61 protein-coding genes and 1 tRNA gene (2 of these 62 running past the window's edge) are annotated in these 55596 nt (G+C 69.0%); 32 read left to right on the top strand and 30 right to left on the bottom strand.

The genetic code is table 11. The features are described 5' to 3' along the window. Positions 1–2419 carry the 5' portion of a glycine--tRNA ligase gene (locus B0F77_RS03310; protein WP_086661282.1) on the bottom strand. It extends 512 nt beyond the left edge of the window, so only the first 2419 of its 2931 coding nucleotides appear in the window; the start codon lies at positions 2417–2419; its stop codon lies off the left edge, out of view. Between the two features lie 356 nt (positions 2420–2775). Here B0F77_RS03310 and B0F77_RS03305 point away from each other — a divergent pair, with 356 nt between their 5' ends. The 4 genes from B0F77_RS03305 (at position 2776) to B0F77_RS03290 (ending at position 7048) form a co-directional block, all read left to right on the top strand. Further along, on the top strand, positions 2776–4422 hold the full coding sequence (locus tag B0F77_RS03305; RefSeq protein ID WP_143466542.1) for an LCP family protein: 1647 nt from the start codon (positions 2776–2778) through the stop codon (positions 4420–4422). Positions 4423–4537: 115 nt separating this feature from the next. Beyond that, entirely contained in the window at positions 4538–5023 is a 486-nt protein-coding gene (locus tag B0F77_RS03300; RefSeq protein ID WP_245847798.1) for a helix-turn-helix domain-containing protein, read from the top strand. 77 nt (positions 5024–5100) lie between these two features. Beyond that, a complete protein-coding gene (locus B0F77_RS03295; RefSeq protein ID WP_245847797.1) occupies positions 5101–6348 on the top strand; it encodes a MurT ligase domain-containing protein in 1248 nt (415 codons plus the stop codon). Further along, entirely contained in the window at positions 6341–7048 is a 708-nt protein-coding gene (locus B0F77_RS03290) for a type 1 glutamine amidotransferase (RefSeq protein WP_086661279.1), read from the top strand. The genes B0F77_RS03295 and B0F77_RS03290 overlap by 8 nt, the downstream gene beginning before the upstream one ends. A 65-nt stretch (positions 7049–7113) precedes the next feature. Here B0F77_RS03290 and B0F77_RS03285 read toward each other — a convergent pair whose 3' ends face one another. After that, a complete protein-coding gene (locus tag B0F77_RS03285; protein WP_211293644.1) occupies positions 7114–7686 on the bottom strand; it encodes a TetR/AcrR family transcriptional regulator in 573 nt (190 codons plus the stop codon). Positions 7687–7802: 116 nt separating this feature from the next. On the opposite strand from B0F77_RS03285, the gene B0F77_RS03280 reads away from it, so the two are divergent. Next, complete coding sequence (locus B0F77_RS03280; RefSeq protein ID WP_086661242.1) at positions 7803–9275, top strand: flavin-containing monooxygenase; 1473 nt, start codon at positions 7803–7805, stop codon at positions 9273–9275. On the opposite strand, the gene B0F77_RS03275 is transcribed toward B0F77_RS03280, so the two are convergent. Further along, complete coding sequence (locus B0F77_RS03275; RefSeq protein WP_086661241.1) at positions 9256–10293, bottom strand: zinc-dependent alcohol dehydrogenase family protein; 1038 nt, start codon at positions 10291–10293, stop codon at positions 9256–9258. The genes B0F77_RS03280 and B0F77_RS03275 overlap by 20 nt on opposite strands. Positions 10294–10402: 109 nt before the next feature. Here B0F77_RS03275 and B0F77_RS03270 point away from each other — a divergent pair, with 109 nt between their 5' ends. Continuing rightward, a complete protein-coding gene (locus B0F77_RS03270) occupies positions 10403–11530 on the top strand; it encodes a carboxylesterase family protein (protein ID WP_086661240.1) in 1128 nt (375 codons plus the stop codon). Further along, the gene (locus B0F77_RS03265) at positions 11527–12270 is read left to right on the top strand and encodes a class I SAM-dependent methyltransferase (RefSeq protein WP_086661239.1); all 744 of its coding nucleotides are present in this window, start codon (positions 11527–11529) and stop codon (positions 12268–12270) included. The genes B0F77_RS03270 and B0F77_RS03265 overlap by 4 nt, the downstream gene beginning before the upstream one ends. On the opposite strand, the gene B0F77_RS03260 is transcribed toward B0F77_RS03265, so the two are convergent. The 3 genes from B0F77_RS03260 to B0F77_RS03250 all read right to left on the bottom strand — a co-directional run bounded on the left by B0F77_RS03260 (position 12257) and on the right by B0F77_RS03250 (position 16797). Beyond that, on the bottom strand, positions 12257–12910 hold the full coding sequence (locus B0F77_RS03260; RefSeq protein ID WP_086661238.1) for a hypothetical protein: 654 nt from the start codon (positions 12908–12910) through the stop codon (positions 12257–12259). The genes B0F77_RS03265 and B0F77_RS03260 overlap by 14 nt on opposite strands. Before the next feature lie 67 nt (positions 12911–12977). Further along, positions 12978–14618: an NPCBM/NEW2 domain-containing protein gene (locus B0F77_RS03255; protein ID WP_086661237.1), complete on the bottom strand. Its 1641-nt coding sequence runs from the start codon at positions 14616–14618 to the stop codon at positions 12978–12980. A 19-nt stretch (positions 14619–14637) separates the two neighbouring features. Continuing rightward, complete coding sequence (locus B0F77_RS03250) at positions 14638–16797, bottom strand: glycosyl hydrolase family 95 catalytic domain-containing protein (RefSeq protein WP_245847796.1); 2160 nt, start codon at positions 16795–16797, stop codon at positions 14638–14640. 355 nt (positions 16798–17152) lie between these two features. Here B0F77_RS03250 and B0F77_RS03245 point away from each other — a divergent pair, with 355 nt between their 5' ends. Then, positions 17153–17767: a TetR/AcrR family transcriptional regulator gene (locus B0F77_RS03245; protein WP_245847795.1), complete on the top strand. Its 615-nt coding sequence runs from the start codon at positions 17153–17155 to the stop codon at positions 17765–17767. Here the strand turns inward: B0F77_RS03245 and B0F77_RS03240 are convergent. Further along, entirely contained in the window at positions 17764–17985 is a 222-nt protein-coding gene (locus B0F77_RS03240) for a DUF3618 domain-containing protein (protein ID WP_030479208.1), read from the bottom strand. The genes B0F77_RS03245 and B0F77_RS03240 overlap by 4 nt on opposite strands. 120 nt (positions 17986–18105) lie before the next feature. On the opposite strand from B0F77_RS03240, the gene B0F77_RS03235 reads away from it, so the two are divergent. Next, a tRNA-Leu gene (locus B0F77_RS03235) sits at positions 18106–18179 on the top strand. On the opposite strand, the gene B0F77_RS51075 is transcribed toward B0F77_RS03235, so the two are convergent. Further along, positions 18139–18408: a winged helix-turn-helix domain-containing protein gene (locus B0F77_RS51075; protein ID WP_483868444.1), complete on the bottom strand. Its 270-nt coding sequence runs from the start codon at positions 18406–18408 to the stop codon at positions 18139–18141. The two genes, B0F77_RS03235 and B0F77_RS51075, sit on opposite strands and share 41 nt — an antisense overlap. Here B0F77_RS51075 and B0F77_RS03230 point away from each other — a divergent pair, their 5' ends adjacent. From B0F77_RS03230 to B0F77_RS03220, 3 genes are all read left to right on the top strand, one after another. Continuing rightward, complete coding sequence (locus tag B0F77_RS03230; RefSeq protein WP_086661235.1) at positions 18409–18708, top strand: hypothetical protein; 300 nt, start codon at positions 18409–18411, stop codon at positions 18706–18708. A 672-nt stretch (positions 18709–19380) separates the two neighbouring features. Then, positions 19381–21993: an NPCBM/NEW2 domain-containing protein gene (locus B0F77_RS03225; protein ID WP_086661234.1), complete on the top strand. Its 2613-nt coding sequence runs from the start codon at positions 19381–19383 to the stop codon at positions 21991–21993. A gap of 95 nt (positions 21994–22088) precedes the next feature. Then, positions 22089–22709 carry a DedA family protein gene (locus B0F77_RS03220; RefSeq protein ID WP_245847794.1) on the top strand — a complete coding sequence of 207 codons (621 nt, stop codon included), beginning with the start codon at positions 22089–22091 and terminating at the stop codon, positions 22707–22709. 142 nt (positions 22710–22851) lie between these two features. Here B0F77_RS03220 and B0F77_RS03215 read toward each other — a convergent pair whose 3' ends face one another. From B0F77_RS03215 to B0F77_RS03205, 3 genes are read right to left on the bottom strand one after another with little or no spacing between them, the layout of a single operon-like run. Continuing rightward, positions 22852–23253: a hypothetical protein gene (locus B0F77_RS03215; protein ID WP_086661232.1), complete on the bottom strand. Its 402-nt coding sequence runs from the start codon at positions 23251–23253 to the stop codon at positions 22852–22854. 3 nt (positions 23254–23256) lie between these two features. Beyond that, positions 23257–24372 (bottom strand): hypothetical protein, encoded by a 1116-nt coding sequence (locus B0F77_RS03210; protein WP_086661231.1) that lies wholly within the window; start codon positions 24370–24372, stop codon positions 23257–23259. Positions 24373–24399: 27 nt separating this feature from the next. After that, the gene (locus B0F77_RS03205) at positions 24400–25503 is read right to left on the bottom strand and encodes an NAD(P)-binding domain-containing protein (RefSeq protein WP_086661230.1); all 1104 of its coding nucleotides are present in this window, start codon (positions 25501–25503) and stop codon (positions 24400–24402) included. 21 nt (positions 25504–25524) lie between these two features. Between B0F77_RS03205 and B0F77_RS03200 the strand changes: the two genes are divergently transcribed. From B0F77_RS03200 to B0F77_RS03175, 6 genes are all read left to right on the top strand, one after another. Next, positions 25525–26292, top strand: coding sequence for a hypothetical protein (locus B0F77_RS03200; RefSeq protein WP_245847793.1), 768 nt, complete (start codon positions 25525–25527; stop codon positions 26290–26292). A gap of 7 nt (positions 26293–26299) precedes the next feature. After that, a complete protein-coding gene (locus B0F77_RS03195) occupies positions 26300–27328 on the top strand; it encodes an LLM class flavin-dependent oxidoreductase (RefSeq protein ID WP_086661229.1) in 1029 nt (342 codons plus the stop codon). A 337-nt stretch (positions 27329–27665) separates the two neighbouring features. After that, positions 27666–28193, top strand: a complete 528-nt coding sequence (locus tag B0F77_RS03190; RefSeq protein ID WP_086661228.1) for a hypothetical protein — start codon at positions 27666–27668, stop codon at positions 28191–28193. A gap of 11 nt (positions 28194–28204) precedes the next feature. After that, positions 28205–28672 carry a thioredoxin-dependent thiol peroxidase gene (bcp, locus tag B0F77_RS03185; RefSeq protein WP_086661227.1) on the top strand — a complete coding sequence of 156 codons (468 nt, stop codon included), beginning with the start codon at positions 28205–28207 and terminating at the stop codon, positions 28670–28672. A gap of 287 nt (positions 28673–28959) precedes the next feature. Beyond that, positions 28960–29298, top strand: a complete 339-nt coding sequence (locus tag B0F77_RS03180) for a DMT family transporter (protein ID WP_086661226.1) — start codon at positions 28960–28962, stop codon at positions 29296–29298. A gap of 10 nt (positions 29299–29308) precedes the next feature. Further along, positions 29309–32182: an NACHT domain-containing protein gene (locus B0F77_RS03175; RefSeq protein WP_086661225.1), complete on the top strand. Its 2874-nt coding sequence runs from the start codon at positions 29309–29311 to the stop codon at positions 32180–32182. Here B0F77_RS03175 and rdgB read toward each other — a convergent pair. Together rdgB and rph are read right to left on the bottom strand one after the other, a co-directional pair. Continuing rightward, a complete protein-coding gene (gene rdgB, locus B0F77_RS03170) occupies positions 32179–32778 on the bottom strand; it encodes an RdgB/HAM1 family non-canonical purine NTP pyrophosphatase (RefSeq protein WP_086661224.1) in 600 nt (199 codons plus the stop codon). The two genes, B0F77_RS03175 and rdgB, sit on opposite strands and share 4 nt — an antisense overlap. Further along, on the bottom strand, positions 32775–33539 hold the full coding sequence (gene rph / locus B0F77_RS03165) for a ribonuclease PH (protein ID WP_086661223.1): 765 nt from the start codon (positions 33537–33539) through the stop codon (positions 32775–32777). Before rph ends, rdgB begins: the two co-directional genes overlap by 4 nt. Positions 33540–33588: 49 nt before the next feature. Between rph and B0F77_RS03160 the strand changes: the two genes are divergently transcribed. Continuing rightward, on the top strand, positions 33589–34083 hold the full coding sequence (locus tag B0F77_RS03160; RefSeq protein ID WP_086661222.1) for a DUF2231 domain-containing protein: 495 nt from the start codon (positions 33589–33591) through the stop codon (positions 34081–34083). Here the strand turns inward: B0F77_RS03160 and B0F77_RS03155 are convergent. From B0F77_RS03155 to B0F77_RS03140, 4 genes are read right to left on the bottom strand one after another with little or no spacing between them, the layout of a single operon-like run. Further along, on the bottom strand, positions 34041–34457 hold the full coding sequence (locus B0F77_RS03155; RefSeq protein WP_086661221.1) for an OsmC family protein: 417 nt from the start codon (positions 34455–34457) through the stop codon (positions 34041–34043). The two genes, B0F77_RS03160 and B0F77_RS03155, sit on opposite strands and share 43 nt — an antisense overlap. After that, positions 34454–35221 carry an MBL fold metallo-hydrolase gene (locus B0F77_RS03150; protein ID WP_086661220.1) on the bottom strand — a complete coding sequence of 256 codons (768 nt, stop codon included), beginning with the start codon at positions 35219–35221 and terminating at the stop codon, positions 34454–34456. Before B0F77_RS03150 ends, B0F77_RS03155 begins: the two co-directional genes overlap by 4 nt. A gap of 1 nt (position 35222) precedes the next feature. After that, positions 35223–35972, bottom strand: a complete 750-nt coding sequence (gene murI / locus B0F77_RS03145; protein WP_086661219.1) for a glutamate racemase — start codon at positions 35970–35972, stop codon at positions 35223–35225. A gap of 11 nt (positions 35973–35983) precedes the next feature. Then, positions 35984–36598, bottom strand: coding sequence for a rhomboid family intramembrane serine protease (locus B0F77_RS03140; protein WP_245847792.1), 615 nt, complete (start codon positions 36596–36598; stop codon positions 35984–35986). 32 nt (positions 36599–36630) lie between these two features. On the opposite strand from B0F77_RS03140, the gene B0F77_RS03135 reads away from it, so the two are divergent. Next, on the top strand, positions 36631–37491 hold the full coding sequence (locus B0F77_RS03135) for an SMP-30/gluconolactonase/LRE family protein (RefSeq protein ID WP_211293641.1): 861 nt from the start codon (positions 36631–36633) through the stop codon (positions 37489–37491). A 202-nt stretch (positions 37492–37693) separates the two neighbouring features. Here the strand turns inward: B0F77_RS03135 and B0F77_RS03130 are convergent, their stop codons facing one another. The 3 genes from B0F77_RS03130 to B0F77_RS03120 are packed head-to-tail and all read right to left on the bottom strand — an operon-like array spanning position 37694 to position 39362. Then, positions 37694–38644, bottom strand: a complete 951-nt coding sequence (locus tag B0F77_RS03130) for a PLP-dependent cysteine synthase family protein (RefSeq protein ID WP_086661216.1) — start codon at positions 38642–38644, stop codon at positions 37694–37696. A gap of 7 nt (positions 38645–38651) precedes the next feature. Then, positions 38652–38924, bottom strand: a complete 273-nt coding sequence (locus B0F77_RS03125; RefSeq protein WP_086661215.1) for a MoaD/ThiS family protein — start codon at positions 38922–38924, stop codon at positions 38652–38654. 27 nt (positions 38925–38951) lie between these two features. Further along, positions 38952–39362, bottom strand: a complete 411-nt coding sequence (locus tag B0F77_RS03120; protein ID WP_086661214.1) for a M67 family metallopeptidase — start codon at positions 39360–39362, stop codon at positions 38952–38954. Between the two features lie 110 nt (positions 39363–39472). Here B0F77_RS03120 and B0F77_RS03115 point away from each other — a divergent pair, with 110 nt between their 5' ends. The 3 genes from B0F77_RS03115 to B0F77_RS03105 are packed head-to-tail and all read left to right on the top strand — an operon-like array spanning position 39473 to position 40732. Beyond that, positions 39473–39817 (top strand): ArsR/SmtB family transcription factor, encoded by a 345-nt coding sequence (locus tag B0F77_RS03115; protein ID WP_086661276.1) that lies wholly within the window; start codon positions 39473–39475, stop codon positions 39815–39817. Beyond that, positions 39810–40310, top strand: a complete 501-nt coding sequence (locus B0F77_RS03110) for an SRPBCC family protein (RefSeq protein ID WP_086661213.1) — start codon at positions 39810–39812, stop codon at positions 40308–40310. The genes B0F77_RS03115 and B0F77_RS03110 overlap by 8 nt, the downstream gene beginning before the upstream one ends. Then, entirely contained in the window at positions 40307–40732 is a 426-nt protein-coding gene (locus tag B0F77_RS03105; protein WP_158102581.1) for an SRPBCC family protein, read from the top strand. The genes B0F77_RS03110 and B0F77_RS03105 overlap by 4 nt, the downstream gene beginning before the upstream one ends. Here the strand turns inward: B0F77_RS03105 and B0F77_RS03100 are convergent. Genes B0F77_RS03100 through clpS form a run of 4 tightly spaced genes read right to left on the bottom strand, consistent with a single transcriptional unit; the run spans position 40710 to position 42742 of the window. Further along, on the bottom strand, positions 40710–40961 hold the full coding sequence (locus tag B0F77_RS03100; RefSeq protein WP_086661211.1) for a hypothetical protein: 252 nt from the start codon (positions 40959–40961) through the stop codon (positions 40710–40712). The genes B0F77_RS03105 and B0F77_RS03100 overlap by 23 nt on opposite strands. A gap of 19 nt (positions 40962–40980) precedes the next feature. Next, positions 40981–41892: a P1 family peptidase gene (locus B0F77_RS03095; RefSeq protein ID WP_086661210.1), complete on the bottom strand. Its 912-nt coding sequence runs from the start codon at positions 41890–41892 to the stop codon at positions 40981–40983. After that, a complete protein-coding gene (locus B0F77_RS03090; protein WP_211293640.1) occupies positions 41889–42446 on the bottom strand; it encodes a DUF2017 domain-containing protein in 558 nt (185 codons plus the stop codon). The genes B0F77_RS03095 and B0F77_RS03090 overlap by 4 nt, the downstream gene beginning before the upstream one ends. Further along, on the bottom strand, positions 42443–42742 hold the full coding sequence (gene clpS, locus B0F77_RS03085) for an ATP-dependent Clp protease adapter ClpS (protein WP_030469591.1): 300 nt from the start codon (positions 42740–42742) through the stop codon (positions 42443–42445). The genes B0F77_RS03090 and clpS overlap by 4 nt, the downstream gene beginning before the upstream one ends. Before the next feature lie 79 nt (positions 42743–42821). Between clpS and B0F77_RS03080 the strand changes: the two genes are divergently transcribed. Beyond that, positions 42822–44105: a nicotinate phosphoribosyltransferase gene (locus B0F77_RS03080; protein ID WP_086661208.1), complete on the top strand. Its 1284-nt coding sequence runs from the start codon at positions 42822–42824 to the stop codon at positions 44103–44105. A gap of 1 nt (position 44106) precedes the next feature. Then, positions 44107–44646: an isochorismatase family protein gene (locus tag B0F77_RS03075; RefSeq protein WP_086661207.1), complete on the top strand. Its 540-nt coding sequence runs from the start codon at positions 44107–44109 to the stop codon at positions 44644–44646. A 58-nt stretch (positions 44647–44704) separates the two neighbouring features. Here B0F77_RS03075 and B0F77_RS03070 read toward each other — a convergent pair whose 3' ends face one another. From B0F77_RS03070 to B0F77_RS03055, 4 genes are all read right to left on the bottom strand, one after another. After that, positions 44705–45361 carry a hypothetical protein gene (locus tag B0F77_RS03070; protein WP_086661206.1) on the bottom strand — a complete coding sequence of 219 codons (657 nt, stop codon included), beginning with the start codon at positions 45359–45361 and terminating at the stop codon, positions 44705–44707. A gap of 103 nt (positions 45362–45464) precedes the next feature. Continuing rightward, complete coding sequence (wecB, locus tag B0F77_RS03065) at positions 45465–46637, bottom strand: non-hydrolyzing UDP-N-acetylglucosamine 2-epimerase (RefSeq protein ID WP_245847791.1); 1173 nt, start codon at positions 46635–46637, stop codon at positions 45465–45467. Positions 46638–46704: 67 nt separating this feature from the next. Then, positions 46705–46896, bottom strand: a complete 192-nt coding sequence (locus B0F77_RS03060) for an LPXTG cell wall anchor domain-containing protein (RefSeq protein ID WP_086661204.1) — start codon at positions 46894–46896, stop codon at positions 46705–46707. Between the two features lie 12 nt (positions 46897–46908). Further along, the gene (locus B0F77_RS03055) at positions 46909–47673 is read right to left on the bottom strand and encodes a choice-of-anchor protein CoaP (RefSeq protein ID WP_086661203.1); all 765 of its coding nucleotides are present in this window, start codon (positions 47671–47673) and stop codon (positions 46909–46911) included. Between the two features lie 295 nt (positions 47674–47968). On the opposite strand from B0F77_RS03055, the gene xrtP reads away from it, so the two are divergent. The 3 genes from xrtP to B0F77_RS03040 all read left to right on the top strand — a co-directional run bounded on the left by xrtP (position 47969) and on the right by B0F77_RS03040 (position 50508). Then, positions 47969–48487 carry an exosortase P gene (gene xrtP, locus B0F77_RS49620; RefSeq protein WP_245847790.1) on the top strand — a complete coding sequence of 173 codons (519 nt, stop codon included), beginning with the start codon at positions 47969–47971 and terminating at the stop codon, positions 48485–48487. Next, the gene (locus B0F77_RS03045; RefSeq protein WP_483868443.1) at positions 48484–49848 is read left to right on the top strand and encodes an XrtP-associated glycosyltransferase; all 1365 of its coding nucleotides are present in this window, start codon (positions 48484–48486) and stop codon (positions 49846–49848) included. The genes xrtP and B0F77_RS03045 overlap by 4 nt, the downstream gene beginning before the upstream one ends. An 87-nt stretch (positions 49849–49935) precedes the next feature. Continuing rightward, the gene (locus B0F77_RS03040) at positions 49936–50508 is read left to right on the top strand and encodes a biotin transporter BioY (protein ID WP_169730877.1); all 573 of its coding nucleotides are present in this window, start codon (positions 49936–49938) and stop codon (positions 50506–50508) included. A gap of 4 nt (positions 50509–50512) precedes the next feature. Here the strand turns inward: B0F77_RS03040 and B0F77_RS03035 are convergent, their stop codons facing one another. After that, entirely contained in the window at positions 50513–51565 is a 1053-nt protein-coding gene (locus B0F77_RS03035) for a PA domain-containing protein (protein ID WP_086661200.1), read from the bottom strand. 54 nt (positions 51566–51619) lie between these two features. On the opposite strand from B0F77_RS03035, the gene B0F77_RS47655 reads away from it, so the two are divergent. From B0F77_RS47655 to B0F77_RS03025, 4 genes are all read left to right on the top strand, one after another. Then, complete coding sequence (locus B0F77_RS47655) at positions 51620–51760, top strand: hypothetical protein (protein WP_158102580.1); 141 nt, start codon at positions 51620–51622, stop codon at positions 51758–51760. A gap of 307 nt (positions 51761–52067) precedes the next feature. Then, positions 52068–52232 carry a hypothetical protein gene (locus tag B0F77_RS47650; protein ID WP_158102579.1) on the top strand — a complete coding sequence of 55 codons (165 nt, stop codon included), beginning with the start codon at positions 52068–52070 and terminating at the stop codon, positions 52230–52232. A gap of 22 nt (positions 52233–52254) precedes the next feature. Then, entirely contained in the window at positions 52255–53043 is a 789-nt protein-coding gene (locus B0F77_RS03030; protein WP_158102578.1) for a TIGR04222 domain-containing membrane protein, read from the top strand. A 61-nt stretch (positions 53044–53104) separates the two neighbouring features. Then, positions 53105–55123: an ATP-dependent DNA helicase gene (locus B0F77_RS03025; RefSeq protein WP_483868442.1), complete on the top strand. Its 2019-nt coding sequence runs from the start codon at positions 53105–53107 to the stop codon at positions 55121–55123. Here B0F77_RS03025 and B0F77_RS03020 read toward each other — a convergent pair. Beyond that, positions 55110–55596 carry the 3' portion of a VOC family protein gene (locus tag B0F77_RS03020; protein ID WP_086661198.1) on the bottom strand. The gene runs 92 nt beyond the window's last position, so only the last 487 of its 579 coding nucleotides appear in the window; the start codon falls outside the window, past its right edge; its stop codon occupies positions 55110–55112. The genes B0F77_RS03025 and B0F77_RS03020 overlap by 14 nt on opposite strands.

The following is a 55596-nucleotide window of genomic DNA, read 5'->3' as shown; positions in this document are numbered from 1 at the left end:
GGGAAAGCGCCACCGGCAGGGTGATCGCCCGCAGGTCGGGGAACGCCCGCAGCACCGTCACCGCGCCCAGGGCCGCGCGGCGCAGACCGAACGGGTCGGACGAACCGGTCGGCTGCGCACCGATGCCGAACAGGCCGGCCAGCAGGTCGAACCGGTCCGCCAGGGACAGCAGCGCGCCGGGCACCGACGACGGCAGCGCGTCACCGGCCGAACGCGGAAGTTCCATCTCCCACAACGCCAACGCCACGTCCGGGGTCTCCCCCGCCCGCGCCGCGTACTCGCGGGCCATCACACCGGCCAGCGACGACAGCTCGATCACCATCTGCGAGCCGAGGTCGAACTTGGCCAGTGCACCGGCACGGTCCAGCGTCTCGCGGTCCACGTCCACCACGCCCGCGAAACGTCCGGCCAGAGCGGCGATGCGGCCCGCGCGGTCCGCCATCGAGCCCAGCTTGTCCGCGAACGTCAGCTTGGCGAGGCCCGCCTTCATCTCCTCCAGCGGCGTCTTGAGGTCCGCGCGCCAGAAGAACGCCGCGTCCTCGTACCGCGCCCGCAGCACGGCCTCGTTGCCCGCCCGCACCAGATCGGCGTCGACGGAACCGTTCGCCACGGCCACGAAGTGCGGCAACAGGGCACCGTCGGCCGAGCGCACCGGCAGGTACCGCTGGTGCTTGCGCATCACGGTCGTGAGGATCTGGGCCGGCAGCTCCAGGTACCGCTCCTCGAACGAGCCGAGGATCGGCGTCGGCCACTCGACCAGGTTCGTCACCTCGTCCAGCAGCCCGTCGACCTCCACCACACCGCCGACGGACGCCGCGAGCTCCTGCGCGGCCGCCACGATCGAAGCCGAACGCACCGCGGCGTCGGCCTGGATCCCGTGCCCGGCCAGGAACTCCAGGTAACCGTCCGCAGTGGACACCTCCACCACCGGCGAATCGGCGGTCCGGTGCACCCGAGTGACGGTGCCGGAAGCCAGCGACGACACCGCGACGGGCACCGGCGTCGAGCCCAGCAGCGCGAGGAGCCAGCGGATCGGCCGGGTGAACGACAGCTTCGGGTCGTTCCACTTCATGTTCTTCTCGGCGCGCAGGTCCGAGACGACCTCGCCCAGCAGCCCGCTCAGCACCTCGACGGCACCGCGACCGGCGTCGGACTTGGTCAGCGCGACGAACTCGACGCCGTTCTCCTCGACCCGCCCCAACGCGGTGACGTCGACGCCCTGGCCACGAGCGAAGCCCTGCACGGCCTTCGTCGGGTTGCCGTCGGCGTCGAACGCGGCCGACACGCGCGGTCCGCGCACGGTGCGCTCTGCATCCGGCTCACGCGGCGAAACCTCAGGCACGACAACGACGATCCGGCGCGGAGTCCCGTGCACGGTCACCGAGCCGTGCGTCAGCCGAGTCGCGCCCAGCTTCGCGGTGACGGCCTCGCGCACCGCGTCCACGGTCCGCAGAACCTCGTGCGGCGGCAGCTCCTCGGTACCGATCTCGAACAACAACGTCGCCGGCGCCGCGACGTCCGCAAAGGACGAAGGCCTGGCGACGGCGGCCGGAAGCTCGGCCACGCCCAGCGGATGCCCGAGCTCCTCCCGGCGCTCCGCCCACAGCGCGGCGACCTCACGGGCCAGCCCGCGCATCCGGCCGAACGCACGAGCGCGCTCGGTCGTCGAGATCGCGCCACGGGCGTCGAGAACGTTGAAGATGTGCGAGCACTTCAGCACGAAGCTGTGCGCCGGAACGGGCAGCCGCGCGTCCAGCATGCGCCGGGCCTCGGCCGCGAACTCCTGGAAGAGGTTCTTGTTCCGCTCCACGTCCGCGTCGTCGAGGTAGTACCGCGACATCTCGTACTCGGCCTGGCCGAACGCCTCGCCGTAGGAGATGCCGGGCGCGTAGGCGATCTTCTTGAAGTGGTCGACGCCCTGCAGCGCCATCATGATCCGCTCGATGCCGTAGGTGATCTCCACCGACACCGGGTCGAGCGTCATGCCGCCGGCCTGCTGGAAGTAGGTGAACTGGGTGATCTCCAGGCCGTCGAGCCAGACCTCCCAGCCGAGGCCCCAGGCGCCCAGCGCGGGCGAGGCCCAGTTGTCCTCGACGAACCGCACGTCGTGCCCGCGGACGTCGATGCCGAGCGCCTCCAGCGAACCGAGGTAGAGCTCCTGCGGGTTACCGGGGTCCGGCTTCAGGATCACCTGGAACTGGGTGTGCGTCTGCAGCCGGTTCGGGTTCTCGCCGTAGCGGGCGTCGTCGGGCCGCACGGACGGCTCCACGTACGCCACGCGCCACGGCTCGGGACCCAGCACGCGCAGCACGGTGGCCGGGTTCAGCGTCCCCGCCCCGACCTCGGTGTTGAAGGGCTGCACCACGATGCAACCTCGGTCGGTCCAGTACTTGGTCAGCGCGAGCAGCGCGTCCTGCATCGTCAACACGGGCCTGAGTCTACGAAACAGACAAAACCGCTGGTCAAGGGGCCTTGATCAGGTGGCCTGCGCCACTGTGTCACGCTTTGCACAACCGAGTGGAGTCCCCGCACGTCTACTTGGGGTACCCGGAAGAGCTGAAAGGAGTGGGTGTGGACAACCGGCCGCCACGGCCGGGAGACCCGAGTGGATCTCCCAGGCGACCCTCCGCCACCCCGCGTCCCCAGGCGGGTCAGCCCCGCCGTCCGCAGGTGCCTCCGCGCGGGTCAGAGCCCCCTCGCCGGCAGCCCGGCGGAGCCGAACCCCCACGTCGGGAGCCTCCGAAGCGCGCAGAACCGCCGCGCAGGGAGCCGCCTGTGCGCCGGGAGTCCGCGAGTCGCAGCGAGCCGCCCCGCCGGGGTGAGCCCGCCCGCGCCGCGTCGTCGCGGCCGCGTCCGGTCGCCGACCGCCCGACGGTCCGCACCACCCCGGCCAAGGCGAAGACTGCGGCCCCAGCACCCCGTCCGCGCCCGAGGCCCGCGACCCGCAGGCCGAGTGCGGCCCGCAGTGGCGCGTCCACCGGCGCGAAGATCTTCGTCAGCATGATCTCCGCGGTGATCCTGCTGGTCACCGGCATCGCGTGGAAAGACCTCAACTCGCTGACCGAGAACCTCACCAAGCAGGACCTCGACCTGGCCGACGCCGGCGAGAAGCCCGCGGACGGCGCGATCGACATCCTGCTGGTCGGCATGGACAGCCGCACCGACTCCAAGGGCAACCCGCTGCCGCAGAACGTCCTCGACGAACTGCAGGCCGGCGGCAGCGACGACGGCGGGTTCAACACCGACACGCTGATCCTGCTGCACATCCCGAACGACAGCGGCAAGGCCTACGCGGTGTCGTTCCCGCGCGACTCCTACGTGAAGATCGCCGGCGGCTTCGGTCGTCACAAGATCAACTCTGCCTACGGTTACGCCAAGGGTCAAGCGGCCGAGAAGCTGCAGGGCAGCGGCAAGACCCCGCAGGCCGTCGAGATGGAGTCCCGCAAGGCCGGCGCGAACAACCTGATCCAGACCATCCAGGACCTGACCGGCTCGAAGATCGACCACTACGCCGAGGTCAACCTGGTCGGCTTCTACGAGATCACCAAGGCCATCGGCGGCATCGACGTCTGCCTCAACAAGAACGTCCGCGACAGCTTCTCCGGCGCGAACTTCAAGGCGGGCCCGCAGACGATCGAGGGCAAGAACGCGCTGGCGTTCGTCCGGCAGCGCCACGGCCTGCCGATGGGCGACCTGGACCGCGTCGTGCGCCAGCAGGTCTTCATGGCGGGCCTCGCCAAGAAGATGCTGTCCGCGGGCGTGCTCACCGACAGCACCAAGCGCACCAACATGATCAAGGCCGTGAGCGGCGCGATCACGCTCGACGACGGCTGGGACATCACCAAGTTCGCCCTGCAGATGAAGGACATGACGGGCGGCAACATGACGTTCCAGACGATCCCGACCGGCAACCCGGACCTGCAGACCCCCGAGGACGGCTCGGCGGTCGAGGTCGACGAGGGCGACGTCCGCACGTTCGTGAAGAACCTCGGCAAGGCGCCGGCCTCCTCGACCGCGCCGGACCCCAAGTTCAACAACGCCTCGGTGATCGTGGACGTCCGCAACGCCTCCGGCCAGCCGGGCCTCGCGGCCCAGGTGCTGCAGTCGCTCGTCGCGAAGGGCTTCGGCGAGGGCCAGACGGGCAACGCCGAGGCGATGGCGAAGTCGATCGTCCGCTACGGCAAGGGCGGCGAGGCGGCCGCGGACGCGGTCCAGAAGGCACTGGGCGGCGTCAAGGTCGAGGAGGACGTGAACACCCCGGCCGGCCGGGTCCGCGTCTTCCTGGGATCGGACTACTCGGGCCCCGGCGCGCAGGGTTTCACCGGATCCGGAGTACTCGCCCTGGACGGTGCGCGTCAGCAACCGGCTGACCCCACGGCCCCCGCACCTATCACCGCAGGCGACGTACGCTGCGTGAACTGATACGGAGAGTAGAGTTGGGTACCCCATTCGGGGGAATCCGACGGCAAGTTGCGTAAGCGCCGAAGCTCTGGCGCCTTCCATCACCGTGAGACCCGCTCACGGGGTGGAGGGACCAGTGCAGACTGCGACAGGCCATATCGACACAGCGGCGTACCAGCGCGTGCTCGGTGATGAGATCCGCAGCCTTCGCAAGCAGCGCGGCTGGACCCGCAAGGAGCTGAACAAGCGGCTGCAGACCGAGATATCGCTGCAGACGCTGGCGACGTACGAACTGGGCACCCGGCAGTGCTCCGTGGTGCGCCTGGTGGAGATCTGTCACGCCCTCGACGTTCCGGCACACGAAGTCCTCGCTCGTGTGCACGAACGCTTCTTCGGCGACACCCCTGCCGGGCACCTGACGCTGAACCTCACCGCTGTCGCCGCCACCGACAACGCGCGTCTCGTGCCGTTGAAGCGTTGGGCCGCAGGGAGGTTGCACGTGTTGCCGCCAGGAGCGTCGCCGGAAGTGCATCTGGACCTGCCCGCACTCGAAAACATGGCGCAGCTGTGCCAACTCCCGACCGTCGAACTCATCCGCACCCTGCGCGCGCTCAGCCGGTAGTTGTACCGAACCCCGTTCACACCAACGCAACGACCGCCCGAAACGGTCACTTCTCCACCGCCGGTAGCATCGCCGGGGTGAACGATTCCCCCGCCCGCCTCCCTCTGCGCACCGCAGCCGCCGTGAAGCTGGGCAATCTGAGCTCCACGCTGTCCCAGAAGATGGGTCTCGGCGCCGGCGGCATGATCGGCGGCCGGGTGGCGCTGAAGCTCGACCCGCAGGCGCTCGCCCGGCTCACGCACGGCCGCAAGGTCGCCGTGGTGACCGGGACGAACGGCAAGACCACCAGCACGATGATGCTGGCCAGGGCCGTCGGCGCGCTGGGCGAGGTCGCCACGAACCACAGCGGCGCGAACATGCCGGACGGCCACGTCACCGCGTTGTCGAAGCAGCCGGACGCCCCGTACGCGGTGCTGGAGTGCGACGAGGGCTACTTCCCCGCCGTCGCGGGCGCGAGCAACCCGGCCGTCGCGGTGATCCTGAACCTGTCCCGCGACCAGCTGGACCGCGTCGGCGAGGTCCGCACCATCGAGCGGTCCCTGCGCGACACCATCACCGCACTGCAGGACTGCACGATCGTCGCGAACTGCGACGACGTGATGGTGACGAGCGCGGCCTGGAACGCGCGGAAGGTCATCTGGGTCGCCACCGGCACCGGCTGGCACCACGACTCCGCGAGCTGTCCCCGTTGCGGCAACCCGATCCGCTGGCAGGGCGAGCACTGGCACTGCACGGGCTGCGACCTCGCGCGCCCGCATCCGAACTGGATCACCACCGACGAGGCGATGATCACCCCGGAGCACCAGAAGCTGGAGCTCCGCCTCACGCTGCCGGGCAAGTTCAACCAGGCGAACGCCGTCATGGCGTCCGCCGCCGCGCACGCCATGGGCGTGCCCACCGAGGAGGCGGTGCGCCGGCTGCGCGGCGTCTCCAACGTGAGCGGCCGCTACCGCACGATCCAGCGCAACGGCCGCAGCGCGCGCCTGTTGCTCAGCAAGAACCCCGCGGGCTGGAGCGAGACCCTCACGGTCGTCAAGGAGGCCAACCACCCGGCCGTCCTGGTGATCAACGCCAACGAGGCCGACGGCCGCGACCTGAGCTGGCTGTGGGACGTCCCGTTCGAGCGCCTGCAGGGCCGCACGGTGATCGCTTCCGGCGAGCGCGCGACCGACCTCGCCGTGCGTCTCACGTATGCCGAGGTCCAGCACACGATCGTGCCCGACCCGCTGAAGGCCATCGAGCAGATGCCGCCGGGAGCGGTCGAGGTCATCGCCAACTACACCGCGTTCCGCGACTTGAATGCCAGGGCTGCCGCTGATGAGTGAGTCGACAATCCAGATCGCGCTCGTGCTGCCGGATCTCCTCGGCACGTACGGGGACTTCGGCAACGCCGTGGTCCTCGAGAAGCGCATGACGTGGCGCGGGATCAAAGCCGAGATCGTGCCGATCAACTACGGCGAGCCGGTACCGGACTCGTGCGACATCTACGTCGTCGGCGGCGGTGAGGACACCGCCCAGACGCTGGCCGTGAAGCACCTGCGCGAGCACCCCGGCCTGCAGCGCGCCGTCACGAAGAACGCCGTGGTGCTGGGCGTGTGCGCCGGCATCCAGATCTTCGGTGAGAGCTTCACCCGTGCCGACAACGTCACCCATCCCGGCATGGGCCTGATCGACTCGACCTCGCACGCCGGCGGCAGCCGCGCGATCGGCGAGGTCATCGCCGAGCCGGCGAACGGCCTGTTCGAGGGCGTGCTGACCGGGTTCGAGAACCACCAGGGCCGCACCGTCCTGGGCCCGGCCGCCCGGCCGCTCGCGCACGTCAAGGTCGGCACCGGCAACGACGGCAGCGTCGAGGGCGCCGTGCAGGGCCGGATCGTCTGCACCTACCTGCACGGACCGGTGCTGCCGCGCAACCCGCAGCTCGCGGACCTGCTGATCGAGTGGGCCACGGGCACGAAGGTCGCGCCGCTGGACCTCCCGGCCGTCTCCGCTATGCGTGCGGAGCGGGTGCGGGCAGCTTCCTGATTGGAGCGAAAAGGGCGCGCGGTGTGGGCGACCGTGCGAATTTGCTTTTCGCTCCAATCAGGAACTCAGCTTCTAGGAATGTCACTAAGTCGCTCTGCAACACCTGGCCAGATCACGGCCATGACGTACTCGGTCGCGAGCGCAGGTCCTACCTGGGGCCTGCGCTCCGTCCACACCGCCAGGCGTTCGGTCGCACCGACGACGATCTCCGCGAACGCCTCGGCCTCCAGCGGGTCGATGTCCGGCGAGAACGACGCCAGCACGGCGCCGATCATGTCCGTCTGCTGCTGACGGATGCCTTCGACCTCCTCCTGCGCCGACGGCACGGCCACGGCCGCTTCCTGCCGCAGCAGCGCCCACGACCTGCGGTGCTCGTCGATGAACTCGAAGAACGCCAGCAGACCCAGCCGCAGGAACTCCTCTGGGCTCGCCGCACCCGCGATCGCCGTGGCCGTCTTCTCGCGCAGTTCGGTGCGCGCACGGTGGACGCAGCCGATGAGCAGGCCTTCTTTCGAGCCGAAGTACTCGTAGAGCATCGGCTTCGAGACGCCGACGCGTTCGGCGATCTCGTCCATCGACGTGGCCAGATACCCCTGCTCGGCGAAGATCTCCTCGGCGACGGTGAGCATCTGCGCCATGCGCTGGGCCTTGGGCATGCGGCGGCGTGGAGCAGTCACTGACGGAGTCTACCGCTCGTAACTTACTTCGAGTAACCTACTGCAGAGTAGCTACCCGCGAGCGGAGGGACACCCCCATGCACCGAGAAACGAAAGTGCTCGTCATCGGCACCGGCTTCTCCGGCCTCGGCATGGCCATCGAGCTCAAGCGCCGCGGTGAGCACGACTTCGTGGTGCTCGAGAAGGCGGGCGACCTCGGCGGCACGTGGCGGGACAACTCCTACCCCGGCTGCGCGTGTGACGTGCCGTCGCACATGTACTCGTTCTCGTTCGAGCTGAACCCCAAGTGGTCGCGGATGTTCGCCGAGCAGGGCGAGATCTGGGACTACCTGCGGCGGGTCGCCGACAAGTACCGGCTGCGGCCGCACATCCGCTTCAACACCAAGGTGTCCGGCGCGCAGTGGGACGAGGACACCCAGCGCTGGGAGGTCACGACCGAGCAGGGCGACACGTACACCGCGCAGGCACTGGTCGCCGGCGTCGGCGCGTTGCACATCCCGAACATCCCCGAGCTGCCAGGCATCGAGACCTTCAACGGCAGGACGTTCCACAGCGCTCAGTGGGACCACGACTACGACCTGACCGGCAAGCGCGTCGCCGTGGTCGGCACGGGCGCGTCCGCGATCCAGTTCGTGCCGAAGATCGCCAAGCAGGTCGGTTCCATGAAGATCTTCCAGCGCACGCCGCCGTGGATCATGCCCAAGGCCGACCGCGAGATCACCGGCCGCGAGCAGAAGCTGTTCCGCGCCTTGCCCTTCACGCAACGGCTCTACCGGAACTTCGTCTACTGGGTGCGCGAGTCGTCCGCGCTGGGGTTCGCGATCAACCCGAAGATCATGCAGTTCGCGCAGGGCATCGCGTTGCGGCACATGAAGAAGCAGGTGCCGGACGCCTCGTTGCGGCGCAAGCTGAAGCCCGACTACACCATGGGCTGCAAGCGGGTGCTGATCTCCAACGACTTCTACCCCGCGCTGGGCAACCCGAACGTCGACCTGGTGACGGACCAGATCTCCGAGGTGCGCGAATCGTCCATCGTGGACAGTGCGGGCGTCGAGCACGAGGTCGACGTCATCATCTACGGCACCGGCTTCCACGTCGTCGACTCGTTCGACTACCTGGACATCCAGGGCAAGGGTGGCGTCGACCTCGCGAAGCAGTGGCGGGAGAAGGGGATCGAGACCTACTACGGCATCACGGTCTCGGGGTTCCCCAACCTGTTCTTCCTGCTGGGCCCCAACACCGGGCTCGGCCACAACTCGGTCGTGTTCATGATCGAGTCGCAGATCCGGTACATCTCGCAGTGCCTCCGGCTCCTCGACGAACACCGCGCGGCGGAGCTGGACGTACGGCCGGAGGCCCAGCAGGAGTTCAACCGCGAGATCCAGCAGAAGCTCACCAAGGGCGTGTGGACCCAGGGTGGTTGCCAGAGCTGGTACCTCGACGCGCAGGGCGTGAACCGCACCGTGTGGCCGGGCTTCACCTGGCGGTACTGGCAGCGGACCAAGCGCGTGCGCGCCGAGGACTACGTGCTCAGGACGGCTGCACGATGACCTTCAGGGCGGTCCGCTCGTCCATCGCCTGGTAACCCTGGGCGACGTCGTCGAGCGAGACCGTCCGGTCGAACACCGGTCCGGGGTCGATCCGCCCGGCGAGCACGTCGGCCAGCAGCTCCGGCAGGTACGCCCGCGCCGGCGCGACACCGCCACCGATGGCGATGTTGCGGCCGAACAGCTTGCCGAGCGGCAACCCCGGCATCTCGTGCGGCACGCCCACGTACCCGATCCGGCCGCCGTCGCGCACGATGCCCATCGCGGTCTCCCACGACTGCTCGGTGCCGACGCACTCCAGCACGGCCGCCGCGCCGAGGCCGCCGGTCATCTCCTTGATCCGCTCGATCGCGGCCTCACCGCGTTCGGCGACCTGGTCCGTGGCACCGAAGAGCTTGGCGATCTTGGCTCGGTCCTCGTGGCGGCCCAGCGCGATGATCCGCTCGGCCCCCAGCCGCCTGGCCGCGAGCACGCCGCACAACCCGACCGCGCCGTCGCCGACGACCGCGACCGTCGCACCAGGACCGACACCGGCGCCCATGGCCGCGTGATGCCCGGTGCCCATGACGTCGGACAGGCTCAGGAACGCGGGCAGCAGCTCGGCCGGCGCGTCCGCGGGAACCCGGACCAGCGTGCCGTCCGCCTGCGGCACCCTGACCGCCTCGCCCTGACCGCCGTCGCTGCCCTTGCTGCCCCAGAACCCACCGGCGCGGCACGACGTCTGCAGCCCCGCCTGGCAGTACGCACAGGTGCCGTCGCTCCACACGAACGGCGCGATGACCCGGTCACCGACCTGGACGCTCTTCACGTCCTTGCCGACCTGGTCGACGATGCCGAGGAACTCGTGCCCGATCCGCTGACCGCCCTCGCGCTTGGCCACGCCGCGGTACGCCCAGAGGTCGCTGCCGCAGATGCACGCGAGCTCGACCCGCACGACGACGTCGGTGGCCTCCTTGATCGCCGCGTCCGGCACCTCCTCAACGCGGATGTCTCGGGTGCCGTAGATCGTCGTAGCACGCACCGGGCGCCTCCTCTTCGTCGATGCTCAACCGTTACATGGTCCTCCTGTCCAGGTCTTCGCGCCGAATCGAGACGCTGTGGAATTGGTTACGCATGCTTAGTATCGAGCCGTGCTGATCAACACCCGCGGTGTTCGTTACGCGAAGTCCGCCCGTTTCGCCGAACCCGAACCGGTCACCTGGGACGGCGTCCTCGGCACCGCCCAGCGCGGCCCTGCCTGCCCGCAGCCGCCGTCCTCGCTGCTGCACGTGGTCGGCAACTCGGTCGAGGGCCTGTCGTTCGACGAGCACTGCCAGGTGCTTTCGGTCACCGCGCCCGCTGACGCCTCCGGCCTGCCGGTGATGGTCTGGTTCCACGGTGGCGCGTACGTGACCGGCAGCGGTGAGTCCATGAAGTACGAGGCCTCGTTGCTCGCCTCCGAGGGCGTCGTGGTGGTCAGCGTCAGCTACCGGCTGGGCATCTTCGGCTACCTGCGGGACAACCTCGGTCTGCTCGACCAGCTCGTCGCGCTGCGGTGGGTGCGCGACAACATCGCCGCTTTCGGTGGCGACCCCGCGAACGTCACGGCGTTCGGCCAGTCCGCGGGCGCGGACTCGGTGTACGCGTTGATGCTCACCGCCGCCTCGGAGAACCTGTTCCACCGCGCGATCATGCAGAGCCCGCCAATGGGAGCCCGAGGTCCAGAACGGGCGGAGATGACCGCCGCGCTGCGGGAGTTCGTCTCCGTCGACGCCTCCACCCCGGTGGACGACGTGCTGGCCGTGCAGCGGGAAGTCCCGGCGATGGCGGCTCGGTTCGGTCTGGCGGGCGGCATGCCCTTCGGTCCAGCGCTGGAGGAGATCGACCTCGCCGCCGTGGCACCGCGGGTCGAGTTGCTCGTCGGGCACACGGCCGACGACGGCAGCCCGTACGTCGCCGACCAGCCAGATGCCTGGGAGGTCGTGACCGAGCTCGTGTTCGCAGCCCCCGCGCGCCAGCTCGCCGTGGACTGGACGGCGGCGGGCGGCCAGGCGGCCACCTACAACTTCAGGTGGCGGCCTTCCGGCGCGCCGCTGGGAGCGTGCCACTGCATGGAGCTGCCGTTCCTGTTCGACCCGGCCGGTTGGGCTGGCGCGGGCATGCTCGCCGGCCAGGAACCGGATCCCGTGCTGGCCAAGACCATGCGGGACATCTGGACCGGGTTCGCCCGAAACGGGATGGACGCGCTGCCGTCGCGGTCGCTTGAATTCGGCGAGTGACCGACCGAGAGCGCCTGCGCACCACGTTCGGAGAGGACGCGGCCCGCTACCACCGGGCCCGTCCCACCTATCCCCCACAGCTGTTCACCCGGCTGAGCGGCCCGCGCATCCTGGAGATCGGCCCTGGCACCGGCCAGGCCACGCTGCCGCTCACCGCGCTCGGTGACGTGACTGCGGTCGAGCTGAGCCCGGAACTGGCCGCCATCGCCCGTACCCACGCCCCCGCGGCCCATGTGGTGGTCGCGAACTTCGACGAGTGGCCGCTGCCAGAACCGTTCGACCTCGTCGTGTCCGCGACGGCGTTCCACTGGCTCGATCCGGACACCCGGATGGCCCGTTGCGCCGCGGCACTGCGGCCCGGCGGCGCACTGGCCGTGATCTCCACGCACCACGTCGCGGGCGGAACCGGGCAGTTCTTCGTCGACGTGCAGAAGTGTTATGAGCGCTGGGATCCTGCCACGCCACCGAACCTCCGGCTCGCGCCCGCCGACGACATCCCGCGCGAGTTCGACGAGAGCTCCTCGTTCGACGAGCCGGAGTTCCACCGGTACGAGTGGGAGCAGACCTACGACACCGAGGCGTACGTCGACCTGCTCCTCACGTATTCGAACCACATCGCGCTGCCGGACCGCGACCGGTTGATCGCGGACATCCGGCGGCTCATCGACACGCGGTACGGCGGCCGGGTCACCAAGCGGTACCTGACCCAGCTCGCCGTTGCCCGCCTCAGGAGCGCTTAGTCCGGCGTGCGATCAGCACGGCCGCGCCACCCGCGCCCACGAGCGCGAGGCCGCCGAGGCCCAGTGGCAGCACGTCGAAGCCGGTGAACGCCAGGTCCTCGGCCTCAGCGGCCGTGACGACCTGCGGTGCCGGAGCCTGCGGGGCGCCTCCACCTGGCGGTGGCGGCGGAACCTCGGTCTTGGTCGACGGCGGCGGGGTCTCCGGGGTCGTCTCGGTGGGCTTGCAGCCCGTGTGCGCCGGGTTCGAGCGGCCGACGCCGTGGTTGGCGTCGCACTCGTAACCCTTGTTCGCGTCCGAGCCGCCGGGCAGCTGGCCCTGCGGATTCTTGTTGTCCGCCTTGCCGACGCAGCCGGCACACGGCTTGCCGACCGCTTCGCCCTCGCCGTTGCCGTTCATCGACGGCGAGCCGTCACGGGTCGAGTCGTAGGGCCCGTGCTCGTTCGCGCCGTTGCCGGTGAAGTCGGCGTTGGACGGCGGCTGGGGCACCGAAGTGTCCTGGGTGGACTGTCCTGGTGGGACCTGAGGATTGTTGGTGATCCCGTTCCCCTTGCCGTCACCGGGATCGGCGAGCCCCAGTCCGGGGGCCAGCACCAGCGCGGCGGCTGCGGCGAGGGCAGGGAGGAGCCGAGTTGCTTTCATAGGGTGAATATAGGACGGTCTGTGAGATGCGTTACATCGCTACCCACAGACCGTCCGAAAAAACACGCTACGAACAGGTGATCCGCGGAGACGCCCAGTCACCATGGTCGGAATTGATGCCGTCACCGGCGTCCGTGATGACCAAGCGCAGGTTCTCGGCTTCGCTGAGTGACGCGGTGAGTTTCTTCGCCGGGTCGGTTCCGGTCAACCGTCCGGAATCCGCGACCTTTGTTGAATCCGCGAACACCTCGAAGACCACGGATCCCTTGCCCGCGGCCACTTCGTCGTCGACACCGACGTCCACAGTGAACGATGAGCACTTCTTGCCGAGGTAGAACTCGATGGCCGAGGCCGCGTGCGCGCCGAAACCCTTCGAATGCGTCACCCCGTTGATCGTCAACGCCTTGCCGTCACCGGCGGCCTGGTTGCCGACCGACCTGTCGATCTCCACCGGGCCCCAGCCGTTCGTGGACGACGACGCCTCGAACGCGGACAGGTCGGACACACCGGCCGGCGGGGTCGGGCGCGGGCCGGTGTCACCCTTCGACACGCGGTAGACCACGGTCGCGAGCGACGGGACCGAGGCCGAGATCGCACCGGTGGTGGTGCGGACGGACTTCGTCCACAGGTCCTTCAACACAGCGGGACCCGAGAAGCCGATCTCGGACAGGGACGTCGAGATCGTCTGCGTCGAGCCGGACTTGTTGAACAGCGCCACGGCTTTGTCGCCGTTGGCCAGCGGCTTCACGATCACGTCGAGACCGGTCTTGCCGGTCGTGCGAATCCGCTTGCCCTGCTTGCCGAGCTTGTCCTGGTCGAGCGCGATGACGTCTTTGTTCTCCAGGATGGTGAACGTGTCCGCGCTGACCTTGCGCAGGTCCGAGCCGATCAGCAGCGGCGCGGCCATGACGGCCCACAGCGAGAAGTGGCTGCGGTACTGAACAGCGGACATCTTGCCGTTGCCGACCTCAAGCATGTCGGGGTCGTTCCAGTGCCCGGGACCGGCGTAGGAATCCAGCACGACGTTCTTCTCGTAGATGTCCATCGTGCGCGGCCAGGTGTCGTTGATGTCACCGGTCGTGCGCCACAGGTGGCCCGTGTCGGACGCCCACTCCCAAGGCTTGTTCTGACCCCACTCGCACAACGAGAAGACGATCGGGCGTCCGGTCTTCTTCAACGCGTCACGCATCTTGCGGTAGCGCTGCTTCGCGTCGACGCCCTGGTTGTTGCAGTTGTCGTACTTCAGGTAGTCGACGCCCCACGACGCGAACTGCTGGGCGTCCGACTCCTCGTGGTTCAGACCGCCGGGAAAGCCGTTGTCCTTGTTGCACGTCTTGGTGCCGGCCGAGGTGTAGATGCCGAACTTCAGGCCCTTGGAGTGCACGTAGTCCGCGACGGCTTTGATGCCGTTGGGGAACCGGGTCTTGTGCGGCACCAGTTTGCCCTGGGCGTCTCTGGACTTCTCGGCCCAGCAGTCGTCGATGTTGACGTACTCGTAGCCGGCGTCCTTGAGGCCCTTGTTGACGAAGATGTCGGCGATGCCCTTGACCATCGCCTCGTTGAACTCGGCGCGGCAGGCGGTGGTGTTCCAGTTGTTGAAGCCCATCGGTGGCGTCAGCGCCAGTCCGTCAGGTAACGCCTGTGCGGCAGGAACGACAAGGACCGCACTGACCATTGTGGACAGCACCGCCAGAGCTAGTGTGCGCATGGGCTTTCCTTTCCGAGCATCACGCGGGGAGACCCCAGGGCTTGCCCGGGGTCGTGATGGGGACCGGCCTGACGGCCAGGTCGGGGCGGCGGCCCCTGGGGTGCACCAGGACTTCCTGCCCGCGGCGCAACGGGATCTCCAGCGTCCCGTCGCCGCGGTCGTGGTACCGGACGGGGCTCACGACGGACACCGGGCCCGCGATGCCGTGCCGCAGCACCAGCGGCTCGCCCGCGCGGCTGCGGACGAGCACGAACTCGGTCCTGCCACCGGTCCGGCGCGCGGTCACCGAGAAGCCGCCCTCGCAGGAGTGGTCGGCGATCATGACGTCCGGCCAGACCGACGGCACGGCCGGGAACACCCGGACGACGCCGCCCCAGCTCTGGCAGACGAAGTCGTGGATCGTCTGTGCGCCGGACAACGGCGTCTCCACGACCGGGCCCGCCTCGGTGTACATGGTGTTCTCGAGCACCGGATAGCGCTTGGTGGTGTCGAACATCTTCACGAAGTACGCGTAGGCCTCGTCGCCGCGGAACATGCGCGCCGCGATCGAACCGGACCCGGAGTAGCTGTAGCCGCGGTGCGCGGGCTCCAGCGACATCCAGTGGTGCAACGACTTCTCGATCAGCGCCCGGTTCTCCGGCTGGTCCCAGTTCACGGTCATCAGCGGGAACGTCGCGAGCAGGTGCGAGAAGTGCCGGTGCGACACCACGAACGGCACCCCGGCGCCGATCATGAACCCGTTCTCGTCGACCGGGTACGGCACGAGGTCCCGCAGCACCTCGGCCCACCTGGGCGCCAGCGGGTCGTCGATCTTCAGCAACCGCGCCGAGTCGATCAGCGTCTGGCAGCCCCACCGGATCAGCTGCAGGTCGTAGTTGCAGTCGGGGGCGTCGCCGTACTCGGGCGAGGTCGTGACGTCGAGGTGCAGCTTGCCGTCGTTGCCCTTCTTGAGGAAGTGCAGGTAGTAGTTGATCGACCGGCGCAGCAGCGGGAAGACGACGTCGGACAGGATCCTGATGTCCATGCTGTGGCGGTAGGACAGCCAGACGTTATGCAGAGCCCACGTGAGGTTGCCGAGCTCCTTCACGCCGGTGCCGCCCGTGCCCGGCTCGTACAGCGTGCCCGCGTTGGACGTCGAAGCGTCCGTGCTGCGGCCGACGCCCGCCGAGTCGTGCCGGAACTGCTCCTTGACGTTGCGGACGAGCTGGTCCTGGTTGTCCTTCAACGTGCTGGTGATCGAGTCCAGCTCCAGGTGGCCGGAGCCGTGGACCAGCCAGTACTCGAGCTGCACGTTGAGGTTCCACCAGGCGGCGGCCCACGGCGTCTTCTCCAGCCACGGGCCGGTCGTCGCCATCACCGGGCTGCCGGCCCGCGATCCGGACGCGACCTTGTACAGCTGGATCCAGTAGAACGCCTGCAGCCGCTGGTCGCCGAACGACAGGAAGCTCTTCCGGTAGAAGGCGTTCCACCACTTCCGGTGCGACCTGGTCAGCAGCCCGCCGAGCCCGGCGGCCTCGCGCACCGCCTTCAGCACGATCTTGTCCGCGGCGACCTCGGGGTAGGTGTGCGCGACCGAGAGCAGCAGGCGTTGCACCCGGCCGGTCGTGACGAGCCGGAAAGCGGTTGCCGTCTGGCCGCCCGCGTTCAACGCCTGGGTCACCAGCGTCTCGCGGCCGTCGGCTTTCGTCACGGGGTCGGGGTTGAGCACGTACCCGTCCGGCAGCGGGTTGAAGTCCGCCCGGGGCGGAATCGCCTTGGACGGCACGAACTCCAGCGCGGGCTGCTCCGTGCCGGTCGCGGTGACCTGCACCGACAGCACCGACCGGGTGGAGTGGACGTAGGCCGCGAACGAGATCACGCCCAACGTCGTGGTCACGGTCCCACGCAGCTCCGCGTTCCACAGGTCCAGCCGCCAGTCGACGGCCGTGACGGTGCCCGCCGCGGTCATCTTCAGGTTTCCGACCGGAAGTCTGCACACGCCGAACTGGCTGCCACCGGTGGTGCGGTGGTCCTGCACGTCGGCGTGCTGGACGGTGAACCGCACGGTGTTGCCCTCGACGTAGACGACGCTGCCGAGCCGGCCGTCACCGAGGAACGGCGCCTGCCCGTACTGGGTCGGGGGCTTCCGCCAAACGAGATCCTGCTCCCCGACGAACTTTTCCCAATCGCGTTCCGACATGCCCTCGCAGGCGAAAACATCCGAGGACACGGTCTCTTTTCCGGTCGCTACCCCCGTCTGGGCGAGCACCACCGCTGCCGTGGTTCCACCAATGAAACCCCTCCTGCCAAAGACCATTTCCGCTCCTCGTCCGCGCATGACGACTACTCACGTCCTGCTGCGCGGCGGTGCAGCCTGGTCCAGACAACTGGGAAAGGTAGGAGTTCTAGGTCACATCGCGCAAGACCCAACCAACCACAACACGAAGCAACAACCGGGTGCTGCTCACCCTGCGACATGGGTAAGACGCCTAGGATGTCCCGCCAAAGGGGCGGGGAGAACACGCATCAGCCGTGCCCTTGTACGAGGAGGTGGCATGGCCGTGTCGACAACGGCGTTCAACGAGGGCAGGGTCCCCCAGCGGGGCCGCCCTCGCGACGCCAGCAGGGACGACGCATTACGTCAGGCAGCGCTCGAGGTGATGGCCGAGGTCGGATACCGGGCTCTCACCATGGACGCCGTGGCGGCCCGCGCGAGGGCGGGCAAGGCCACGATCTACCGGCGCTGGGAGTCGAAGCTCGATCTGGTGATCGACACGTGCACCCAGCTCGCCACGCAGAACCTCGCGGCACCGGACACCGGCTCACTGGCCGGCGACCTGCGCGAGTTCCTCTCGTCGTTCGCCGCGTTCCTCTCAGGACCGATCGGCAAGGCCGCCCAGGCACTCGTCGGCGAACTGCCGCACGAGCCCGAGCTGGCGGCGGCGTTCCGGGAGACGTTCCTGATCTCGCAGCGCGACGTGCTGCGCGGAATCCTGGACCGCGCCGCCGAACGGGGCGAGCTTCGCGCTGACGCCCCGCGCGGCATGGCGGTCGAGATCGCCGGTGCGGCGTTGATCTACCGGTTGATGCTCACCGGCGACCCGCTCGACGAGCCGTTCGTGGAGAAGGTCGTCGAGCAGGTCCTTCTGCCGTTGGTGCGAGTGTCCTAGCGGAACAGCTTGCGGACCAGCGCGAAGCCGACGACGGCGCCGACCGCGATCAGCGTGTACTTGACCTTGGGCTGGCTCAGCACGTCGAGCACGGACGACTTGCCCTGCTCGACGAGCTTCTGCGGGCTGGCCCGCTCGCTGAGCTCGTCCAAGGTGGCGGCCAGCGCGGTGCGAGCCTGTTCGATCTCGCGCTGGATGGTGTCGGGATCGCGAGCCACATGTCCTCCTAGCAGCGGTTCTGCCCGCAACCGTAGTGGACGGTCCCGGCCGCGGCTCCGAGCGACCCACGTCCGACCCGAGAGAGCGAGTACATGAGCGGCCTATAGGCTTCCACCCGAGGGGTCGTAGCCCAATTGGCAGAGGCACTGGGTTTAGGTCCCAGCCAGTGGGGGTTCGAGTCCCCCCGACCTCATCCGATCAGCGTGTTCGTGGTGGTTCACCGCTACGGCCGCGAGCTTCTCGCGGCCGTAGAGGCGCACTGACTCCAGCTGTTCGAAGCGGCCGCTGCCGGCCGGTGTGAGCAGCGACTTGGTCACGAGCGCGGACAGCAGCGCCAGCACCCGGTCCGCCGGTAGCCCGCAGGCCGCCACCGCGATGTCGAGCCCGAAGCCGCCGGGGAACTGCGAGAGGCACCGGAACACGTGCTGCTCGTCGGCGCTGAGGTGGTCGTAGCTCCACTCAATCGCCGCGCGCAGGCTCTGGTGGCGTTCGGCGGCGGTGCGGTTGCCGCGGTTGAGCAGTTCCAGCCGGTCGTCCAGGCGCGCCAGCAGCTCCGGCACCGGCAGCACCGTCACGAGCCGTGCGGCGAGCTCGATGGCCAGCGGCAGCCGGTCCAGGCGCGCGCACAACGCGGCCAGCACCTCCGAGTCGTCCAGCCGCAGGCCGAGCTGGTTCGACCGGGCGCGGTCGGTGAAGAGCTCCACGGCGCGCTTGAGCGGTAACGGCTGCACCGCGAACAGCACCTCGCCCGGCACCCGCAACGGCTCCCGGCTCGTGGCGATCACCCGCACTCCCGGGCAGCCGAGCAGCAGCGGCTCCAGCACGGCGGCACATTCCGCCACGACGTGTTCGCAGTTGTCCAGCACCAGCAGCAGTTGTTCGTCCGCCAGCGCGTGCACCAGGGTGCTCAACGGGGGTTCGACGGCGACCTCGCCGATGCCGAGCGCCGACACGCACGCCCGCGCCACGCCGCGGTCCACCGAAGCGAGCTCGACCCAGGCCGCGGCGCCGGCGAACTCCTTGGCCAGCCTGGTCTTCCCGACCCCGGCCGGGCCGACGAGCGTGAGCACGCGGGTGTCCTGGAGTGTGGCGAGACAGGACAGCTCGTCGCTTCGGCCGATGAAACTGTCCAGTGTCGTAACGGGTTCGTTCACCCGCTGCCGATATGCCCGCTGCCGGCAGGCGTTCGAGCAGTACCGCGCGTGCCTGCGCCGGGAGGTGGCGGTCGCGGCGCCGCAGTTCGCACACGTTCCCACCGATTCGGCCATCGAACGCATCGTAGCCACCCGGTTACCGGGCGGAAAGGCCTTTCCGCCCGGCTGTGGACCAATGGCGCCGCAGCGCGTATACATCGGATCTGTCGCCGCCGCGACCGACGTCTTGGAGGACTGGACATGCGGTTGTCTACCGTGCGCCTGCGCGCGGCGGGAGCACTCGTCATCGCCCTGGCAGCGGGCGTCACAACACCAGTAGCAGCAGCGAAAACCGACGTGTGGCCGAAGGCGGTGGTAAGCCTGTCGAACGGGGTGCCGACACTGTCGGTGACCCGTGGCGGCACCACCGTCCTGGAGCCGAGCCCTGTGGGCGTGGTGACGGAAAGAGCGGATCTTTCCACCGGTCTGCGGTTGACCGGACGGTCCGAACGACGCGTGGTCGAGCACTACACGGCGTCGTCCGGCAAGCAACGGCAGCGCACGGTGGTGCACAAGGAGGAGCGGTACACGTTCGCCGGCGCCGCCCGTCTGGATCTTGTCGTGCGAACCGCACGTGACGGCGTCGCCTACCGCTACGAACTGCCAGCGGGCCTCGGCAACGTGCTGCGCGAGACGTCGGCGTTCGTCGTGCCGTCGAGTGCCACCGCGTGGATCGCCAAGTACCGGCGTGACTACGAAAACCCGTTCGTAGAGACCAACGCGGTGAACGCCGAGACCGCGGAGTTCCTGCATCCGGCGCTGTTCGAGACGAACGGCGTGTACTCGCTGCTCACCGAGTCCGCTGTGGACGGTCGCCACTCGGGTGCGCGGCTCGTGCACACGGCGGGGTCGTCGTCGTACGCGATCAAGTACTGGGACGAGAAGGTGCTCGTGGACGGCCCGTGGCAGTCGCCGTGGCGCACAGCCGTTGTCGGCTCCCTGGCAGACGTGTCGTCATCGACACTTGTGGACGACTTGGCACCACGGTCGAAGGTGCGCGACACGTCGTGGATCGAGCCGGGCAAGGTGTTCTGGAGCTGGCTCGCCGGTGGCCGCGAGGCAGGTCAGAGCCTTGCGATGCAGAAGCAGTACGTTGACTACGCGGCTGCGCACGGATGGCCTTACGCGCTGGTCGACGCCGGTTGGTACTTCGACCCGAACTGGGACTACGACCCGACGTGGGAGCAGACGTCGTGGATCCCGCAGCTGGTCTCGTACGCCCGCGCGCGTGGCGTGAAGATCCACCTCTGGATCCACTACGACGAGCTCGACACGCCCGCGGAGAGCGCCGCCCGGCTGGCGTTGTTCGAGAAGTGGGGCATCGCGGGCGTGAAGATCGACTTCATGGACTCCGACGGCCAGGACCGCTACCGCTGGTACGACCGGATTCTCGCGGAGACCGCCCAGCACCACCTGCTGGTCAACTTCCACGGCTCGACGATCCCGCACGGCATCCACCGCACGTGGCCGCACGTCATGACGATGGAGGCCGTGCACGGCGGTGAGAAGTCCTCAGGACTCACCGGAGCGCACCTGACCGCCTTGCCGTTCACGCGCGGTGTCGTCGGTGGCATGGACTACACGCCGTTGGCATGGCACCGCCCGTCACGCACCACCTCCGACGCGCACGAACTGGCGCTGACGGTGATCTACGAGTCGGGCCTCGCGAACCTCGCCGGACGTCCCGAGGACTACGCCGCGCGACCTGTCGCGGAACGCTTCGTCGACCAGGTGCCGACGGCCTGGGACGAGACCCGGTTGCTGTCCGGGCGTCCCGCGGACCACTCGGTGTTCGCGCGGCGGTCCGGTGACCGGTGGTTCATCGGCGGCGGCTACTCCGGTGCGGCGCGGACCGTGTCCGTGCCGTTCTCGCTACCGTCCGGACGGTGGCTGGTGGAGATCACGCGTGATGGTCCCTCTGGTCTCGTGCGCGAGTCACGGACCGTGCGCTCCGGAGACGTGCTGACGTTGGACGTGGCGGCCAACGGCGGTTTCGCCGCTATCGCGTGCCGTGCGGGCTCACGCACGTGTGAGCGGCCGGTTTCCTCTGTGCCTTCGACTTCGGTGTCGGCGTCTGCTCGCGGGTTCGTGGTTTCCGGGTTGTTCACTTCGAAGGAGGACGTGCGAGGCGTGACGCTGACGCCGCGCGTGCCCGCCGGGTGGTCGGTGCAGGGTTCGCCCGTCTCAGCGCGGGTCGTGCGTCCAGGCCAGGCGCTGTCGGGCTCCTGGACCGTCGTGCCGCCCGCGCAGCCTTCGTCGTTCGGCTACTTCGACATCCCGGTGGTGGCGTCGTTCAACGGCGGTGTGGAGTCCGAGAAGACCGCTCGTGTGCACCTGGTGCGGCCGCTGTCGGACTCCTGGTCCTATTTGAGCGATCGGCCGTGGGTGTCAGCTGTCGGCGGCGACGGGCCGGTCGAGAAGGACCTGACGAACGGCGGCGCCACGGCCGGTGACGGGCGGGGCATCGCGCTGCGCCGGGTGACCTACGGCAAGGGTCTCGGCACGCACGCGTCGTCCGAGATCACTTATGCGCTGGGCACGCGTTGCACCGGTTTCGCCGCCTCGGTCGGCGTCGACGACGAGGCGGGCCTGGACGTCGCCCGGCAGCGGGCCGGCGGCACGGTGTCGTTCCAGGTGCTCGGCGACGGCGTGGTCCTGGCCGACACGGGCCTGCTGGGCGTGCGTTCGCCTGCCCGCGATCTGGCCGTGGACGTGACCGGCGTGAGCACTCTCACCCTGCGCGTTCTGGACGGCGGCGACGGCACCCAGAACGACCACGCTTCCTGGGCCGACGCAAGGATTCGCTGCTCGTAGTGGTTTTCCCCGGAGGTCGGGGTGGGGTTTTCCCCACCCCACCTTTACGGCTCACCCCAATGTCCCCAGCCTCCCCAATCCGTAACTTGGACCCCATGAACTTGGTCGACTGGGTCACCGACCTGATGCAAACGGCCGGCGCACCCGGAGCGGCCCTGGCCATCGCGCTGGAGAACCTCTTCCCTCCGCTGCCGAGCGAGGTCTTCCTGCCCCTGGCCGGCTTCACCGCGGCCCAGGGCAAGATGTCGCTGCTCGCCGCCATCGCCTGGACCACCTTCGGCTCGGTGGCGGGCGCGGTGCTCCTGTACTGGCTCGGTGCCCTGCTGGGCCGCGACCGGGTCCGCCGCATCGCCTCTCGCATGCCCCTGGTCCGCGTGTCCGATGTGGACAGGACCGAGGCCTGGTTCCTGCGCAACGGCTACCGCGCCGTCTTCTTCGGCCGCATGATCCCGGTGTTCCGCAGCCTGATCTCGATCCCGGCGGGCATCGAACGCATGCGCATGCTCCCGTTCCTCGCCTACACCACCGCGGGCAGCCTGCTCTGGAACACGGCGCTGATCCTCGCGGGCTACCTGCTGGGCGACAACTGGCACCTGGTCGAGGAGTACGTGGGCCTGGCCTCGAAGGGCGTCCTGGCCCTGGCGCTCATCGTGGTGGCCGTCTTCGTGGTCACCCGCCTGTCGAAGCGAAAGGAGGCCGCGACCAAGCGCCCTTGAGCAACAGCGGCCCTGTCGTCCTCATCCGGCACCGATACCACCCATGCCGGCCGCGTCAAGCCCACCTCGACCACCTCGACCTCAACCGAGGCGCACCGGCGAGATACCGGCTCGCACCTGCCCCAGCGACCAACGGACGCCGCTACCAAGCGTCCTTGAGCAACGGCGGCCCTACCTCGTCGTCCTCGTCCGGCACCGGCACCACCCGCGCCGACCGCGTCAGCCCCGCCTCGACCGCCTCGACCGCCTCGACGTCAAGCGAAGCGACACCGGCGAGATGCTGGTCCAGAAAGGCCTGCGCCTGCTCCAGCGACCACTCGTCAGCGGCCTCCGGGGAGTCGCGGAACCGCTCGGCCTCAGCCTGGAGCTCGTCGATCCAGCCCTCGACCACCCAGCCGGTCGTCAGCAGCTCGCGCGGCTCGGCACGGCCGGCCACGACCTCCTTGGCGAAGTCCGCGAGCACCCCGTCACCCGACGCCGCCAGGATCCGGAACTCGGCGAGGCGGGCCTGGCGGCCGACCGAGGTCTCGAACGGGTTCAGCACGACTCAGACCCCCGGATGGTCGTAGGGAGCACAGGGCCACCGCGCCGCCACGACCTCGCCCTGCCCCTTGGCCGCCGCCACGATCCCCGAGAACTCGTGCGCGGTGGCGAAGATCAGGTCGGTGAGCGCGGTCGCCTCACCCGCCCAGGCCTTGAGGGCCTTCAACAGGTCGTTGAAGTCGCCGGTCCCCGTCGCGAAGTCGAGCGCCTCGTCGAAGGCCGCGGCGATGGTCGCCCGGATCGAGTTGATCTTCTTCAGCGAGATCAGTTCGCCGACCAGGTCGACGAGCGTGCCGAGCGCGGTCTCCAGCGACTTGGCGCGGTGGTAGACGGCCTCGGCGAGGTTGCGGATCTTCTCGGCGGCCTCACGGCAGTAGGTGGCATGCTCGCGGCAGGCTCTGGCGTACTCGTCGAGCCAGTTCTCGGCGGCCGCGGCGGCGTTGCCGTCCCAGGCCGACTGGATGTTGAAGCGGCCGTGGTCGATGTTCGTGGCGATGTGGTCGAAGGCCTTGCCGGTGTCGGCGATGATGAGGCCTTCGCGGTGGATCGCGTTCCAGTCGCCGGACACGAGCAGCGCGGCGCGTTCGAACGGGTTCCAGTGCGTGACGGTCTCGACGAGCCTGCCGATCTTCGCGCCGGTCGACACCAGGTCGCCGAGGGCGTTGAGCCGCGCCTCCAGGTCCACCGGCCAGCCCAGGTCCTGTTCGAGATCCACCGAGGTCGGCGGTTGGTAACCGCTCACGTCGTGCACGTCGCCGAAGCCGCTCTGGGTCACCTCGCACGGCAGCGAGGAGCGCTCGCGGTCGACCGACGTGACGGGCCGGTAGGTGCCGTCGAGGCGTGCTTCGACCGAGTTGTCGGTCGCCACGTAGAACGCGGCGGTGTCGCGCAGCTGCAGAGCCGAGTTCCCCGCCAGGCTCAGCCCCTGCCGGGTGTTGGAGTGGGCGTAGTAGCGCAGGTGGACCAGCTGTCTGCTGATCAGCTCGAAGAAGCCGTCGCCCTGGTCGGAGACCGCGTTGTGCTCCAGCGCCGCAAGATGGCCGGCGATGCCGTCGCTTTGCCGCTGCACCAGCTGTCCCAGCCCGGCGACGGCCGCGGGATCGACCTTGAAAGAGCCCACCACGGCATCCTGGCACGCCGGGCGACGTCAGGTGGCGGAAACCCGTTGACCCAGGTAGCCCATCAGCTCGCGAACGGCACTGCGGCCGGCCCGGTTCGCGCCGATCGTGCTGGCGGAGGGCCCGTAGCCGACGAGGTGGATGCGCGGATCGGCGACCACCCGTGTGCCGTCGACCTGGATGCCGCCGCCGGGAGCACGCAGGTGCAACGGCGTCAGGTGGTCCAGGTCGTGCCGGAACCCGGTGGCCCACAGGATGATGTCGGCGTCGAAGTCCTCACCGGACTCCCACGAGACACCGCTGGGCGTGATCCGGTCGAACATCGGCTTGCGGTCCAGCACTCCGGACGCGATGGCAGCGCGCGTCGCCTCGTTCAACGCGAGCCCCGTCACGCTCACGACGCTGTGCGGGATCAGCCCGGCGCGGACGCGTTCCTCGACCATGCCGACGACCCAGCGGCCGTAGTCCTCGGTGAACGGGCCCTCGCGCCACACCGGCTCGTGCCGGGTCACCCACCGGGTCTCCTGTGCAACTGAGGCGATCTCCATGAGCAACTGCGTCGCGGACGCACCGCCGCCCACGACCACGACCCGCTTGCCCGCGAACGATTCCGGCCCCTGGTAGTCGGCGGTGTGCAACTGACGGCCCTGGAACGTCTCCTGGCCTGGGTAGTACGGCCAGAACGGGCGGCGCCACGTCCCGGTCGCGTTGATCAGGCCCCGCGTGGTCCAGACGCCGTCGGAGGTCTCGACCTTCAGCAGCGCGCCGTCGTCCACCACCTGCGTCACGTTCACCGGCCGCACCACCGGCAGGTCGAACAGCCGCTCGTAGTGGGCGAAATAGGACGGGATCGCCTCGTTGGCCGGCGAGTCGGGCGACGGCTGCTCGAACGGCATGCCGGGCAGCTCGTGGATGCCGTGCACGGTCCGCATCCGCAGTGAGGGCCAGCGGTGCAGCCACGCGCCACCGGGCGAGGGGTTCGCGTCCAGCACGACGTGGTCGACGTCGCGCCGGCGCAGGAAGTACGAGGCGGACAGGCCTGCCTGTCCGGCGCCGATCACCACCACATCCGTCACGTCATGGTCAACCGAAAGCGCGCTCCGGTCCGTGCCCCCGTGTGACGAAAGAGTCATTCGCCGCTAACTTCCGGTCGCGTGCACCTAATCCTGACGCTGGCGTTGATCGCCGGGGCGCCCGCACCCGTCGCGCCCGCGCCCACCCCGTCCGAGTCCTACGCGGTCTACGACCGGATCACCCACCGCCTCACCGGCAAAGACGTGCACAAGCCGATCAGGTCCGCCTCGCTGGTGAAGATCCTGATCGCCATCGAGCAACTGGAGACGCGCGGCGACGACCCGCGCATCGAACCGATGCTGCGCTCCAGCGACGACAACGCGGCGAGCGAGCTGTGGGTCGAGAACGGCTGGGAACAGCTCGTCGTGCGCACGGCCGAACGCATCGGTCTTGAGGACACGCGCCCGCCGGAGAGGCGTGGCATGTGGGGCTATACGGCCGTGAGTGCTTCCGACGTCGTGAAGACCTATCGCTACGTGCTGGAGAAGGCGAAACCGTCGGTCCGGCGCACGATCATGGGGCACCTGCACCGGGCCACGAAGTGCGCCTCGGACGGTTTCGACCAGTCGTTCGGGCTGCCGTCGGTCACCTGGAAGCCCGCGTTCAAGCAGGGCTGGTCGGGCTTCGGCGACCCGGAGGAGCCGTGCGTCCAGAAGCGCCGCCCGCGCCTGCTGCTGGACGCGGACGAGCCGGAGCTGGACCTGAAGTCCCCTGCCATGCACACGTCCGGGACCTGCCTGTTCAGCATCGTCGCGGTGCTGACCCTGCACCCGCAGGGCACCACCTGGCAGCAGGCCTCGAAACGAGTTACCCGAGTCACGGAAGAAGTCACCAAGTATCGGTGTTGATCGATGTATGAGCCGTCTGAGTGAGATCCCGCTGTCCGTTCTCGACCTCGCCCCGATCACGTCGGGATCGGACGCCACGACCGCGTTGCGGAACTCGCGGGACCTCGCTCAGCAGGCCGAACGGCTCGGCTACCACCGCTACTGGTTCGCCGAGCACCACAACATGCCCGGCATCGCGTCCTCCGCGCCCGCCGTCCTGATCGGGCACATCGCGGACGCCACGTCGACGATCCGCGTCGGTTCTGGCGGCGTCATGCTGCCCAACCACGCCCCGCTGGTGGTCGCCGAGCAGTTCGGCATGCTCGAAGCGCTGCACCCCGGCCGCATCGACCTCGGCATCGGCCGTGCGCCCGGCACCGACCAGAAGACCGCGCGGGCGCTGCGGCGCACCGAGGCCGGTCTCTCCGCGGAGAACTTCCCGCAGGAGCTGACCGAGCTGATCAAGTACTTCGAGGGCGCCGCTGAGCTCAACGCCGTGCCCGCCGCCGGCAACAAGCCGCCGATCTGGCTGCTCGGCTCGTCCGGCTACAGCGCGCAGGCCGCCGGCATGCTCGGCCTGCCGTTCGCGTTCGCCCACCACTTCAGCGCCCAGAACACGCTGCCGGCGCTGGAGCTGTACCGGCGGAACTTCCGGCCGTCCGAGGTCCTCCAGGAGCCGTACGCGATGGTGTGCGCCTCGGTGATCGTGGCGGACACCGACGAGCACGCCCGCTACATCGCGGGCCCGGGAGCGCTCTCGTTCGTGCGGCTGCGCCAGGGCCGCCCGGCGCCGCTGGCCACGCCGCAGGAGGCCGCCGACCACCCGTACACGGAGATCGACGAGCTGGTGATCGAGGACCGCATGGCCACCCAGATCATCGGGTCCCCCTCAACGGTCCGCGCCGGACTGGACGAGTTGATGGAGTCGACCGCCGCCGACGAGCTCATGGTGACGACGATCGTGCACGGGCACGAGGACCGGCTCCGTTCGTTCGAACTGCTCAGCGATGTGGCCGAACGGACGCCGTCGATGGGCCGTTCAGCCGCACATACGTGAGTCGGCCAGGCGTGAGCTTCACGTTTCGTACGACTGACGCTGGTCTGAACGGGTGATAAACGGCTCCGCTTGTAGCGCCAGACACACCGTGGGCGATGATCGGTGTGAGCGCGCACGCCCCCCGACGCGCTCCCTAGCTTCTCCAAGCGGATGAAGCCGCTGGACGGCGTGGGGCCGGCGCACCATGTGGCGCCGCCCACGCCGCCCATCACGAGACGGCCACGGCCTGGCACCAGGTCCGCGTCAAGGCCCCTTTTCGGTCCCCACCACCCCTTCGGCACCGTCACAGTTGACGTGAGTCGTTCACACCCACCGCCGGGGTGGGAAAGGGGAGTTCGTGAAGTTCGCCAAATCGGCCGCGGGCCTGTGCCTGCTGCTGGCCGTGGCGGGATGTGCGGGCCCCAGCGTCGCCGTCACCCCGGACGAGAACCTGACAGTCGAGCAACGAGCTGAGACGCCCAGCGCGTCCGGCGCCGCCGCGTTCGGCACCCAGCGCGTGTGGGCCTCTGGCCTGTCCGTCGTGGTGTCCGCTCCCCGCTCGCTCGCGCCGTCCGAGACGGCCATCCCGCGCGCCAAGCGCACCGCGGTCTTCACCATCACGGTCTACAACGGCTCCAAGGCGACCTACCACCCGTCCCAGCTGTCCGTGCGCGCGACGGCGAACGGCGACCCGGCCGCCGAACTGGTCGACTCCGTGCAGGGCCTCAACGGCCTCGCCGGCGCCGTGGCCGAACTGCCTCCGGGCCGCGACACCCAGTTCCAGCTGGCGTTCGCGGTGTCCGAGTCCCCGGTGCAGATGCAGCTGTCCATCCAGCCCGGTGGACGGGGCCAGGACGCCGCCACGTTGTTCGAGGGCCAGGCCTAGTCTCTGCAGGCATGACCAGTCGTCTCGAGCCCGGAGACACCGCGCCCGCGTTCACGCTGCCCGACAGCGAGGGCAAGCCGGTGTCCCTGTCCGACTACCTCGGCAAGTCCGTGGTCGTGTACTTCTACCCGGCTGCCAGCACGCCGGGCTGCACCAAGCAGGCCTGCGACTTCCGCGACAGCCTCGCCCAGCTGAACGACCTCGGTTACGCCGTCGTCGGCATCTCGGCCGACAAGCAGGAGAAGCTCGCGAAGTTCCGCGACGCGGAGGGCCTCACCTTCCCGCTGCTCGGCGACCCGGACAAGTCCGTCCTGGTCGAGTGGGGCGCGTTCGGCGAGAAGCAGAACTACGGCAGGACCGTGCAGGGCGTGATCCGCTCGACGTTCCTCGTCGGCCCCGACGGCAAGATCGTCAAGGCCATGTACAACGTCCGCGCCACCGGCCACGTCGCCAAGCTGCTGCGCGAACTCCCCGCCTGAATTTCCACCGAACATGGGGGCCGCCGCCGCAACTCTTGCGGCGGCGGCCCCTTCTTCGGGTATGGTCGGGGTGAGGGCGTGCAACAAATGCCGCCCCTTGTTCCGGTGAGGGTGATACACCGTGTGTCGCTTGACGGCACCTCGCGGTCCCGACATCCCGTCTGATTTCGTCTTGCGCGTCCACTTTCCCACGCGCGGCGGTTGACCTGGGCGTTTGAGCCCTGTCGTCCGTTCGTAGTCAAACACGCATGCCTTGCGCTGCGTGCATTTCGTGCTGGGAAAATTCAATGCTCAAGTGGATTCTGCTGACCGTGGCCGTGGCCGCGGAAGTTTTCGCAACCCTTTGTCTGAAGTACTCCGACGGCTTCACGAAACCGTGGCCGGTCGCCGGCCTCGGTGCCGGGTTCCTCACCGCTCTGTACCTGGAGTCGGTGGTGATCCGGATGGGCCTGCCGGTCGCCATCACGTACGCGATCTGGGCCGGCGCGGGCATCGCGCTGGTCGCCGTCACCAGCCGCGTGCTCTTCTCCGACCCGCTGAACCTCGCGATGCTGGGCGGCATGGCCCTGATCGCGGCGGGCGTGTGCGTGGTGTCCGTCGCGTCCCACGCGCACGCCACCGGCTAATCTCGTTTGGGTGGGCTTAGCAATCGTCGCGGTCTCCAAGCTGGGTCAGTCGGTGGCGATGCGCGCCGCGACGGAATGGCTGGCCTCCCACTGCGAGGAGGAGACGCGAGCCTCGTCGCTGACCGACCTCGCCGCGGCGCAACTCGACAAGCCCACCCAACGAGCCAAGCTCGACACTCTCGTCCAGCACATCGGCCACCAGGTCACCGAGCAGCTGGAACCCGTCCTCGAACGCTTCGCCGACGAGGACGTCGCCGCTTCCCTGACCGCGGTGCAGGAGGCGCTGTCGTCCATCGACCTGTCCGACGAGGCCCTGCTCAGCGATGACACCGACCCCGAGGTCCTGGCCCAGCGCATCCGCCGCTCGCTGCCGCGCCACGACCTGGGGCGGTGCTACGAGATCGCGTTGGACCAGTCGTGTCGCTACCTCGTCCAGATCATCAGGCACCTGCCGCCGTTCCAGCCGCGTGCGCTGGCCGAGGTGCTGTCCCTCGCCACCGCCCAGACCGCGTTGCTGGAAGACGTGCTGGCCCGCCTGCCCCGGACCTCGTTGTACGCACCGGCCGGCACGGACAACGACGACGAGTTCCGCGACGAGTACCTGCGCTACGTCGCCGCGAACCTCGATCGCCTGGAACTCCTGGGGCTGTCCATGAAGGACAAGCCCAGGCTCGCGTTGAGCGTCGCGTATCTGAGTCTCACGGTGTCCGGCCGGGAACGGCAGCGGCGCGAGTGGTTCGGCGAGGCGGACCGGACACGCTCCGGCGTGCGCGTCGAGTCCGCGCTGAGCAGCCGCACCTTCGTGCGCGGCGAAGCCGGTTCGGGGAAGACGACTCTGCTCGACTGGCTCGCGGTCACCGCTGCCCGCGGCGGGTTCGTCGACGACCTGCGTGGCTGGAACGGCCTCATCCCGCTTCCCGTGCGGCTGCGGGCCTACGCCGACTCCCCGTTGCCACGACCGGACGAGTTCGTGACGGGGCCGCTCGCCGGCCTCATGCCATCGGGGTGGGTCCACCGCGTCCTGCGCGAGGGCCGAGGCCTGGTGCTCGTCGACGGCGTCGACGAGGTGCCGCCGCAGAAGCGCCTCAAGGTCCGCGAATGGCTGCGCGAACTGGTGCACGCCTTCCCGGACTCCCAGTTCGTCGTCACCGCTCGTCCCGCCGCGGCCGACGAGAAGTGGCTGGACGAGCTTCTGTTCACCTCCGTCCTGCTCGAACAGATGAGTTCCGCCGACGTGAAGGCGTTCGTCCAACGCTGGCACGAAGCCGCCAAGGCGCCGGATGAGGCGCAACGGCGGCTCATCAGCCAGCTCGACAGCCGGGAACACCTGCGCGCGCTGGCGTCCTCGCCGTTGCTCTGCGCGATGTTGTGCGCGTTGAACCTCGAACGCGTCTCCGAACTGCCGCGCAACCGGATGGAGCTGTACGCGGCCGCGCTCACGATGCTCCTGGACATGCGCGACGCGGAACGCGGCATCGCCCGGATACTCACCACCTCGGACAAGACCGTGCTGTTGCGGGACTTGGCCTGGCGGCTGACGTTGGGCGGCCGCAGCCAGCTGCCGACGGCGAAAGTCCGCGAACACGTGGCGCGCAAAGTCCGGGCGATGCCCAACGTCGACGAGCAGCCGGACGTCATCGTCACGCACCTGCTGGAACGCAGCGGAGTCATCCGCGAACCCGTGTTGGGGCGGGTGGACTTCGTGCACCGGACGTTCCAGGAGTACCTCGCCGGTGAGGAGGCGATGGAGGACGACCAGATCGACACGTTGGTGTCCCACGCACATCTCGACTCCTGGGCGGAGACGATCGTGCTCGCGTGCGGCCATGGGCGACGGGCTGACGTGAGCGACCTGATCACCAAGGTGCTCGACCGCGCTGATCGCGAACCGCGGCGGAGCCGGCGGCTGCGACTGCTCGCGGCGGCGTGCCTGGAGACGGTCAAGGACGTCGACGCGGAGGTGCACGAACGGGTCAACTCGATGATCAAGAACACCTTGGTGCCGCCACGCAGCACCAAGGAAACGACTTCTCTGGCGACCATCGGCCATCGCGTGCTGCGTTATCTCCCGGCCGACCTGAGCGCCCTGTCCGAGGCCGCCGCGGCCGCGACGGTCCGCAGCGCGGCCCTGGTCGGGTCACCAGAGGCCATGGCCCGCCTGGCCGGTTACGCACGTGACGCCCGATTGAGCGTCCAGAAGGAGCTGCTCGACGCGTGGCTGCACTTCGACCCACAACGCTATGCGGAGGAAGTCCTGGCCGACGCGCCGCTCGAACACGGCTACGCCAGAATCCGGTCCGCCCGCCTGATGCCACACCTGTCTCAATTGCGGCATTTGGTGGGCACGGATGTGTTGCTGCCACCCCACGAAGTGCAGCCGGACCTGAGCTTCGTGCAATGGATGCCAGGGCTTCGCTACCTCGACGCACCGATGGCCGGCGAGGTGGATCTCAGCCTGCTCGCCGGAACCGCACCACACATGATCTACCTGTCACGTGCGCAACGGTTCGTCAACCTCGACCAGTTGCCCTCAGTCGTGCAGACACTGGCCCTGTTCCAACGCGAACCGTGGATCAGCCTGGAGTTCTTGCACGGACGAGCGCTGCGGGGCCTTCAGCTGAGCGCAGTGACCCGCGACTGCGATTTGAGCCCGATCGCAGAGGTACGTGGACTGCGTTCCCTCGTTTGCAGCTGCTGGCCGGACCTCGCCGCTCTTCCCCCGCTGCCGCAGTTGGACCGCGTGTTCATCGGTAGCGAAAGAGACGTCCCGATCGATCTTCGGCCGCTCAAGGACCGGCGCCTGAGGCTCCAGTTGCACCGCTTCAACACGCACATCGGGGTCGACGAACTCGGCCCCGATGTGCGCATCGAGTGGATCGGTTAGCCGAGTTTGCGCAGGTACGGGACCAGCAGCTTCAACGCGCGGCCGCGGTGCGACTCCGCGTCCTTCTCCTCGGCGGTCATCTCCGCGGAAGTGATCTCGTAGCCCTCGGGCACGAAGATCGGGTCGTAACCGAAGCCGTTGGTTCCGCGCCGCGCACGCAACAGCGTGCCGCGCCACTCACCGCGCACGACGACCTCTTCGCCGCCGGGGACGACCATGGCCACGACCGACACGAACGCCGCACCACGGCGTTCGTCCGGCACGTCGCCGAGCTGGCCGAGCAGCAGGTCCAGGTTGGCGTCGTCGTCGCCGTGCTTGCCGGACCACCGTGCGGACAGCACGCCGGGCATGCCGTTCAGCTCGTCGACGGCGAGCCCGGAGTCGTCCGCGACCGACACGAGCCCGGTGGCCGCGGCGGCGTCGCGGGCCTTGGCCAGCGCGTTGCCCTCGAAGTCGGGCGCGGTCTCCGGGGCCTCGGGGAACTCCGGCACGTCGGACAGCGAGAGCACCTCGATGCCGTCCAGGCCCTCGGCGACCACGATGCGCTGCAGCTCGCGCAGCTTCTTGGCGTTGCGCGAGGCCAGCAGCAGCTTCATCGCTTGCTCGCCTTGGGCTCCGGCAGCACGCCGGGGTACGGCTCGGCCAGCGCGGCGGCCTGCAGGCGGTTCAGCTCGGCGCATCCGAGCAGCGCCACGTCCAGCATGCGGTCCAAAGTGGACCGGGCGAAGGTCGCGCCCTCACCGGTGCCCTGGACCTCGATCAACGTGCCGGCGTCGGTGGCGACGACGTTCATGTCGACCTCGGCCCGCGAGTCCTCTTCGTACGGCAGGTCGAGCCGCACCCTGCCGTCGACCACACCGACCGAGACCGCGGACACCGCGCACGAGAGCGGGTTCGGGTCGGCCAGGCGACCGGCCGCGCCCAGGTACGTCACCGCGTCGGCCAGCGCCACGTAGGCACCGGTGATCGCGGCGGTACGGGTGCCGCCGTCGGCCTGGATGACGTCGCAGTCGATGACGATGGTGTTCTCACCGAGCGCCGCCAGGTCGATGCAGGCCCGCAACGAGCGTCCGATCAGGCGCGAGATCTCGTGCGTGCGGCCACCGATGCGGCCCTTCACGGACTCGCGGTCGCTGCGGGAGTGCGTGGCGGACGGCAGCATCGCGTACTCGGCGGTCACCCAACCGAGACCCGAGCCCTGACGCCAGCGGGGGACTCCTTCGGTGACACTCGCGGCGCACAGCACGCGGGTGTTCCCGAACTCGATCAGGACCGAGCCCGCGGGCCAGGTCTGATATCCACGCGTGATCCGAATGTCACGCAACACGTCATCGTTTCGGCCGTCGCTTCGCACCACGGCCCCTACCCTAATGAACCCTGCGGAGCGTGATGGCGTAGGGAGAGACATGCTGACGATCGACGGTATTCCGCTTCACCCGTTGCTGGTGCACGCGGTGGTCGTGCTGCTGCCCCTCGCGGCGCTGAGCTCGGTCGCGATCGCCCTGGTCCCTGGCTGGCGGCGCAAGTACGCGTGGCCCGTGCTCGGCGTCACCCTGGTCGGCGTGGCGGCGGTCCCGATGGCCAAGCAGGCCGGCGAGGACTTCCAGGCCGCGCTCGCGAAGAACGGCGTGAACAACCCCGCCATCCAGACGCACGCCGACCTCGGCACCATGCTGCTGCCCATCGCGCTCGGCTTCGGCGTCGCGGTGATCGCGCTGCTGGTCGCGGGCCGGCTCGCGGACCGGGAGCGCCAGGCGGAGGCACCCACCACGAAGACGTGGCGGGTGATCTCAGTCGTGGTGTCCGTGCTGGTGGTGCTGCTCGCGATCGGCACCGTCTACCAGACCGTGCGCACCGGTCACAGCGGGTCCGAGGCGGTCTGGAGCGGCGCGGGCAGCTGAAGGGGCGCCGTCGCCGACTGCTTCAACGTCCGCGTGACCGTGCAGAACTGCTCCACGGCGCGCCGGACGACGGTTTCGAGCGCCTCCGGGTCGTCCACGGAGGACAGGTCGTACGAGAGCGTCACCGGGATGGAGATCACCTCGTTGCCGCTCTCGGACTGGACCGCGTCCGCGACGGCGGTGAGCTGGTCACCGCCGGTCCGGCGCAGGATCAGGGTTTCCGAGGTCACGAGCGCGCAGCCCGCGGCGGCCGCGACCAGCAGTTCGACCGGGCTGAACGAGCCCTCCTGGCCCTTGCGCCCGATCCGCACCGAGGCGCCACGCTCGTTGGAAGCGACGAACTCGTGCTCGCCGACGCGCTCCAGCTTGATCATGCCTGCTCCCCCACCTCGTACCGGCCGCCTTCTACGACCAGCTCACACGGCCCGCCGAACGCCGACTTGGCCTCCCGCAGCACGTCCTCGCGCGACGTCCACGGCGGCACGTGCGTGATCAACAGCCGACCGGCACCCGCCCGCGTGGCCAGTTCGCCCGCTTCGAGTCCGGACATGTGCAGGCCTTCCACCCGATCGGGAGCATGCGTCCAGCTCGCCTCGCTCAGCAGCACGTCGACGCCGGACGCCAGCGCGTCCAGTGCGGCGCACGGCCCGCTGTCGCCGGTGTAGGCCAAGGACACGTCACCGCAGGAGATCCGGAACCCGTAAGCCTCGCAAGGGTGCGCCACCAGAGCGGACTCGACCGTGAACGGTCCGATGTGGACGGTGTGACCCAGCGGGTGGAAGGCGAAGACGTCGCTGAAGTCCAGCGAAGAACGTTCGAGCTCGTTGGGCGCGTAGGCGGCGACGAACCGCGACGGAGCCTCGGCGGGCGCGTACACCGGCAGCACCGCGGCGGGCGGTGACGGGTGGTACTTCCGGGCCACGTAGAGGGAGGACACGTCGATGCAGTGGTCCGGGTGCAGGTGCGAGAGCACCAGCGCGTCCATCGAGAACAGCGGGCGCTCCTCCTGGAACCGCGACAGCACGCCGTTCCCGAACTCCAGCGCCAGCGTGAACCCGTCGGCCTCGAGCAGATAGCCCGACGCCGCGGCGCCGGGTCCGGGAATGCTGCCGGAGCAGCCCAGCACGGTCAGCAGCACGTCAGCCCCATTGCTCAAAGGTAGGCAGGAAACGGGCCGCCAGTTTCGCGAACCGCTCGGGCGGACCAGTGCACGTCACCCGGTGGACGGGTGGGTCGGCGGCGAAGTCGTCGCGCTCGGTCAGCAACCGCACGACGTCCTTCACCGTTTCCTCCGCACTCGACACCAGCGTCACGGCCTCACCCATGACGATCTGGATCACGCCCGTCAGCAACGGGTAGTGCGTGCAGCCCAGGACCACGGTGTCGACCTCGGCGCGCTGCAACGGTTCCAGGTACGCCTGCGCCAGCCCGAGCACCTGCCGGCCGGACGTGACGCCGCGCTCGACGAAGTCGACGAACCGGGGGCACGCCGCCGCCGTCACCGTCACGTCGCGCGCTGCCTGGAAAGCGTCCTGATAGGCGTGCGAGTTGATCGTGCCGACCGTGGCGATCACGCCGATGCGTCCGCTGTGGGTCGTGCGCACCGCACGGCGCACCGCCGGGAGGATCACCTCGACCACCGGCACGTCGTAGCGTTCACGGGCGTCGCGAAAGCACGCGGCGGACGCGGTGTTGCACGCGATCACGAGCATCTTCGCGCCCTCGTCGACCAACCGGTCGCAGATCTCCAGCGCGTGCTTGCGCGCCTGTGCGATCGGAAGTGGCCCATAGGGACCGTTCGCCGTGTCGCCGATGTAGTGGATCGACTCGCCCGGCAGCTGGTCCATGATCGCGCGGGCGACGGTGAGGCCGCCGACGCCCGAGTCCATGATCCCGATCGTCACGGCGTGAATGTAGCCGGTGCGCTGCTGCGGCGGCGGTTGTCCCGAGACACTCCCCACGCGGCCACAACTCCACCGATCGCGCCGAACAGGTGGCCTTCCCACGACACACCCGGCTGACCGGGCAGCACACCCCACAGCGCCGCGCCGTACAGGGCGAACACGCCGACCGCGATCAGCAGCTGCAGCCACGACCGCGCGAAGATCCCGCGCACCAGCAGGAACGCGAGGAACCCGAACACCAGCCCGGACGCGCCGATGTGGCTGCCGGGACTGCCGAACACCCACACGCCCAGCGCGCTCGTCAACCAGATGACGACGGTGACCTGGAAGAACTGCTTGAGCCCGCCCGAGGTCGCGAGGAACCCCAGCAGCAGCAACGGAACCGCGTTGCCGGTGAGGTGGCTCCAGTCGCCGTGGATCAACGGCATCCACAGCAGGTTGTCCCACTCGCTGAAGTCGCGCGGCCGCACGCCGTCGCCCTCCAGCGAGCCGCCGGTCGCGACGTCGAAGGCCTCCACGACGTAGAGGAATCCGACGAATCCGGAGACGACCAGCAACGACAGCACTGGGTGCGGCGGAATGACCCGTTTCGCGAGGGCGGTGCGGTCCACGTCTCCAGCGTACGTGGCCATAAGCTGATGTGGTGTCGATCGAAGTAGCGGTACGCGCATCGGCCCAGCTCGGCGAGGGGCCGACATGGGACCACAGCAGCTCCACGTTGCTGTGGGTGGACATCCTCTCGTCCGAAGTGCACCGGTACGCCCCCGCGCGGGACGACGACGCGGTGCTCGTGCTCCCCCAGCACGTGGGCGCCGCGAAACCGCGCGCCATGGGCGGCATCGTCTGCAACCTGCGCGACGGCATCGCACTGGTGGACCGCGACGGCACTCGCACCTGGCTCGTCTACTGGGCGCGCGAGGGCGTGCGCGGCAACGACGCCGGCATCGACCCGTCGGGCCGCCTGTGGGCCGGCACGATGCGCTACGACCAGGCCGCCGACGAGGGCTGGCTCGCCAGGATCACCGGCGAGGGCGCCGCGAAGGTCATGGTGGACAAGGTGAACACCAGCAACGGCGTCGGCTGGAGCCCGGACGCGACGCTGATGTACTACATCGACACCCCGACCCGCCGCATCGACGTCTTCGACTTCGACAACGCCACCGGCACCGTCGCGAACCGCCGTCCGCTCACCCACGTCGGCAACACCGACGGCTGGCCGGACGGCCTCTGCGTCGACGCCGACGGTTGCGTGTGGGTCGCGTTGTGGGGCGGCCACGCGGTGCGGCGCTACACGCCTGCCGGCGAGCTGGACCGGGAGATCGAGCTGCCGGTGGATCAGCCGACTGCGTGCTGCTTCGGCGGGCAGGACTTCGCGGACCTGTACGTCACGTCCGCGCGGGTCGGTCTGTCCGATCAGGCGTTGATGGACCGGCAGCTGAACGGCTCGGTGCTCGTGCTGCCCGGCATCGGTGCCGGGCAGCCCGGAACGGCCTTCGCGGGCTGACGCGGGGGTACCCGCCGATGTCCGCTATCGCATCTGCAAGTACTACCAACCCAACATCAACAAGCTCGTAACTACGCCCAACCTGTTCGACACTCGCCGAACAAGTTGGGCGTAGTTACAGGCGGTTCGATCATGAGTTGGCGGTACTTGCAGACGCCAAAAGCGACCACGGGCGGACGCGATTGACGCACCCTCCCGCCGACTAAGCCCAGAGATGGCCGTCGAGCCGGGCCGCCGCCTCGTCCAGGGTGCCCGCGTAGGCGCCGGTGGACAGGTACTTCCACCCCGCGTCCGCCACGATGAACACGATGTCGGCGGCCTTCCCCGCGATCTCCGCCTTCTGCGCCGCGGCCAGCGCGGCGTGCAGGATCGCGCCGGTCGAGATGCCGGCGAAGATCCCCTCGGTCTCCAGCAGCTGCCGGGTGCGGCGCAACGCGTCGTAGGAACCGACCGAGTACCGCCCGGTCAGCACCGACTCGTCGTACAGCTCCGGCACGAAGCCCTCGTCCAGGTTCCGCAGGCCGTAGACCAGCTCGCCGTACCGGGGTTCGGCGGCGATGATCTGCACGTCCGGCTTGGCCTCGCGCAGGTACCGACCGACGCCGACCAGCGTGCCGGTGGTGCCCAGACCGGCCACGAAGTGCGTGATCGTGGGCAGGTCGGCGAGGATCTCCGGACCGGTGCCGCGGAAGTGCGCCTCCGCGTTCGCCGGGTTCCCGTACTGGTAGAGCATGATCCAGTCCGGGTTCTGCTTGGCGAGCTCCTTGGCCGTGGCGACGGCCTGGTTCGACCCGCCCGCGGCGGGCGAGAACACGATCCGCGCGCCGTAGGCCTGCAGCAGCTGCTTGCGCTCGGTCGAGGTGTTCTCCGGCATCACGCACACCAGGCCGTAGCCCTTGAGCTTCGCGGCCATCGCCAAGGAGATACCGGTGTTGCCGGACGTCGGCTCCAGGATCGTCGCGCCGGGACGCAGCACGCCGTCCCGCTCCGCCGCCTCGATCATGGCCAGCGCGGGCCGGTCCTTGATCGAGCCGGTCGGGTTGCGGTCCTCGAGCTTCGCCCAGATGCGCACGTTCTCGGACGGCGCGAGGCGCGGCAGGCCCACCAGGGGTGTCCCGCCGAGCGCGTCCAGGAGCGAGTCGTAGCGGGCCATCGGAGGATCAGCCGCCCGCGACGGCCGGGAGGATGGTGACGTTGTCGCCGTCCTTCACCGCGGCCTCGAGGCCACCGGAGAAGCGCACGTCCTCGTCGTTGACGTAGACGTTGACGAAGCGGTGCAGCGCACCCTCCTTGACCAGGCGGGCCTTGAGGCCGCCATGGTTGTTCTCCAGGTCGTCGATGACCTCGGCGAGCGTCGCGCCGCTGGCGGACACCGACTTCTCGCCCCCGGTGTGGGTGCGCAGGATGGTCGGGATCGACACGGTGACGGCCATGATGGTTCTACCTCCGGGAAACGTAACTCAGGACTCGATGATCTTGACCGGTTCCTCGGTCACGACACCGTCGACGATGCGGTACGACCGCAGCTCGTGCTCGATCGGATCACGCGTGGAGACCAGCACGTAGTGTGCCTGGGGCTCGTTCGCGAACTTGATGTCCGTACGGGACGGGTAGGCCTCCGTCGCGGTGTGCGAGTGGTAGATGACCACCGCTTCCTCGTCGTTGGCCTGCATCTCGCGGTACACCTTGAGCTGCTCGGCGGCGTCGAACCGGTAGAACGTGGGCGACCGCTCCGCGTTCTCCATCTCGATGATGCGTTCAGGGCGATCGGAGCCCTCCGGCCCCGCGATCTGCCCGCACGCCTCGTCGGGATGGTCGCGGCGCGCGTGGGCCACCATCGCGTCCACCAGGTCACGGCGAATCACCAGCACGTGCTCAATCCTACGGGCTGGCGAAAGTTGTCTCGGTATGCGAGATAACCGCGCCGACGTGCTTGTTTTAGCTATGGCTTATATTAGTGGAAACTACTAGAGTGGCCGCTGTGCACGCGTTCGACGTACTCGGCGACCCGGTGCGCAGGCGGATCCTGGAGCTGCTCGCCAGTGGCGAGCGGGCGGCGGGGGACGTCGGCGCGGCGGTCCAGGCCGAGTTCGGGATCACCCAGTCCGCCGTCTCGCAGCACCTGAAGGTGTTGCGTTCGAACGGGTTCGTCCAGGTCAGGCCCGAGGGAACGCGCCGGGTCTACGCGGTGACGCCCGACCCGCTGCAGGAGATCGACTCGTGGCTCGACCACTTCCGGCGGTTCTGGGAACCGCACCTCGACGCGCTCGAGACCGAGCTCGCGCGCGGCAAACGGGAACGCAGGCTGGAGGCTGAACATGACTGACCGCGGCTATGAGGACGGAAAGCTCGTCATCCGGCGGCACTACAAGGCCGAGCGCGAGGACGTCTGGGACGCCATCACGACGCCGGAACGCCTGGTCCGCTGGTTCCTGCCGATCAGCGGCGACCTCCGGGTCGGCGGCCGCTACCAGCTGGAAGGCAACGCGGGCGGCGAGATCGTCCGCTGCGACCGGCCCAGCGAGATCGGCCTGACCTGGGAGATCGGTGAGATGAACACCGACGTGCTGGTCCGCCTGGAAGCGGACGGCGACGCCACGATCCTCACGCTGACGCACTCCCCCATGCCCGGCGAGTTCGTCCCCGGCACCGGTGCCGGGTGGGAGCTGGGGCTCGTCGCGCTGGAGAAACACCTCGCCGGCGACCTGCCCGAGGGCCGCGCCGTCGACTGGATCGCGGCTTCCGCGCCGGAAGACCTGGCCGCGGCACACGCACTGGCGGACGAGATCGCCGGAGAATGGGTGAAGGTGCTCGGATGAGGTTCACCAAGGAGGTCGTGCTCGAGCAGCCGATCGACCGCGTGCGGGTGCTGACGTCCGACCCCGCGCACCTGCACGAGTGGCAGCCGGACCTGGTCGGCATCACGCAGCACAGCGACACCCCCGGTGCGCCGGGCTCGACCGCGACGCTCACGTACCGGAAGTTCGAGCTGGAAGAGACCGTGCTCACCGCGAACGCCGACGAGCGCACGTCCCGCTACGAGACGCGCGGCATGGTGCACACCATCACCAACCGATACACCGCCATCGACGACCAGCGCACGAAGCTGGTGAGCGACAACGAGTTCCAGCTCTCCGGTCCGCTGAAGCTCGTCCGGCGGGTCCTGGAGAAGTCGTTGCGCGATCAGGCCGAACGCAACATCGACAGTTTCAAGGCGTTCATCGACAACGCAACGCCTTGACCAGGCACCACGCCGCGGCGGCCAGCGCGCCGAGCCGGAACACGCCCCCACGCCGTTCCTGCTCGGACAGGGAGGCCCACTCGGCGACCTCCACCGCGGCCGCCGCCGTGGTGGCGCCGAGGGCGACGCGCAGCAACGCGGTGTTGCGGCCGTGCGGCGGATGACGGCGCACGGGCGGCGGCACGAGTTCGGCGACGACTCCGGCCGCCTGGTCGATCACATCGGTCATGCCGGGCGGGTACCCCGGCTCAGAGGTCGCGGAACGCCGTGACCCCGCCCAGCGAGGTGGCTTCGCGGGCACCGGACACCACGGCCTCCGCGAACATCTCGGCAGCGGCCGCGCACAGGGCGTCCAAAGCGAACGGCCGGGGCTCTGCCAGCGGCACGGCACCCGTGGCCAGCGCGAAGACGGTGTCGCCGTCGAACATGGAGTGAGCGGGCCGCACCGCGCGGGCGAGCCCGTCCTGCGCGGCCATCGCGAGCCGTTGACACTCCGCTTTGGACAGTGCCGCGTCGACCGCGACCACGCCGATCGTGGTGTTGAGGCCCTCGGGCTTGCGTTCGGGCAACGTGACAGCGGTGGTGCCGAGCGCCGGCAGCCACGGCAGACCCGTTGCGCGGTCGACGACCTCACCGGCCGCGTTCACCACGGCCAGCGCGCCGACCTGGTGCGCACCGACGGAAGTCGTGGCGACACCGACGCCGCCCTTCAACGAACCGACCCGCGCACCGGCACCCGCGCCGACGCAGCCGAGGGCGAAATCCTCCACCGCGGCCTCACAGGCCGCGTACCCGAACGACGCGTCCGGCCGGTTGCCCCACTCGGACATGGGCAGGTCGAAGATCACCGCGCCCGGCACGATCGGCACCACGTGGTGCGGTTGAGCACCCACCTGGAAGCCGATCGAGCGCTCCGAGAGCCACCGCATGACGCCGTCCGCGGCCGCGAGCCCGTAGGCGGAGCCGCCGGACAGGCAGATCGCGTGCACCTGCTGGACCAGGTTGGCCGGGTCCAGCAGGTCGGTCTCGCGGGTTCCGGGCGCGCCGCCGCGTCCGTCCACCGCACCGACGGCACCGGACGGCACGAGCACGACGGTGGTGCCGGTGGCCCAGCCGGGTTCGACGCGGTGGTGGTGGCCGACGAGAACGCCGGGGATCACGGCATCATCGCTTCGACCAGGGTGTCCTGCACCCAGGTCAGCCAGTGGTACACGCCGAGATGCGGCGACCGCGGGTCCTCCGGCGGCAGCTCGTCCGGCATGTCCTCGGTGACGTCCAACGCTGTCCCGAGGGCCAGACGCACGTCGTTCAACGACGACAGCCACGCCTCGGCCTCGCCGACGCTCAGCCGGATCTCGCCGCCGTCGGGCGAGCACGTCCGCAGCACGATCTCGGCAGCGCCCGTCTTCTGGTCGAGCAGCTCCGGTTCGTGCAGCGAGCGCAACGCCGCGGCCGAGTTGACCTCGTCCGGGTCCGGCGCGTCGTCGTCCAGCCGGTGGAAGTCCGGGAGCAGCCGGCCGAGGATCGGGTCGTCGGGGGCCTCCGACGAGCCCGTCCGGATGCCGGTCAGCTCGGCCAGCTCGTCCTGCGGCGCTTCCTCGGCACGAGCCAGCAGCATGTCCTGGATCTGGCTCACCAGACCGCGGACGACCGCGGCCTCCTGGCGGTCGAGCCTGCCGACGACGACGTCACCGTCGCGGATCCACCTCTTCACGAGGCCCGCTGCATGGTCGCCCAGAGCCCTGCCGCGTGGAGCTTCGCCACGTCGGCCTCCACCTTGTCCTTGGTGCCCGATGTCACGATCGCCTTGCCCTTGTGGTGCACGTCGAGCATCAGCTTGGTCGCCTTGTCCCTGCTGAAGCCGAACAGCTTCTGGAAGACGTACGTCACGTACGACATGAGGTTGACCGGGTCGTTCCAGACCACGGTCTGCCAGGGTCGGTCCTCGGCTGCGATCTCCGCGCCTACGGCCTCCGGCTGCGTCCGTTCCTGTTCGACGGGCGTGGTCATACCGCCAATGGTGTCATGTTCGCCGCAGTGGCGGAGACCGCATGCGGCTAAACCGGATGCGACCTTAGGGTTGGCGACCATGAACTCGACGGCGTTGCTGACCGACCACTACGAGCTGACCATGCTCGCGGCCGCGCTGCGTGACGGGACAGGTGACCGTCCGTGCGTGTTCGAGGTCTTCGCCCGCAGACTCCCGGACGGGCGTCGCTACGGCGTCGTCGCGGGCGTGAACAGGCTGCTGGACGCGATCGCCGGCTTCCGCTTCGGCGAGGAGGAGATCGACCAGCTGCGCCGCAACGCCGTGGTCGACGACTCGACCTTGGAATGGCTCGCGAACTACCGGTTCTCCGGGGAGATCGACGGCTATCCCGAGGGCGAGCTGTACTTCCCCGGTTCGCCGGTGCTGACGGTGCGGGCGTCTTTCGCCGAGGGCGTCGTGCTGGAGACCCTCGCGCTGTCGATCCTCAACCACGACAGCGCGATCGCGTCCGCCGCCGCTCGCATGGTCACCGCGGCGAACGGCCGCCGGATGATCGAGATGGGCTCGCGCCGCACGCACGAGGAAGCCGCCGTGGCGTGCGCCCGCGCGGCCTACCTGGCAGGCTTCACCGCGACCTCCAACCTCGAGGCGGGCCGCCGGCACGGCATCCCGACGGCCGGCACGTGCGCACACGCGTTCACGTTGCTGCACGACTCCGAGGAAGAGGCGTTCCGCAGCCAGATCGAGGCGTTGGGCGTCGGCACGACGTTGCTGGTCGACACCTACGACATCACCGAGGGCATCAAGACCGCCGTCGCCGTCGCGGGCCCCGATCTCGGCGCGATCCGGATCGACTCCGGCGACCTCGGCGTGATGGCCAGGCAGGCGCGCGACCTGCTCGACTCGCTGGGCGCCCGCAACACCCGGATCGTCGTGTCCAGCGACCTCGACGAGTACGCGATCGCCGCCCTGCGCGCGGAGCCGGTGGACGCGTACGGCGTGGGCACGTCCGTCGTGACCGGTTCCGGCGCGCCGACCGCCGGCATGGTCTACAAGCTGGTCGAGGTCGACGGCAGGCACGTCGAGAAGCGCAGCACGTCCAAGCAGTCGCGCGGCGGCTGGAAGAAGGCGTTGCGGCGGCACAAGGACACCGGCACGGCGCTGGAGGAGGTCGTGTTCCAGGCCTCCGCGGAGCCGGAGCTCGGCCAGTACGACCGGCTCGTGCAGCTGCCGCTGATGCGCGCCGGACAGCTCACCGACGAGGTCCCCACGCTGGAGCAGAGCCGCGAACGCCTGCGCGCGGCCTTGGTGAGCGTGCCGTGGGAGGGCCTCAAACTCTCGCGCGGTGAGCCCGCGATCCCGACGACCTACCTGGAGGGTTGAGATGACCAAAGCACTGATCGTCGTGGACGTGCAGAACGACTTCTGCGAAGGCGGTTCACTTGCCGTCACGGGTGGCGCGGCCGTCGCCGCGGCCATCTCCCGGCACATCGCCTCCTCGGCGTACGACCACGTCGTGGCGACGCGGGACTACCACGTGGATCCCGGCTCGCACTTCTCCGAGACGCCGGACTTCATCGACACCTGGCCCGTGCACTGCGTGGCCGGGACGCCCGGTGCGTCGTTCCACCCGGAGCTCGACGTGTCGGCCGTCGAACAGGTCTTCTCGAAGGGCCGGTTCGCCGCCGCCTACTCGGGTTTCGAGGCGGAGAACGACCTCGCGGGGTGGCTGACGGACAAGGGTGTGACCGAAGTGGACGTCGTCGGCATCGCGACGGACCACTGCGTCCGCGCCACCGCCCTCGACGCGCAGCGAAACGGCTTCCGCACGACGGTGCTCGTCGAGCTGACGGCCGCCGTCGCCCCGACGACCCGCGACGCGGCCGTCGAGGAACTGCGCGCCGCAGGCGTCGCTGTCTCCTGAACGATGAAGGGCTCCTTCATCCACCTGAGGTGGATGAAGGAGCCCTTCATCGTTGAAATCAGGGAGTCGGGGTGCAGGCCACCGAGCCGATGGTGATGCTGCCCGTGTAGCCGGACGACGGTTCGAACGAGATCTTCAGCAACGTCATGCTGAGGCTGCCGTCGTTCGGCACCGGGAACACGGTGTCGGTGAACTTGGCCCTGGCGAGCACGGTTCCGTTGCTCGCCTTGATGTCGTGGACGTACCCGGACGGGATGGTCTGCGGCAGACCGGTCCAGCCGGACATGCCCTTGAGCACCCAGCCCGCCTGCGTGCCCTTCTCGTCGGCGTCGCAGTTGATCTTCCACTCGGCGATCTTGAGCCGCGGGCCCTTCGCGGCGACGAGCGCGGACAGCTCGAACGCCGTGCCCGTGGCCGCGGACTTCGTCTTCGTGATGAACTCGTCCGGGTTCACCACCTCGGTCGTGCACGCCGACGACGTCTCACCGATCTTGAGCCCGTTCCTGCTCACGGCGGGGCTGGCCGCGGTGACGGTGCCCGCGGCGTCCGGGTTGACGTTGCACACGGCGAGCGGATCGACCCTGAAGGTCTGGTCCGCCTTGGCGAAGTCGGCGGAGCCCGAACTGGCGGTGCCTGGCGGGTTTCCGGCCAGCGCGGGGACCGCGGTCGCCAACGCCAACGCGGCCACGGCTCCGGCGATCAAACTCTTGCGCACTTCGTGCCCTCTCCCCTTTGCCTCGATTACCACCGACCGATAATGGTTGTGTTGCGTGGCCCTGATAACAGCTCGGCGCCCAAGTCACCCGTTCGTGTAGTCCTCAGCGGACACCCACCAGGGTGGCGAACGGCTCCCGGCGCGGCAAAGCGGTCGGGAGGCCGGCCAGCCTCTCCAACGCGGAGCACACCCGCACCGCGGCACGCCCGTCGCCGAACGGGTTGCGCCCCAGGGGAAGCCGCAACCGGGAGCCGAGCACCCAGCCCGCCTCGGCGAGGATGCGGGTGGTATCGGTGCCGACGAGCCAGGCGCACCCGGCGTCGACGGCGAGCATGCGTTCGGTCGTCTCGCGCAGCACCAGCACCGGCACGCCGAACGTGGGGGCTTCCTCCTGGATGCCACCGGAGTCGGTCAGCACGAGGGCCGCGCGCTTGAGGACCCGCACGAGGTCCGGGTAGTCCAACGGATCGGTGATGACGACTCGTTCGTGTCCGCCCAACAGCGACACGACCTGTTCGCGCACACCGGGGTTCGGGTGCGCGGGGATCAGCACGTGCAGGTCGGGGTGCCGGTCGGCGATGGAGCGCACGGCGTTGAGCACGCGCATGAGCGGACGGCCCCACGACTCGCGGCGGTGCACCGTGACGAGCATGAGCCGGCCGCCGGTGGCGTCGAGGCTGCGTTCCAGGGCGATCAGGTCCGGGCTGGACGCGGGGACGTCGGCGGCGGCGACGCGCTGCACGGCGTCCACGACGGTGTTGCCGGTGACGACGATGTGGCTGTCCGGCAGGGATTCCGTGTTCAACGCATTGGCGGCGTCGTCGGTCGGCGCGAGGTGCAGCGAGGTGATGCGGGAGATCATCTGCCGGTTCCCCTCCTCGGGGAACGGGCCGTAGAGGTCACCGGTCCGCAGACCGGCTTCGAGGTGCGCCACGGGAATTCCGCGCCAGAAGGAGGCGAGCGCCGCGGCCAGCGTCGTGGTGGTGTCGCCCTGCACGAGGGTGATCGCGGGGTCGCGCTCCTCCAGCACGGCGTCGAACTCGGGCAACAACCGGGAGACCAGCTCTGCCTGCGTCCCGGTGTGGCGGGGCACGTCCAGCCGCAGGTCGGGCACCAGGTCGAACGCGTCCAGCGCCTGCTCGACCAGGCCGGCGTGCTGTCCGCTGTGGACGATCGTGGGACGGAGGCCGGGGTGCCCCCTCAACGCGATGGCGACGGGGGCGATCTTCACAGCTTCGGGCCTCGTACCGGCCACCAGCAGAACTTCTTTTCTCACCGTTGTCCTCTTCTCGGGGAGGCCGGGAGATCCGCCTGAGGCCGGGGGCAACCCCAGGCGGACCATTTCAGCCAGCTCGGTTCGGTCTGGTCTGGACGGGGACGGCACGGCGCTTCCTCCGCGTCGAGTGCATGAGGAACGCACCCGCGACGAGAAGGACGATTCCCGCGACGATCCACCACGTCACGTCCGCGCCGGTGACCGCGAGGGCACCCACGCCCGTGCCGACACCGATGCCGGTACCGGGGACCTTGTACATCTGCCGCTCCTCTTAAGCCGCGTTCAGCGACGCGCGACGGCGCAGCGCCACGAAGGCGACCGGAGCGGCGACGACACCGAGCAGGCCGAGGCCGATCCACAGGCCCGCACCCGACGCCATCGGGATGGGCAGGCCGGCGGGACCGCACGTGGCCGACGAGATGATCACGTCGCCCGTGCCGATGGAGCCGAGCACGCCCTGCAGCAGCTTGAGGTGAATCGCGTTCACGGTGAGGCTGCCGTCGTTGTTCTTGATCTGCTCGTTGAAGATCACTTCAGCGATCTTGATGCCGGCCAGCTGGACGTCCAGCGTGGTGTTGGCGGCCGGATCGGCGTTGACCTGGCCGAGCTTGCCGAGGTTGACGCCCGCGAGCTTGGACTTGCCGGCCAGCCCCTTCTGGGTCGCCGTGCACTCCGCCTCCACCAGTTCGGCGGAGATCTTCCCGGTGACCTTGGAGAGCAGGTCGAGCCGGACGTCCGCGGTGCTCGCCCGCGAGTACACGCCACCGGACTTCTCGTCCCGCGACGCGGAGGCGTTGATCACGCCGGTCTTCAGAATCCCGGTGAGGTCGACGCCGGCGAACGTGTTCTGCGTCGGCCCGTTCGCGTTGGCGGCGGCGAACGGTTCCGCGTTGATCGCGGGGTTGCCGAGCAGCGTCACGTTGAGCCTCGCACCGTACGCCGAGGCGTCCCCCGGAGCGGCCGAAGCAGGTGCGGCACCGACCAGGAGTGCGGCAATCGCGATGACTCCAGCCAGTCCCGTCATTCGGACACGCATGAAACTCCTTCCCTTGATTCCTCCGGCCCCAGGGCGCGTTGATACCAATGTGGTTTCACGCTTTCCGGGGGCAATTACCGGCATCGGCTTTCTTTCGAGGGAACTGAGGGTTACTCCCCGTATCGGGCGACACGACCACTCGACTCGCCCAATCGGCGCCACTCATCGTGGGTTTTTTGATCAATTTCCGGTTACGGCGTCACCCGATCCGGGGGTGAGGGCTGACGTTCCGTCAACCGATGGAACGTCAAGTAGCCCGTCTGGGCGCTCCCTCATCGGTGGAAAGGATCCTCGGGTGACGCTTGCCGTGCGCCGCACCGCATTCCCGAGCCGGGTGACGGTGGTCGTCCTGCTCGCCGTTGCCGCAGGACTCGTGTTCGCACACCGCCTGTACCGCACGGCGGAGATCTCGCTGTCCGGCGCGGTTCTCAGCGTCATCAGCTCCTACGGCGTGGACGTGATCCCCGAACGACAGACCGTCTACTTCGGACTGGGGTCGGACACGCCGCTGGGCCTGCGGATGACGCCGGAGTGCACGTCCGCGTTCCTGGTGCTGCCGCTGATCGTGGTGGGCGCGGTGATGATCGCCCTGCGGCCGCGGATCCAGTCGCGCGTGCTGTTCGCGTTGGGGGTCGCGGCTCTTGCCGTCGTGGTCGTGAACCAGTTCCGCGTGCTCACGCTGGTCGGACTGGTGCAGTGGCTGGGTGTCGACACCGGTTACTACTGGGGCCACACGCTGCTCGGGTCGATGGTGAGCGTTTTCGGTGGCGCGGCGGCGTTGGTCGCGTTCGTCTGGCTGGCCACCCGCAAGTGAGCCTCGACCTCGTTCTCGGGTTCACCCAGGCGCTCGCTCTGACGATGAGCGTCGCCTTCGTGACGTACGTGTTCGTGATCGTGGTGCCGTACCTGCGGCGCAAACCGGCACCTCTGGGCGAGCCTTCGTCGTTGGAGTGGCACTTCTTCGTGCCGTGCCGCGACGAAGAGGCCGTCATCGGTGACACGATCCGGTACCTGCGTGGGACGTTCCCCATCGCGCACGTGTGGGTCATCGACGACGACTCCGACGACCACACCGCTGGAGTCGTACGGACGTTGAAGCGCAACGGCGGTGTGCGAGATCCTCATATTCATCTCGTGCAACGCCAACGCCCGTATGCCCGCACCGGCAAGGGCAACGCGTTGAACGACGCCTACCGCATCTTGAAGATGTGGATGGGCCGACGCGCGGACGCGGACCGTGCGATCGTCGTGGTGGTGGACGCGGACGGCCGTCCTGCTCCCAACTGCCTGGAAGTCTGTGCGGCTGCTCATCTTTTCGGCAATCCGCGCATCGGCGCCGTGCAGGTGGACGTGCGGATGATCAACGCCGGTCAGCGGCAGCCGGGCGTGTCGTGGTGGCGGCGCGCGTTCGGGGCCGGCCTCGTGCGGATGCAGGACCTGGAGTTCCGCACGGCCATCGCGGCGATCCAGATGTCGCGCGGCGCCACCGGCACGATCTCCATGGGCGGCAACGGTCAGTTCACCCGGCTGTCCGCTCTGGACTCGATCGCCGGACCGACCGGGAGCCCGTGGCGCGGGTCGTTGCTGGAGGATTTCGAGCTCGGCGTGCACTTGTTGACCGAGGGCTGGCACACGGGGTTTTCGTTGGACACACACGTGAACCAGGAGGCGTTGTACTCGTTGCGCCGCTTCTTGGCGCAACGCACCCGCTGGGGTCAGGGAACCATGCAGTGCATGCGTTACCTACGGCGCATCTGGGACTCCGAGCACCTGACGACTCTGGGTGCCGCGGAGATGATGTACTACCTCGCGCAACCGTGGATGCAGTTGCTCGGCACGCTGATCTACCCGATCCCGGTGGCCATGATGGCGTACCGGTTCTTCGTGTCGCCCGCTGAAGTTGTGGCGTGGTTCTTCGACGGCGCGTGGGTCCTGTTCACCGTGTACGGCGCGTTCGGCCTGTTGCCGTTCGTCCTGTGGGGACCGGTTTACCGTGCACGCTGTGTGCCCGTTGGGTTCTGGAAGAGCATCGCGTACGGGTTCGGCTACGCGCTGTACATCTACACCTTCTACATCACGTCGTGGCGCGCGCTGATCCGCTTGGTGCGCGGCAACAACGGCTGGACCAAGACCCGTCGCAACACCGAGCGACGCGTGGTCACCGCGGATGTGTAACCGGTCACTTTGTAGAGATCGAACAAAGACGTTCTCGAGCCGCCCTGGTTAACCTCAGTTCACTCGCCTATCCGCCAGGGAGGGAACGTGGCTCTCGCACTCGCGCCTCGTCGCACCGTGCTCGCCGACTTCGTGCCGGGCGCACTCGTCCGCGACCTGACCCTGGTGGTCGCCGGTGCCGCGTTCACCGGCCTCGCCGCCCAGGTGGCACTGCCGATCCCCGGCAGCCCGGTTCCGCTGACGGGCCAGACGTTCGCCGCGCTCCTGGTGGGTGCCTCACTCGGCTGGCAGCGCGGCGCGACCTCGATGTTGCTGTACCTGATCGCGGGAGTCGCGGGCGTGCCGTGGTTCCAGGGCGGTTCGTCCGGCGTCCCGGTCTCGCTCGGCTACGTCGTCGGCTTCGTGCTCGCCGGCACTCTGGTGGGCTTCCTGGCCGGCCGTGGCGGCGACCGCACCCCGGTGCGCACGATCGGCACGATGGTGCTGGGCAACCTGGCCATCTACGCGGTCGGTGTGCCGTGGCTGATGGCGATGACCGGCATGTCGCTCGCCAAGGCCCTTTCCGTTGGTGTGCTGCCGTTCCTGATCGGTGACGCGCTGAAGATCGCCCTGGCGGCGGGCGTGCTGCCCGCCGCCTGGGCTCTCGTCAAGCGCCGTTAGTCACTCACGGACCGGTGTACTCGAAGATGTACAGGCCGTAGTCGCGGTCGCTGGCCGCGACGTACTCCTTCCCGTTGTGCGAGAACACCTGGACGCCCCAGAAGTTGTTCCCGCCCTCGTCGATGAAGTGGCCGACCTCGACCAGCTTGTTGTTCTTGATCTTGGTGACGCGGAACCCGCCCGCGTAGTAGGCGAAGTACGCGAGGTCGTTGCGCGTCGGTGAGGTCGCGACCTCGTGCACCGACAGGTCACCGTGACCGGACGCCTTCGCCGGGTCGTGGCCTTCGGGGATGGCGTAGGTGTCGAGCTCGGCCATCTTCCCGTTGGTGTTGCCGTACAGGTGCACGTAACCCCAGCCGTCGAACGACGAGCTGAACGTGACGACATCACCCGTGGCACCGACGGTGAGGCCGGGGATCAGGCTGCCCTCCAGCGTGTCGCCACCGGCCAGGCACTGGGCCTCGTTGTACTCGCCTTCCTTGTCGAAGAAGCCGAAACCGGTCCTGCGGTCGACGGAGAACGTGGGCAGCGTGCCCTCGACGGTCATGCCGAACGCACCACACGCACCCTCGCGGTTGATGATCACCGCTGCCTCGTAACCACCGGCGGCCGCCACGTTGGCGACCTTCTCGGTGAAGGTGCAGCCACCACGTGTCACGGCGGCGAACTGCTTGGTGCCGACCGCCGGCGCCGCCGGCACCGCCGGCACCGCAGTGTCACCGGTGCACGCCCTGCCGACGTAGACCGTGGTGCCGGACAGGGTCTGGCCCGTGGGCAGCTGCGGCGTGAGATCGCCCTGGTTGGCGCCGAAGTTCGTACCGTCGTCGGTGGAAGCTTGCAGCACGTACGGACCGAAGTCCTCGTCCGCGCCGATGACGTAGTCGTTGGTGAACTCGGCCTGGTGGCCGTTGCCCTCGGGCGCGGCGGCGATGCCGGTCGACTCGAGCAGTTCGGGATCGGGGTTCGTGAAGTCGGTGTCACCGAGGTAGACCGGGCTCACCGGGTTGGTGACGTCGAGCTTGACGTAGCCGGCGTCCCAGATGAAGATGCTGTGCACCTTGGGATTGGTGACGTCGACCAGGGTGGCGCCACCGGCCGTGGTGGAGTTGATGTGGTCACCGCAGATCTCGTTGTTGAACGCGAGGACGTCACCGTTGAACTTCGGCGTGTCGATGTGGACGACCTGCGAGCCCTCACCGACATAGCTGTCCTGGCCGGTGCGGATGAAGTTGATCTGCTTGGGCTCGGGTGACGTGATCTCTTCTGGGGAGTACTTGGCGTTGTTGGACGATCACGCTCCGGGTTCGGTGATCGACGCATGTCGCGGTCGTGCTCGCAGGTTCGTTGGAGAAGCCCGTCTTCGACGTGACACCGCTGTTCGGTGAAATCACGCCCGTTCTGTGGCAACAACTGCGAACCGTCGGTCACACCGTGCGCGGCACACGCCCCAGATGCCCCGGCACTGCTGCTGAGGTCTCGTCCTACTGCCGTGACAACCTCGTCAGCTACTGGAAGCCGGACCCGCGCGGCTCTGGCACACGATCCGGACGGGCGAGATCGTGAGCAAGTCGCGGGCGGGCGCACTGACCGCGGCCCACTGGCCCGACCTGCCGATCGCGGACCTGGTGGCCTCGCGACGGGGTTCGGACGTGCCGCTGACGGACTCTCATCTGAAGGCGGCCATCGAGCTGTTCGACCGGATCATGGCCGACGTAACGACCTGAGGCTTTCGCCCGAGAAATCCGCGTGACGACGCATACGCCGGAAGAGCTGGGCTGCCTCGTCGGCGGTCCTTCCCGCGCCGCCGAGGTCGCCCTGGCGCGACTGCTGCACATCGGCGCCGTCCGGATCTCCCGCGAGGGCGTGGTGACCGCGGTCCACCGCAACCCAGGCCGCCTCACCCCGCTGGAGGCGCGAATCCTGAACAGCGTCCATGTCGGCAGGTACCTGCACGACGTCCTGCGGGAAGCGGCCACCTCACCCGAGGCGGACGGCCTGCGCCACCACCTGGCCGACCGCGGCCTGCTCCGCCACCACCGGTCGTGGCGTCCCCGGCTGCACCCGTGGCTGTTCCTGCTGGGCGCCGGCCTCGTGCTGGCCGGGTTCGTCCGGATCGTGACGCCGGAGTTCCTGCGGGAACTCCCGGTGCCAGAGGCGACCGAATACCCGGCCTGGTACTTCTTCGCCGCCGGGGCGCTGGTGTTCGTCTGGGCCTCGGTGCTGAGCGCCCGCGATCCCGGTCGCCTGCGCACGAGGGCCGGCTACAAGCTGGCGAAGCGGGCGAGCCTGCGGGTGTCGACCCAGGACCCGGTGGGCGCGGTCGCGGCACGCGGGCTGCGCGGCAAGGTCGGCCGCGTCGCGATCGCCGGCATGCTCGGCCTCACACCCGTGATGATCGGGTTGTTGCCTCACCGCGACACGTCGTCCAGCAGCAGCTGCGGGAGTGGTTGTTCGTCGAGCTCGTGCGGCGGTGACGGCGGTGGCGACAGCGGCGGCGGTTGTGGCGGAGGGTGCGGCGGAGGCGGCGGCGACTGAGCAGTCCCCCGTGCGCGACGCCTGACGGGGACTGTCGGACCTGCCGGGTACGGTCTGTCTCGTGCCTGAAGTTCCCCCCACCCTGAGCCTCCTCGAAACCGCCGTCCACGCCGTCGGCGGCGCGGAGCGTCCCGGTCAGGTCGAGATGGCCGAGGCCGTCGACCACTCCATCCGCACGGGCGAGCATCTCGCGGTGCAGGCGGGCACGGGCACGGGCAAGTCGTTGGCGTACCTGGTGCCGTCGATCCGGCACGCGGTGGCCGAGTCCGAGACGGTGGTGGTCTCCACGGCCACGATCGCGCTGCAGCGGCAGCTCGTCGACCGGGATCTGCCGCGGCTGTCCAAGGCGCTGAAGAAGGACCTGGGCCGGGAGCCCACGTTCGCCATCCTCAAGGGGCGGCGCAACTACCTGTGCATGCACCGGGTGCACAACGGCGCGCCGGACGAGCCGGAGGAGGACGCGCTGTTCGACCCGTTCGCGGTGTCGAAGCTGGGGCGCGAGGTCAAGCGGCTGCACGAGTGGTCGTCGGACACCGAGACCGGCGACCGGGACGAGCTGGTACCCGGTGTCAGCGAGCAGGCGTGGCGGCAGGTCAGCGTCACGGCGCGGGAATGCCTCGGCGTCAGCAAGTGCCCGATCGGGTCCGACTGCTTCGCCGAACGGGCGCGGGCCGAGGCGGGCAAGGCGGACGTGGTGGTCACGAATCACGCGATGCTCGCCATCGACGCGTTGGAGGGCTACCAGGTTCTGCCGGACCACGACGTGGTGGTGATCGACGAGGCGCACGACCTCGTCGACCGCATCACGTCGGTGGCCACGGAGGAGTTGAGCGGGGCGTCGGTCGCGATCGCGGCGAGGCGCTGCGGCAGGCTCATCGACCAGGACATCGCGGACCGGCTGGCCGAGGCCGGCGACGGGCTGGCGATGATTCTCGAGGACATGCCGGCCGGTCGGCTCGACGCGCTGCCCAGGGCACTCGCGGGCGCGCTCGCCGCCACCCGCGACGCCTCGCACAACTGCGTGTCGGCGATGGGGCCGGAGCGCAAGGAGGACCCGGACGGCGCGACGGCGCGCAAGCTCGCGCTGGCGTTGCTGGAGGAGGTCCACGACTGCGCGGTGCGCATCCTCGAGGCGTTCGACGAGGAGCACGACGTCGTGTGGGTGTCGGGCGACTTCAACCAGAAGGCGCCCTCGCTCCGTGTCGCTCCTCTGGGCGTGGGCGGCTTGCTCAGAGAACGGCTGTTCGCCAAGCGCACCACCGTGTTGACGTCCGCGACACTCACGCTCGGCGGCGCCTTCGACACGATGGCGCGCCAGTGGGGCCTGCCGCCGTCGGAGAAGGTCCGCAAGATCGAGGGCGCGGCGACGGACAAGGACATCGACGGTCCGAAGTGGACAGGGCTCGACGTCGGCAGCCCGTTCCAGCACGGGTCGAGCGGCATCCTCTACGTGGCAAGGCATCTGCCGCAGCCGGGGCGGGACGGGCTGCCGCCGGAGTACCTCGACGAGATCGAGGGCCTGGTGAACGCGGCCGGCGGCAGGGCGCTCGGGCTGTTCTCGTCGACGCGCGCGGCCAAGGCGGCCACGGAGGCGTTGCGGGACAAGCTCGACCATCCGATCCTCTGCCAGGGCGACGACGCGACGGGCCTGCTGGTCAAGAAGTTCAGCGAGGACGAGCGCACGTGCCTGTTCGGCACGCTGTCGCTGTGGCAGGGCGTGGACGTGCCCGGCCCCAGCCTGCAGCTCGTGATCATGGACCGGATCCCGTTCCCGAGGCCGGACGACCCACTGGCCTCCGCGCGGCAGAAAGCCATCAACTCCCGTGGTGGCAACGGCTTCCTGACGGTCGCGGCGACTCACGCGGCGTTGCTGCTGGCCCAGGGCGCCGGCCGGTTGCTGCGGTCGATGTCGGACAAGGGCGTCGTGGCCATCCTCGACCCGAGGCTGGCCACGGCCCGGTACGGCGGCTTCCTGCGCGCCTCACTCCCCCCGTTCTGGACGACCTACGACCCCGAGGTGGTCAGGGCCGCGCTCAAGCGGTTGGACGCGGCCCAGACCCCTCAGGTCAAGACCCCTTGATCCGTTCGATCAGCTCGTCGCGGTACTCCTGCGCCGCCTGGAACTCGGGCTCGCCGCCGTCGGCTCGTTTCAACGCGCCTTCCAGGATCTTCAACGCCTGACGCTCGTCACCGCGCGCGTCAGCCTGCCGCGCGGCGTTCTCCATGGCCTTGGCGAGCTTCGAAGTCGCTTCAGGCTCCGGAGCCGCCTTGTTGATCCGGATCCAGTTGCCGCCAGGATCGACGACGCTGAACCCGGTGTACCTGTCGTTGCGCACCCGCGGCCGGGTCATCCGCGGAATGCCGGAGACGAGCACCTTTCCGTGCACCGAACGCATCCCCGCCGCGAAAGCCTCGTACAGCGGACCGGTGTCCTGCACGATGACCAGGCAGGTGCCGTACGACTGCTCGGGATCGAAGTCGTCCATCCCGAAGAAGTGCAGGTTGATGTCCTCACGCTGCAAAGCGACGTGCGGGTTCGGCCGCGTCTGCCGA

Origin of the sequence: Lentzea kentuckyensis, from assembly GCF_002150765.1 — a bacterium.
GTDB classification, from domain to species: Bacteria; Actinomycetota; Actinomycetes; order Mycobacteriales; family Pseudonocardiaceae; genus Lentzea; species Lentzea kentuckyensis.
The sequence above is the reverse complement of the archived record's forward strand: the minus strand, read 5'-3'. Positions and strand labels throughout refer to the sequence as shown.

Bases quoted from the DNA above. Each gene is read 5' to 3' on its own strand.
- B0F77_RS03110 (WP_086661213.1), top strand. From the start codon at position 39,810: ATGACTGACCGCGGCTATGAGGACGGAAAGCTCGTCATCCGGCGGCAC.
- bcp (WP_086661227.1), top strand. From the start codon at position 28,205: ATGACCAGTCGTCTCGAGCCCGGAGACACCGCGCCCGCGTTCACGCTG.
- B0F77_RS03155 (WP_086661221.1), bottom strand. From the start codon at position 34,457: ATGATCAAGCTGGAGCGCGTCGGCGAGCACGAGTTCGTCGCTTCCAAC.
- B0F77_RS03260 (WP_086661238.1), bottom strand. From the start codon at position 12,910: ATGAAAGCAACTCGGCTCCTCCCTGCCCTCGCCGCAGCCGCCGCGCTG.
- B0F77_RS03125 (WP_086661215.1), bottom strand. From the start codon at position 38,924: ATGGCCGTCACCGTGTCGATCCCGACCATCCTGCGCACCCACACCGGG.
- B0F77_RS03075 (WP_086661207.1), top strand. From the start codon at position 44,107: ATGACCAAAGCACTGATCGTCGTGGACGTGCAGAACGACTTCTGCGAA.
- B0F77_RS03250 (WP_245847796.1), bottom strand. From the start codon at position 16,797: ATGTCGGAACGCGATTGGGAAAAGTTCGTCGGGGAGCAGGATCTCGTT.
- B0F77_RS03130 (WP_086661216.1), bottom strand. From the start codon at position 38,644: ATGGCCCGCTACGACTCGCTCCTGGACGCGCTCGGCGGGACACCCCTG.
- B0F77_RS03225 (WP_086661234.1), top strand. From the start codon at position 19,381: ATGCGGTTGTCTACCGTGCGCCTGCGCGCGGCGGGAGCACTCGTCATC.
- B0F77_RS03285 (WP_211293644.1), bottom strand. From the start codon at position 7,686: ATGGCGCAGATGCTCACCGTCGCCGAGGAGATCTTCGCCGAGCAGGGG.
- B0F77_RS03180 (WP_086661226.1), top strand. From the start codon at position 28,960: ATGCTCAAGTGGATTCTGCTGACCGTGGCCGTGGCCGCGGAAGTTTTC.
- B0F77_RS03205 (WP_086661230.1), bottom strand. From the start codon at position 25,503: ATGACTCTTTCGTCACACGGGGGCACGGACCGGAGCGCGCTTTCGGTT.
- B0F77_RS03290 (WP_086661279.1), top strand. From the start codon at position 6,341: ATGAGTGAGTCGACAATCCAGATCGCGCTCGTGCTGCCGGATCTCCTC.
- B0F77_RS03100 (WP_086661211.1), bottom strand. From the start codon at position 40,961: ATGACCGATGTGATCGACCAGGCGGCCGGAGTCGTCGCCGAACTCGTG.
- murI (WP_086661219.1), bottom strand. From the start codon at position 35,972: ATGGACTCGGGCGTCGGCGGCCTCACCGTCGCCCGCGCGATCATGGAC.
- B0F77_RS03245 (WP_245847795.1), top strand. From the start codon at position 17,153: ATGGCCGTGTCGACAACGGCGTTCAACGAGGGCAGGGTCCCCCAGCGG.
- B0F77_RS03220 (WP_245847794.1), top strand. From the start codon at position 22,089: ATGAACTTGGTCGACTGGGTCACCGACCTGATGCAAACGGCCGGCGCA.
- B0F77_RS03195 (WP_086661229.1), top strand. From the start codon at position 26,300: ATGAGCCGTCTGAGTGAGATCCCGCTGTCCGTTCTCGACCTCGCCCCG.
- B0F77_RS03060 (WP_086661204.1), bottom strand. From the start codon at position 46,896: ATGTACAAGGTCCCCGGTACCGGCATCGGTGTCGGCACGGGCGTGGGT.
- B0F77_RS03105 (WP_158102581.1), top strand. From the start codon at position 40,307: ATGAGGTTCACCAAGGAGGTCGTGCTCGAGCAGCCGATCGACCGCGTG.
- clpS (WP_030469591.1), bottom strand. From the start codon at position 42,742: ATGACCACGCCCGTCGAACAGGAACGGACGCAGCCGGAGGCCGTAGGC.
- rdgB (WP_086661224.1), bottom strand. From the start codon at position 32,778: ATGAAGCTGCTGCTGGCCTCGCGCAACGCCAAGAAGCTGCGCGAGCTG.
- B0F77_RS03055 (WP_086661203.1), bottom strand. From the start codon at position 47,673: ATGCGTGTCCGAATGACGGGACTGGCTGGAGTCATCGCGATTGCCGCA.
- B0F77_RS03160 (WP_086661222.1), top strand. From the start codon at position 33,589: ATGCTGACGATCGACGGTATTCCGCTTCACCCGTTGCTGGTGCACGCG.
- B0F77_RS03255 (WP_086661237.1), bottom strand. From the start codon at position 14,618: ATGCGCACACTAGCTCTGGCGGTGCTGTCCACAATGGTCAGTGCGGTC.
- B0F77_RS03080 (WP_086661208.1), top strand. From the start codon at position 42,822: ATGAACTCGACGGCGTTGCTGACCGACCACTACGAGCTGACCATGCTC.
- B0F77_RS03280 (WP_086661242.1), top strand. From the start codon at position 7,803: ATGCACCGAGAAACGAAAGTGCTCGTCATCGGCACCGGCTTCTCCGGC.